This is a genomic window from Acinetobacter sp. YH16031 (assembly GCF_013417335.1).
Lineage (GTDB): Bacteria > Pseudomonadota > Gammaproteobacteria > Pseudomonadales > Moraxellaceae > Acinetobacter.
Window position 1 is genome coordinate 115,344 of record NZ_VPED01000002.1, and the last position, 56,606, is coordinate 171,949.

At 42.6% G+C, this 56,606-nt stretch carries 52 protein-coding genes and 1 pseudogene (1 of these 53 only partly in view); 27 read left to right on the plus strand and 26 right to left on the minus strand.

Annotated features, from left to right (window positions below):
- The 7 genes from FTV31_RS01690 to FTV31_RS01720 all read left to right on the plus strand — a co-directional run.
- Positions 1-1,250: the 3' portion of an amino acid permease gene (locus FTV31_RS01690; protein WP_166137739.1), read on the plus strand. It extends 154 nt beyond the left edge of the window; the window shows 1,250 of its 1,404 coding nt (coding positions 155-1,404); its start codon lies beyond the left edge, outside the window; its stop codon occupies positions 1,248-1,250.
- A 132-nt stretch (positions 1,251-1,382) separates the two neighbouring features.
- Positions 1,383-1,616 carry a lipoprotein gene (locus tag FTV31_RS01695; protein ID WP_005236736.1) on the plus strand — a complete coding sequence of 78 codons (234 nt, stop codon included), beginning with the start codon at positions 1,383-1,385 and terminating at the stop codon, positions 1,614-1,616.
- 24 nt (positions 1,617-1,640) lie between these two features.
- Entirely contained in the window at positions 1,641-2,885 is a 1,245-nt protein-coding gene (gene lysA / locus FTV31_RS01700) for a diaminopimelate decarboxylase (protein WP_180012773.1), read from the plus strand.
- A gap of 12 nt (positions 2,886-2,897) precedes the next feature.
- A complete protein-coding gene (gene dapF / locus FTV31_RS01705) occupies positions 2,898-3,743 on the plus strand; it encodes a diaminopimelate epimerase (protein ID WP_004784684.1) in 846 nt (281 codons plus the stop codon).
- A 96-nt stretch (positions 3,744-3,839) separates the two neighbouring features.
- Positions 3,840-4,457 (plus strand): alpha/beta fold hydrolase, encoded by a 618-nt coding sequence (locus FTV31_RS01710; protein WP_180012774.1) that lies wholly within the window; start codon positions 3,840-3,842, stop codon positions 4,455-4,457.
- A gap of 26 nt (positions 4,458-4,483) precedes the next feature.
- On the plus strand, positions 4,484-5,374 hold the full coding sequence (gene xerA / locus FTV31_RS01715) for a site-specific tyrosine recombinase/integron integrase (protein ID WP_373686973.1): 891 nt from the start codon (positions 4,484-4,486) through the stop codon (positions 5,372-5,374).
- A gap of 207 nt (positions 5,375-5,581) precedes the next feature.
- Entirely contained in the window at positions 5,582-5,956 is a 375-nt protein-coding gene (locus tag FTV31_RS01720; RefSeq protein WP_180012776.1) for a hypothetical protein, read from the plus strand.
- A 48-nt stretch (positions 5,957-6,004) separates the two neighbouring features.
- Here the strand turns inward: FTV31_RS01720 and FTV31_RS01725 are convergent, their stop codons facing one another.
- The gene (locus FTV31_RS01725; protein ID WP_180012777.1) at positions 6,005-6,499 is read right to left on the minus strand and encodes an Lrp/AsnC family transcriptional regulator; all 495 of its coding nucleotides are present in this window, start codon (positions 6,497-6,499) and stop codon (positions 6,005-6,007) included.
- A gap of 112 nt (positions 6,500-6,611) precedes the next feature.
- On the opposite strand from FTV31_RS01725, the gene FTV31_RS01730 reads away from it, so the two are divergent.
- The 6 genes from FTV31_RS01730 to FTV31_RS01755 all read left to right on the plus strand — a co-directional run bounded on the left by FTV31_RS01730 (position 6,612) and on the right by FTV31_RS01755 (position 14,648).
- A complete protein-coding gene (locus FTV31_RS01730; protein WP_180012778.1) occupies positions 6,612-7,217 on the plus strand; it encodes a LysE family translocator in 606 nt (201 codons plus the stop codon).
- Between the two features lie 514 nt (positions 7,218-7,731).
- A complete protein-coding gene (locus tag FTV31_RS01735; protein ID WP_159124425.1) occupies positions 7,732-8,484 on the plus strand; it encodes an electron transfer flavoprotein subunit beta/FixA family protein in 753 nt (250 codons plus the stop codon).
- Positions 8,485-8,502: 18 nt separating this feature from the next.
- Positions 8,503-9,435, plus strand: a complete 933-nt coding sequence (locus FTV31_RS01740) for an FAD-binding protein (protein ID WP_180012779.1) — start codon at positions 8,503-8,505, stop codon at positions 9,433-9,435.
- A gap of 839 nt (positions 9,436-10,274) precedes the next feature.
- A complete protein-coding gene (locus FTV31_RS01745; RefSeq protein ID WP_257227122.1) occupies positions 10,275-10,892 on the plus strand; it encodes a hypothetical protein in 618 nt (205 codons plus the stop codon).
- 294 nt (positions 10,893-11,186) lie between these two features.
- Positions 11,187-14,159 (plus strand): DNA gyrase subunit A, encoded by a 2,973-nt coding sequence (gyrA, locus tag FTV31_RS01750; RefSeq protein WP_180012781.1) that lies wholly within the window; start codon positions 11,187-11,189, stop codon positions 14,157-14,159.
- Positions 14,160-14,228: 69 nt separating this feature from the next.
- Positions 14,229-14,648 carry a DUF3887 domain-containing protein gene (locus FTV31_RS01755; RefSeq protein WP_159124427.1) on the plus strand — a complete coding sequence of 140 codons (420 nt, stop codon included), beginning with the start codon at positions 14,229-14,231 and terminating at the stop codon, positions 14,646-14,648.
- 33 nt (positions 14,649-14,681) lie between these two features.
- Here the strand turns inward: FTV31_RS01755 and FTV31_RS01760 are convergent, their stop codons facing one another.
- The 4 genes from FTV31_RS01760 to FTV31_RS01775 are packed head-to-tail and all read right to left on the minus strand — an operon-like array spanning position 14,682 to position 19,485.
- On the minus strand, positions 14,682-15,773 hold the full coding sequence (locus FTV31_RS01760; protein ID WP_180012782.1) for an ABC transporter permease: 1,092 nt from the start codon (positions 15,771-15,773) through the stop codon (positions 14,682-14,684).
- The gene (locus FTV31_RS01765) at positions 15,770-16,912 is read right to left on the minus strand and encodes an ABC transporter permease (protein WP_180012783.1); all 1,143 of its coding nucleotides are present in this window, start codon (positions 16,910-16,912) and stop codon (positions 15,770-15,772) included. The genes FTV31_RS01760 and FTV31_RS01765 overlap by 4 nt, the downstream gene beginning before the upstream one ends.
- Positions 16,913-17,992, minus strand: a complete 1,080-nt coding sequence (locus tag FTV31_RS01770) for an HlyD family secretion protein (protein ID WP_180012784.1) — start codon at positions 17,990-17,992, stop codon at positions 16,913-16,915. It lies immediately after the preceding gene.
- An 11-nt stretch (positions 17,993-18,003) separates the two neighbouring features.
- Positions 18,004-19,485: a TolC family protein gene (locus tag FTV31_RS01775; RefSeq protein ID WP_180012785.1), complete on the minus strand. Its 1,482-nt coding sequence runs from the start codon at positions 19,483-19,485 to the stop codon at positions 18,004-18,006.
- Between the two features lie 436 nt (positions 19,486-19,921).
- Between FTV31_RS01775 and serC the strand changes: the two genes are divergently transcribed.
- Positions 19,922-21,004 carry a 3-phosphoserine/phosphohydroxythreonine transaminase gene (gene serC / locus FTV31_RS01780; protein ID WP_180012786.1) on the plus strand — a complete coding sequence of 361 codons (1,083 nt, stop codon included), beginning with the start codon at positions 19,922-19,924 and terminating at the stop codon, positions 21,002-21,004.
- A 57-nt stretch (positions 21,005-21,061) separates the two neighbouring features.
- On the opposite strand, the gene FTV31_RS01785 is transcribed toward serC, so the two are convergent.
- Both FTV31_RS01785 and FTV31_RS01790 read right to left on the minus strand, forming a co-directional pair.
- Positions 21,062-21,202 carry a hypothetical protein gene (locus tag FTV31_RS01785; protein WP_004784652.1) on the minus strand — a complete coding sequence of 47 codons (141 nt, stop codon included), beginning with the start codon at positions 21,200-21,202 and terminating at the stop codon, positions 21,062-21,064.
- Positions 21,203-21,603: 401 nt separating this feature from the next.
- A complete protein-coding gene (locus tag FTV31_RS01790; protein ID WP_180012787.1) occupies positions 21,604-22,536 on the minus strand; it encodes a hypothetical protein in 933 nt (310 codons plus the stop codon).
- Between the two features lie 249 nt (positions 22,537-22,785).
- On the opposite strand from FTV31_RS01790, the gene FTV31_RS01795 reads away from it, so the two are divergent.
- On the plus strand, positions 22,786-23,271 hold the full coding sequence (locus FTV31_RS01795; protein WP_159124052.1) for a YaiI/YqxD family protein: 486 nt from the start codon (positions 22,786-22,788) through the stop codon (positions 23,269-23,271).
- A 15-nt stretch (positions 23,272-23,286) separates the two neighbouring features.
- The gene (locus FTV31_RS01800; protein ID WP_180012788.1) at positions 23,287-24,180 is read left to right on the plus strand and encodes a DMT family transporter; all 894 of its coding nucleotides are present in this window, start codon (positions 23,287-23,289) and stop codon (positions 24,178-24,180) included.
- Between the two features lie 20 nt (positions 24,181-24,200).
- On the opposite strand, the gene FTV31_RS01805 is transcribed toward FTV31_RS01800, so the two are convergent.
- A complete protein-coding gene (locus FTV31_RS01805; protein ID WP_180004111.1) occupies positions 24,201-24,764 on the minus strand; it encodes a PilZ domain-containing protein in 564 nt (187 codons plus the stop codon).
- A gap of 26 nt (positions 24,765-24,790) precedes the next feature.
- Here FTV31_RS01805 and FTV31_RS01810 point away from each other — a divergent pair, with 26 nt between their 5' ends.
- The 3 genes from FTV31_RS01810 (at position 24,791) to FTV31_RS01820 (ending at position 29,249) form a co-directional block, all read left to right on the plus strand.
- Positions 24,791-26,026, plus strand: a complete 1,236-nt coding sequence (locus FTV31_RS01810; protein ID WP_125278439.1) for a lipoprotein-releasing ABC transporter permease subunit — start codon at positions 24,791-24,793, stop codon at positions 26,024-26,026.
- Positions 26,019-26,702, plus strand: a complete 684-nt coding sequence (gene lolD / locus FTV31_RS01815; RefSeq protein WP_180012789.1) for a lipoprotein-releasing ABC transporter ATP-binding protein LolD — start codon at positions 26,019-26,021, stop codon at positions 26,700-26,702. The genes FTV31_RS01810 and lolD overlap by 8 nt, the downstream gene beginning before the upstream one ends.
- Before the next feature lie 84 nt (positions 26,703-26,786).
- Entirely contained in the window at positions 26,787-29,249 is a 2,463-nt protein-coding gene (locus tag FTV31_RS01820) for a DNA internalization-related competence protein ComEC/Rec2 (protein WP_180012790.1), read from the plus strand.
- On the opposite strand, the gene FTV31_RS01825 is transcribed toward FTV31_RS01820, so the two are convergent.
- Positions 29,238-30,212 (minus strand): lysophospholipid acyltransferase family protein, encoded by a 975-nt coding sequence (locus tag FTV31_RS01825; RefSeq protein ID WP_180012791.1) that lies wholly within the window; start codon positions 30,210-30,212, stop codon positions 29,238-29,240. The two genes, FTV31_RS01820 and FTV31_RS01825, sit on opposite strands and share 12 nt — an antisense overlap.
- A gap of 127 nt (positions 30,213-30,339) precedes the next feature.
- Between FTV31_RS01825 and sppA the strand changes: the two genes are divergently transcribed.
- Together sppA and FTV31_RS01835 are read left to right on the plus strand one after the other, a co-directional pair.
- Positions 30,340-31,362, plus strand: coding sequence for a signal peptide peptidase SppA (sppA, locus tag FTV31_RS01830; protein WP_180012792.1), 1,023 nt, complete (start codon positions 30,340-30,342; stop codon positions 31,360-31,362).
- On the plus strand, positions 31,359-32,162 hold the full coding sequence (locus FTV31_RS01835) for an alpha/beta fold hydrolase (RefSeq protein WP_180012793.1): 804 nt from the start codon (positions 31,359-31,361) through the stop codon (positions 32,160-32,162). The genes sppA and FTV31_RS01835 overlap by 4 nt, the downstream gene beginning before the upstream one ends.
- A gap of 62 nt (positions 32,163-32,224) precedes the next feature.
- Here the strand turns inward: FTV31_RS01835 and purN are convergent, their stop codons facing one another.
- Positions 32,225-32,854, minus strand: coding sequence for a phosphoribosylglycinamide formyltransferase (gene purN / locus FTV31_RS01840; protein WP_180012794.1), 630 nt, complete (start codon positions 32,852-32,854; stop codon positions 32,225-32,227).
- Between the two features lie 5 nt (positions 32,855-32,859).
- Positions 32,860-33,930, minus strand: a complete 1,071-nt coding sequence (purM, locus tag FTV31_RS01845; RefSeq protein ID WP_180012795.1) for a phosphoribosylformylglycinamidine cyclo-ligase — start codon at positions 33,928-33,930, stop codon at positions 32,860-32,862.
- A gap of 135 nt (positions 33,931-34,065) precedes the next feature.
- On the opposite strand from purM, the gene cxpE reads away from it, so the two are divergent.
- The 4 genes from cxpE to FTV31_RS01865 all read left to right on the plus strand — a co-directional run bounded on the left by cxpE (position 34,066) and on the right by FTV31_RS01865 (position 40,348).
- Positions 34,066-35,286, plus strand: a complete 1,221-nt coding sequence (gene cxpE, locus FTV31_RS01850) for a chloramphenicol efflux transporter CxpE (protein ID WP_180012796.1) — start codon at positions 34,066-34,068, stop codon at positions 35,284-35,286.
- A 15-nt stretch (positions 35,287-35,301) separates the two neighbouring features.
- Positions 35,302-36,006: a DnaA regulatory inactivator Hda gene (hda, locus tag FTV31_RS01855; protein ID WP_159124042.1), complete on the plus strand. Its 705-nt coding sequence runs from the start codon at positions 35,302-35,304 to the stop codon at positions 36,004-36,006.
- A 121-nt stretch (positions 36,007-36,127) separates the two neighbouring features.
- Positions 36,128-37,927: a rhombotarget A gene (gene rbtA / locus FTV31_RS01860; protein ID WP_180012797.1), complete on the plus strand. Its 1,800-nt coding sequence runs from the start codon at positions 36,128-36,130 to the stop codon at positions 37,925-37,927.
- A gap of 9 nt (positions 37,928-37,936) precedes the next feature.
- A complete protein-coding gene (locus FTV31_RS01865) occupies positions 37,937-40,348 on the plus strand; it encodes a CSLREA domain-containing protein (RefSeq protein ID WP_180012798.1) in 2,412 nt (803 codons plus the stop codon).
- A gap of 48 nt (positions 40,349-40,396) precedes the next feature.
- On the opposite strand, the gene FTV31_RS01870 is transcribed toward FTV31_RS01865, so the two are convergent.
- The 5 genes from FTV31_RS01870 to FTV31_RS01890 form a co-directional block, all read right to left on the minus strand.
- Positions 40,397-40,804, minus strand: a complete 408-nt coding sequence (locus FTV31_RS01870) for a DUF3106 domain-containing protein (protein ID WP_180012799.1) — start codon at positions 40,802-40,804, stop codon at positions 40,397-40,399.
- Entirely contained in the window at positions 40,794-41,111 is a 318-nt protein-coding gene (locus FTV31_RS01875) for a hypothetical protein (protein WP_004784617.1), read from the minus strand. Before FTV31_RS01875 ends, FTV31_RS01870 begins: the two co-directional genes overlap by 11 nt.
- Positions 41,108-41,722 carry an RNA polymerase sigma factor gene (locus tag FTV31_RS01880; protein WP_180012800.1) on the minus strand — a complete coding sequence of 205 codons (615 nt, stop codon included), beginning with the start codon at positions 41,720-41,722 and terminating at the stop codon, positions 41,108-41,110. The genes FTV31_RS01875 and FTV31_RS01880 overlap by 4 nt, the downstream gene beginning before the upstream one ends.
- Before the next feature lie 167 nt (positions 41,723-41,889).
- Positions 41,890-42,666 carry an RNA methyltransferase gene (locus tag FTV31_RS01885; RefSeq protein WP_180012801.1) on the minus strand — a complete coding sequence of 259 codons (777 nt, stop codon included), beginning with the start codon at positions 42,664-42,666 and terminating at the stop codon, positions 41,890-41,892.
- Between the two features lie 49 nt (positions 42,667-42,715).
- Positions 42,716-43,690, minus strand: a complete 975-nt coding sequence (locus tag FTV31_RS01890; protein ID WP_180012802.1) for a class 1 fructose-bisphosphatase — start codon at positions 43,688-43,690, stop codon at positions 42,716-42,718.
- Between the two features lie 183 nt (positions 43,691-43,873).
- Here FTV31_RS01890 and FTV31_RS01895 point away from each other — a divergent pair, with 183 nt between their 5' ends.
- Positions 43,874-44,059, plus strand: a complete 186-nt coding sequence (locus FTV31_RS01895; protein ID WP_004784609.1) for an NF038105 family protein — start codon at positions 43,874-43,876, stop codon at positions 44,057-44,059.
- 90 nt (positions 44,060-44,149) lie between these two features.
- Here FTV31_RS01895 and pal read toward each other — a convergent pair whose 3' ends face one another.
- The 10 genes from pal to FTV31_RS01945 form a co-directional block, all read right to left on the minus strand.
- Positions 44,150-44,722: a peptidoglycan-associated lipoprotein Pal gene (pal, locus tag FTV31_RS01900; RefSeq protein WP_159124033.1), complete on the minus strand. Its 573-nt coding sequence runs from the start codon at positions 44,720-44,722 to the stop codon at positions 44,150-44,152.
- Between the two features lie 55 nt (positions 44,723-44,777).
- Complete coding sequence (gene tolB, locus FTV31_RS01905) at positions 44,778-46,061, minus strand: Tol-Pal system beta propeller repeat protein TolB (protein WP_180012808.1); 1,284 nt, start codon at positions 46,059-46,061, stop codon at positions 44,778-44,780.
- Positions 46,062-46,263: 202 nt separating this feature from the next.
- Positions 46,264-47,625, minus strand: coding sequence for a cell envelope integrity protein TolA (tolA, locus tag FTV31_RS01910; RefSeq protein WP_180012803.1), 1,362 nt, complete (start codon positions 47,623-47,625; stop codon positions 46,264-46,266).
- Between the two features lie 3 nt (positions 47,626-47,628).
- Positions 47,629-48,078, minus strand: a complete 450-nt coding sequence (gene tolR, locus FTV31_RS01915) for a protein TolR (RefSeq protein WP_159124030.1) — start codon at positions 48,076-48,078, stop codon at positions 47,629-47,631.
- The gene (gene tolQ / locus FTV31_RS01920) at positions 48,078-48,776 is read right to left on the minus strand and encodes a protein TolQ (protein WP_179992679.1); all 699 of its coding nucleotides are present in this window, start codon (positions 48,774-48,776) and stop codon (positions 48,078-48,080) included. Before tolQ ends, tolR begins: the two co-directional genes overlap by 1 nt.
- A 27-nt stretch (positions 48,777-48,803) precedes the next feature.
- On the minus strand, positions 48,804-49,211 hold the full coding sequence (gene ybgC / locus FTV31_RS01925) for a tol-pal system-associated acyl-CoA thioesterase (protein ID WP_034170923.1): 408 nt from the start codon (positions 49,209-49,211) through the stop codon (positions 48,804-48,806).
- Between the two features lie 260 nt (positions 49,212-49,471).
- The gene (locus FTV31_RS01930) at positions 49,472-50,821 is read right to left on the minus strand and encodes an amidohydrolase (protein WP_373686972.1); all 1,350 of its coding nucleotides are present in this window, start codon (positions 50,819-50,821) and stop codon (positions 49,472-49,474) included.
- A 524-nt stretch (positions 50,822-51,345) separates the two neighbouring features.
- Positions 51,346-52,347 carry a Holliday junction branch migration DNA helicase RuvB gene (ruvB, locus tag FTV31_RS01935; RefSeq protein WP_180012804.1) on the minus strand — a complete coding sequence of 334 codons (1,002 nt, stop codon included), beginning with the start codon at positions 52,345-52,347 and terminating at the stop codon, positions 51,346-51,348.
- Positions 52,348-52,582: 235 nt separating this feature from the next.
- Positions 52,583-53,185, minus strand: coding sequence for a Holliday junction branch migration protein RuvA (ruvA, locus tag FTV31_RS01940; protein ID WP_168406939.1), 603 nt, complete (start codon positions 53,183-53,185; stop codon positions 52,583-52,585).
- A 120-nt stretch (positions 53,186-53,305) separates the two neighbouring features.
- Positions 53,306-54,646: a deoxyguanosinetriphosphate triphosphohydrolase gene (locus FTV31_RS01945; protein ID WP_166138742.1), complete on the minus strand. Its 1,341-nt coding sequence runs from the start codon at positions 54,644-54,646 to the stop codon at positions 53,306-53,308.
- A gap of 193 nt (positions 54,647-54,839) precedes the next feature.
- On the opposite strand from FTV31_RS01945, the pseudogene FTV31_RS01950 reads away from it, so the two are divergent.
- A pseudogene (locus tag FTV31_RS01950) lies at positions 54,840-56,478 on the plus strand (arylsulfatase).
- Positions 56,479-56,606 lie beyond the last annotated feature (128 nt).

A 56,606-nucleotide genomic window follows, 5' to 3' on the forward strand; every position in this document is an offset into this window, starting at 1 on the left:
TTCTGGTGATTTATATGATCATCGGTTTTATGGTGTTTCTGGTCATGCGTGCATTGGGTGAATTATTGTTATCCAATCTGCAATATAAATCTTTTATTGATTTTGCCACAGATCTGATCGGGCCATGGGCAGGTTATTTTGTCGGCTGGACCTACTGGTTATGCTGGATCACGATTGGTATCGCGGATTTGTCAGCCATTATCTATTACTTGCAATTCTTTAATAACGGTCTGCCTTTTACTCCGGGTGAAGGCGTGTTGATCAGTATTGCCTCTATTGTCTTTATTATGGGCTTGAACCTGGCAACCGTGAAACTGTTTGGTGAAATGGAATTCTGGTTTGCTTTGATCAAGATTATCGCCATTATTGTTTTGATTGGTGTGGGTCTGTGGATGATCTTTACTGGCTTTACTAATGATGCAGGTACGGTCGCTTCATTTGCCCATATCTGGGATCATGGCGGTTTATTCCCGACAGGAACTATGGGTTTCCTGGCTGGTTTCCAGATTGCGATTTTCGCCTTTGTGGGTGTAGAGCTGGTCGGTACTACGGCTGCTGAAACCAAAGATCCAGAGCGTAACTTGCCTAAAGCGGTGAACTCGATTCCGATCCGTATTATTATTTTCTATGTGTTGGCTCTGATCATCGTGATGTCAGTAACACCATGGGATCAGATCAATCCAAATGTTTCTCCGTTCGTAAATCTGTTTAGTCAGGCAGGTATTGCCGCGGCTGCAATCATCATGAACCTGGTGGTGTTGTCATCAGTAATGTCATCGATGAACAGTGGGGTATTCTCAACCAGCCGTATGCTGTTCGGTTTATCTCGTGAAGAACAGGCACCTAAAGCTTTTGGTCGTTTGAATTCGCGTGCTGTTCCAGCGAATGCTTTGTATTTCTCAGCGATCTGTTTATTGCTCGGTGCAGCATTACAATACTTCGTGCCGAATACGGTTGAAGCATTTACCTTAGCAACGACTTTGTCGACCATTCTGTTTATCTGCGTATGGCTGATCATTATCTGGAGCTACATGATCTATTACCGTACCCGTCCGGAATTGCATGCTAAATCCATATTCAAGCTGCCTGGTGGATTGGTGACTTGCTGGATCGTGATTATTTTCTTTGTTGGTATGATTGGTGTGTTGTCACTGGAAGATGATACCCGTCGTGCCTTGATGGTCAGCCCGGTCTGGTTCATTTTGCTGATTATTGGATATTTAGGTTTCTATAAACAGAAACATAAATAATCCATATCAATAAAAACGTCAGCGATCTGCTGGCGTTTTTTTTATGTCTGAATATACTCTCTAGCGTTTAGCGCTTTGGTCATACGGATGATCGCGTTATACTTCATCGAAAATACTCATATAGGTGGTCAGATGCGTCAGGTCATTTGCTACATCAGTTTAATTACAGTCGGTTTTGCCTTGGTCGGTTGTGGTCAGTCGGGAGCTTTACATCTTCCTAATGATCCAAACTACGATAAACGTGCCAAGTATTTACTCTATAAAAATACTGAATCTGCACCGCAAGTATCAGATGAACAACAGGATGCGCCGGTCAAGCAGCAGTTTGAAGCACCCGCTGAATCCGATTCAACACCATCTCCTTAAGACTTTCAGAGAAAGGATACATTCATGAGTTTCACCCGCATTAATGGGGTATTGCATGCTGAGCAATGTTCACTGCAACAGCTCGCAGAGCAATTTGGCACACCACTTTATGTTTATTCAAAAGCAACTTTTGAAAAGCATTATCTGGATATGGACCGTGCTTTTAGCTTTATCGATCATCAAATCTGTTTTGCGGTAAAGTCAAACTCTAATCTTGCGGTATTGAATGTGTTGGCCAAGCAGGGTGCTGGTTTCGATATCGTGACTGGTGGTGAACTGGCTCGTGTATTGAAAGCCGGCGGTGAACCTTCGAAAATCGTATTCTCGGGCCTGGGTAAATCAGAAGTAGATATTAAAAAGGCATTGGAAGTAGGCATCGCTTGCTTTAACGTGGAATCTTATGCCGAATTAGACCGTATTCAGAAAGTAGCGGCTGAACTTAATGTTCAAGCGCCTATTTCACTACGTGTTAATCCGGATGTCGATGCCAAAACCCATCCATATATTTCCACTGGTTTAAAAGAAAACAAATTTGGTATTCCATCAGATAGCGTATTTGATACCTATGCTTATGCAGCATCATTGCCAAATCTTGAAGTGGTCGGGATTGACTGTCATATCGGTTCACAGTTGACTGAAACCCAGCCTTTTGTTGATGCGCTGGATCGTGTGATTGACATGATCGACAAGCTGAAAGACATGGGCATCAACTTGAAACACATCGATATCGGTGGTGGTCTGGGTGTGACATATAAAGATGAAACACCGCCATCGGTTGAAGAATATGCCAATGCCATGCGTCCTGCTTTAGAAAAACTGGGTTTGAAAGTGTATATGGAGCCGGGTCGTAGTATTTCAGCGAATGCAGGCGTGTTACTGACCAAAGTGGATTTGCTGAAACCAACCAATCACCGTAACTTTGCCATCATTGATGCCGCGATGAATGACCTGATTCGTCCTGCTTTATATGAAGCTTGGATGGATATCCAATCTGTGACACCGCGTACAGATGTGGAAACAAAAGAATGGGATGTGGTGGGCGCGATCTGTGAAACTGGGGATTTTCTGGGTAAGGAACGCGAGCTAGCCATTAAAGAAAATGATGTGCTGGCAGTACTCGGGGCTGGTGCATATGGTTTCGTAATGAGTTCGAACTATAACAGTCGTGGTCGTGCTGCTGAAGTGATGGTGGATGGTGATCAGGCGCATCTGATTCGTGAACGTGAAACGGTTGAATCACTTTGGGAACGTGAGCGTTTATTGCCTTAAGGAGATTGAATAATGTTGCTTGAATTTACCAAGATGCATGGCTTGGGCAATGACTTTATGGTGGTAGACCTGATTAGCCAGCGTGCTTATCTGGATACTCTCACTATTCAGCGCTTGGCAAATCGTAACTTTGGTGTGGGTTTTGACCAGCTCTTGATTGTTGAACCGCCTGATATTCCAAGTGCAGATTTTAAATACCGTATTTTTAATGCGGATGGTTCTGAAGTTGAGCAGTGCGGTAATGGTGTGCGCTGTTTTGCCCGTTTCGTGCATGAACGTCAATTAACGACTAAAACCAAAATCAAGGTACAGACCAAAGCTGGAATCGTGGAACCTGAACTTGGTGCCAATGGCTGGGTACGAGTGAATATGGGTTATCCAAAATTCCTACCTCAGGAAATTCCATTCGTGGCTGAAGAACCGGAAAATCTGTATGACATCGATCTGGCGGGTGGTGAGAAACTGACGATTGATGTGGTGAATATGGGTAATCCACATGCAGTGACGATTGTTCCGGATGTGTTGACTGCTGATGTGGCTAAAATTGGTCCACAGGTGGAATCTCATGTGCGTTTCCCGGCACGCGTTAATGCTGGATTTATGCAGATCATTGATGAAAAGCATGCTCGTTTACGTGTTTATGAGCGTGGTGTAGGCGAAACACTGGCTTGTGGTACAGGTGCCTGTGCTGCAGCAGTGTCTGGTATGCGCCGTGGTTTGTTATCTAGCAAGGTCGAAATTGAACTTGCGGGTGGTAAATTGCAGATTGAATGGAAAGAAGGTGATGTAGTCTGGATGACAGGTCCAACCGCCAATGTTTATGAAGGTCGACTGGACTTGCGCTACTTCCAAGGTTAATCCCAACATTTTTTTTTCTAAAAAGCACCGCACATAGTACGGTGCTTTTTTTATGATAGGATGAATTCCATATTTAATTGATATTACAACACTGCTATGAATCAGCTTGTGTTTTTATCGGGTGCATCAGGCAGCCAAGACTTTTGGCAGCCGTTATTGGCTCATTTAAAAACAGATCAATCTACAAAAATATTGGCATATCCGGGCTTCGATGGGGTAGAACCAAACTCAACTATTCAAAATCTTTATGATCTGCAAGAATTCATCGCAGAGCAGATTGAGGATGATTCGATTCTGGTTGCCCAGTCCATGGGGGGAGTTCTTGCAGTTGGAATTGCACTGCATCATCCACAGAAAGTCAAAGGACTGGTTTTACTGGCAACTTCTGGTGGTCTGGATCTATCCCAGTTTGGTTGTGCTGACTGGCGGATAGATTATCGCGAGCAGTTTAAGGCTGTCCCTGATTGGTTTTTACAAGATCAAACTGAATTTAGCCTGAAACAGTTAAGCAGTCTTGAGATTCCTGTTCTATTGATCTGGGGTGACCAAGACGCTTTAAGCACCGTTAAGGTGGGGAAATGCTTAAAGCAAAATTTTAAACATGCAAATTTGCATATTATTAAAAGCGGGGATCATTTCTTTGCAGCGACTCATCCAGTGCAGGTCGCAGAACTGATTGAAGCCTGGCTGGAGTCAATTGAATGGAGCAAGTAAAGCTTTCTGCAGAAGACTTGCTCGGAATCTGGCTCAAAGAACGTGAGATCCAGAATCAGTCTAAACATACCTTGCAGGCCTATGAACGTGATGTGGCTGATTTTCTGGAATTCTGCGCAGTACAACAACTGGCAGTCAATGATGTGGAAGCCACGGATTTACGTCAATTTTTGGCTGAAAAAGTCGAGCAGCACAGATTAAGTTCGAGTAGCTTGCAGCGGATGCTCTCTTCGATTCGCCAGTTCATGAAATGGGCAGAGCAGGCGCAGTATCTGGCATTTAATCCGGCTGATGATTTTCAGTTGAAACGTCAATCCCGCCCTTTGCCGGGTATGGTGGATATTGAAACTGTGAACCAGATTCTGGATCAGCCGGCTCCAGAATCTGAAGTACAGCGGCAAATGTGGTTGAGAGACAAGGCGATTCTGGAATTGCTGTATTCCAGTGGTTTACGTTTGGCAGAAATTCAGAGCTTAAGAATCAAGGATGTTGATTTTAATCGTCAGCTCCTGCGGATTACCGGTAAAGGCAATAAAACCCGGGTGGTGCCTTTTGGTTCAAAAGCCAAAGACAGTCTGATGGAATGGTTAAAAATTTATCCGCTCTGGAATGGTGATTTTGTACCTGACGCGAATGTATTTATCACCCAAAAAGGCAATCCGCTTGGTGCACGGCAAATTGAAAACCGGGTCAAGTTTCAGGCACAGCGTGCAGGGGTTAATGTTGACCTGCATCCGCATTTATTACGGCATTGTTTTGCCAGCCATATGCTGTCGAATAGTGGTGATCTTCGTGCCGTTCAGGAAATGTTGGGGCATAGTAATTTGAGTACTACACAAATTTATACTCATATTGATTTTGATCGACTTGCGCAGATTTATGATCAGGCGCATCCACGGGCACAGCATAAAGAATAGGAAAAATTTAAAGTTTTCTTCCGCTTGTCGGATGATCAGGATTCATGGCACAAAACTTTCATGTATCATGCTCAAAATATGACCTGAACAGACTGTTTGAAAGATATTTCACTATTGTCTTATTTTTCAAAAGGGTGTTTTCGGATATAAGTATAAATAGTAATCAATTTTTAAAAGAAAATCAGCGATCTCGATACTGGAATTTTTATGGACACAGCAATTATCCCGGATATACAACAAAAGTATGCGCAGTTAAGCCCAGCCCAAAAAGATATGTTTGCGGGTTATGGTTTACGCCAGATTAAACATTTTGTTGAGATTAGCTTGCCCACCATCGAAGCCGTTCTCCCTGAAGGCGCAATCGTGCAGGGGATTAATGCAGAAGGGAAAATGCAGGCTTATAATCCTGAAACAGGCCAGTATTATCTATGGATTTCTGATCTGCAATGGCAGACCACACAGCGAGCCAGTAAAGCTGTTGACCTGAAAGAAGATGCGCTCGAAATCTGGAATATTTTTGATCTAAAGTCTTATGAATTGATTGAACTGAGTCATGTGCATCGTGACTTTTTACAAGTTTAATGAACATGAAGGATGACTAAGGTCATCCTTTTTTATTGCTAAAATACTTTACAAGTCATCCAGCGGTAACTGAAAACTTTGCTTGATGATCTGGCTGGGTAAATCTGTTTTGACACTGGTAATGCCATTTTTCTTGGTCAAATGTGTGGACTGAAATTTGCGGTAACTTTCCAGATCAGGCACCACAACTTTTAACATCGCATCACATTCACCCAGAATGATATAGCACTCCATCACTTGCGGTAGTTCCTTCATCGCCTCGATAAAAGTATCAATGGTTTCTGCATCCTGACCGACCAGCCAGATCCGCGAAAATAGGATCAACTGAAAACCGATTTTCTGTGAATCAACGATGGTGGTGTAATTCTGGATCACGCCCTCATCTTCAAGTAACTTTACCCGACGCAGACAGGAAGAAGGGGATAGTCCAATTTCACGTGCCAGATCGTTGTTCTGAATACGACCATTGGCTTGCAAGTGATGAATGATATTTTTATCAATTCGATCAAGTTTTACTCGCACAGATTTGGAAGATATTTTCATAAATTAGAATATAATTCGAAAAATAATACTTATTATAAAATAAATTGAAAGCCTATTTTGTAAAAATTCGCAGATACTAATTCCACTTTCCGAAGATTTAAAGGAAAAGGAAATGTCTGTATTTGCACTTTTTGCACTAACCGTGCTTCCCCTGATTTTTACACCTGGACCAGATATGCTGTTTATCCTGTCTCAAGTGATGGGTAAAGATGCAAAAGCAGGCATGATGGCAACCATCGGGATCTGTTCAGGTTATCTGGTACATTCCATTTTGGTAGCAATAGGAATCGCAGCGATTATCGTGTCTTTTCCGGTATTGTTTGAAGCAATTCGCTGGTTGGGTATTGCTTATTTGCTCTATCTGGCTTATAGCCTGTTGAAATCAGTATTTAGCAAAAACTCAATGAAAATTGAGAAAAAGACCACTGCTAATCCGGTGAAAAAGGGCTTCTTTACGGCCTTACTTAATCCCAAAGGCATGCTGATCTATTTTGCAATCTTGCCGCAGTTTATCGATAAAAGTGGAAATACGGTGAGCCAAGGCTTGATTCTGTCTTTTATTTTTATCGGCATGATTTTCATTGTTTATTGTGCTCTCAGTATTCTGTTCAGCAGAATTACCCGTAATACACAAATTGATGAGCGTAAACAGAAATGGGTTGATGGCACCTCAGGTGGTTTACTTGCCCTTGCCGCAAGCTGGTTAATTATTAATTAAGCAATGGCGTATTTTAAAAAAGCATACTGTTCCCGGTATGCTTTTTTTATATTTATAGATTGATGACAACCCGATTTTTAGACCTGCCCAACAAAATAAAGCGGAGTAAATTGAGCAGATATGCAGAATAAATCCTGATTAATTTTGCTTTATGTCCAAACTGACCAAAGCGGTCATTTTTAAATATAAGTCATTTTCCACAAATCCAAGGACGGATTTGTGCATTTAATAAGCAAAAATCAAAAGTTCTGATGTGTTTCATCAAATAAAAACATAATAAAAATCAAAGGTTAAATTTTATTAAATATTGATAAAATTCATTGTAATAAATCGATACGGATTAATTGTGAACGCATCGTTCAAGGAAAATTACGCATTTTTACAGCTCTTTGCTGAATTGTGACTTGACCGAAATGCCGTGCACATTGCAAGATAGGGCACCTAAAAAAATTTAAGTGAAGAGTTATTATAACTTTTCTCAACATTTACATTTGCTAAAACAGCCGAGGATTACATGAAGGCTCTTGTTGCTGTAAAACGTGTGGTTGATGCCAACGTTAAGGTTCGCGTTAAGCCGGACAACAGTGGTGTTGACTTAACAAACGTTAAAATGTCAATTAACCCATTCTGTGAAATCGCGGTGGAAGAAGCGGTTCGTTTAAAAGAAAAAGGAACTGTTTCAGAAATCGTTGTTGTTTCTATTGGTCCTAAAGAAGCTCAAGAACAAATCCGTTCTGCAATGGCGCTTGGTGCTGACCGCGGTATTCTGGTTGAAGCTGATGACAGCCAGCTAGGTGCGCTAGAAGTTGCTAAAATTCTAAAAGGCGTTGTTGAAGCTGAACAACCACAATTGATCCTTCTTGGTAAACAAGCAATTGATGACGACTCTAACCAGGTTGGTCAGATGCTTGGTGCACTTCTAGGTGCAGGTCAAGGTACATTCGCTTCAGAAGTTAAAGTTGAAGGCGACAAAGTACAAGTGACTCGTGAAATCGACGGTGGTCTACAAACTGTTGAATTATCACTTCCAGCGATCGTAACTACTGACTTGCGTTTGAATGAGCCACGTTATGCAGCTCTTCCAAACATTATGAAAGCGCGTAAAAAACCGCTTGATACCAAGTCACCTGCAGATTTCGGTGTAACTACTACAACTAAACTGAAAACAGTAAAAGTTGAATCTCCTGCAGAGCGTAAAGCTGGCGTACAAGTGAAGTCTGTAGACGAACTTGTAGAAAAATTGAAAAACGAAGCGAAAGTGATCTAATACAGAAGGATAAAAATCATGAGTATTTTAGTAATCGCTGAGCACGACAACAAAGCACTTAACGCTGCTACTTTAAACGTTGTTGCTGCGGCGCAAAAAATCGGTGGTGATATCACTGTATTGGTTGCTGGTTCTGGCGCTCAAGCAGTTGCTGATCAGGCAGCTAAAGTTGCGGGCGTAAGCAAAGTTTTACTTGCTGACGACGCTGCTTATGCAAACCAATTGGCTGAAAATGTAGCAAAACTGGTTGCAGAATTAGGTAAAGGCTATAGCCATATCCTTGCTGCTTCTACTACAACTGGCAAAAACATTCTGCCACGCGCTGCTGCACTTCTTGATGTTAGCATGATCACAGACATCATCGCTGTTGATTCTGCAAATACATTCAAGCGCCCTATCTATGCAGGTAACGCGATTGCAACTGTTGAGTCTTCTGAATCAGTAATTGTTGCAACTGTTCGTGGTACTGCATTTGATGCGGTTGCTGCTGAAGGTGGTTCTGCTGAGGTTGAAGCTGCTGCTTCTACTGGTGATGCTGGTATTTCTAAGTTTATTAACGAAGAAATCGTTAAATCTGAACGTCCTGAATTGACAGCTGCTCGTATCGTGGTTTCTGGTGGTCGTGGTGTAGGTTCTGGTGAGAACTACCACAAAATCCTTGATCCACTAGCTGACAAACTTGGCGCTGCTCAAGGTGCTTCACGTGCTGCAGTTGATGCTGGCTTCGTTCCTAACGATATGCAGGTTGGTCAAACTGGTAAGATCGTTGCACCTGACCTGTACATCGCTGTAGGTATCTCTGGTGCGATCCAGCACTTGGCAGGTATGAAAGAGTCTAAAGTGATCGTTGCGATCAACAAAGATGAAGAAGCTCCAATTAATGCAGTAGCAGACTACTGGTTAGTGGGTGACTTGAACACTGTAATTCCTGAATTGGTTTCTAAAGTCTAATTCCTGAATCAGGTTCGAAAAACGCCTCTTGTCTTTGGCTAAGAGGCGTTTTTTATTGTCTATTTTTTCTAAAATATATTTATTTTCATAGGTATATGAGATAAATTAAAATGATAAAAAATTAAATAAGATAATAAATGTCAATCTTACAGCAACCTGAAAAAAATATGATTTTTAATGATCCTTTATTTCAGCGTATTTTTATTCTGATTATTGGTTTGATCATCTTTCTCCTAAGTTTGGGAGGCTTGGTCTATTGCATCCAGTCAAGTCTATCTTTTGGTTTAGTCGCTTTCTTTTTAATATGTGGCTGTTTTGCTTATGTCGGGATGCTATTTATGTTGGCAGCATTTGCTGATACTGAAATACTCAATCGCAGGACAGGTTAGCTATTTGAGGGACCTTCAGCTGATCCCATTGGGCTGGTGATATATATCTTTTTTATAATTACTATTGGATTTGTCATTGGCGTCATTGCGCTGATTTTAACGTTTTTGATTAGATTGGTGCTGCCGTATCAGAAGTATTAAAGCAGTTGGGGTTAAAAATTTACCTATGAAAACCTGAGTTTTTTTAGGATCATACATAGATATGCACTAGGACTGGTTCATCAACAAAGATTAGGAAACATCCATTCGCTGAGTCGCTGATGACGGGTCGAGTTATTGAATAAGTATTTTTAATACTGCTCAGAAAAATACAAAATCAGTTTTCTGGCTGGAAAATACTTTGCAGTCAGATCATGACTATTTCATTTGGGTGAAAAGTGATAAAATTCGACTTTGCTTTTCCTCCTGCTTTGAATCATGTTCTTTTCCAAAACTAGCCGTCTCCTGTCAATGAGCTTTCTGCTTATTGCTCTCTATCTGAGTATCTGTATTCATACTGCCTGGAATGCACCACTTGAAGTGACGCGGTACTTATTTAGTGAATCAGGCGCTTTTGAGGTGCTTAGTCCGTGGTTATGGTATTTGCTTGCACTTTTGTGTCTGCTCAATATTGAAATCAAGTTAAATACCCGAATTTTTATGGCAGTAGCTGCAATTCTGCTGGGAATGCGGGAAATGGATTTTCATAAGCGTGTGTTTGAAGTCAGTTTTATTAAAACCAATTTTTATCGCAGTGCTGAAATTCCCATGATGGATAAAGTACTTGGATTTATCTTGTTGTCAGGCATCGCTTTTGTTTTCATTGTACTGTTGAAAAAGTTAATCACTACTGTACGTACGGTTAAAAACACCTGGAACACAGCATACTTTTTTGTCTTTTTGACGATTGCTTGTGGTGGGATCAGTAAAGTACTGGACCGTACGACATCAACACTTAGTGAAGAGTTTAGTATAAAACTACTGCCCCAAACACAAGTCATGATTATGACTATTGAAGAAGGAGTAGAGATGCTGCTGCCGATCTTGCTGATTGTGGCAGTATTGAATTACAGAAAAGTATCTAATTAAGATCACTTTTAGCCAATTCTAAGCCCAAAAAAGATGCTCAAATTTTTGCAGCATCTTTTTTTACGTCTGTTGATTTTATAATTTTTTCGACGTTAAAAATAACAGGAAAATGATCACTAAAATGAAGATAATTAACAAGGTTAAGCTCAATATTTCGACACAAAAATACAAGTGTTTATGCTATAATTTAGGGCTGTATTTTAGTTTTTAACTCTGTCGTTTGAGTTAATTATTTTGCAAGTTTTACGACATATAAATGCAAGCCAAATCTGGCTTGTAGAATAAGGAGTATGCATGAGCGTATCGGAAATTAGACCGATTGCCATTGAGGATGAACTCAAGCACTCGTATTTAGACTATGCAATGAGCGTGATTGTGTCACGTGCCTTGCCAGATGTACGAGATGGTCTAAAACCTGTTCATCGTCGTGTGCTTTTCGCAATGCACGAATTGGGCAATGATTACAACAAAGCTTACAAGAAGTCTGCCCGTGTTGTAGGTGATGTCATCGGTAAATATCACCCACATGGTGATTTTGCTGTTTATGAAACCATTGTCCGTATGGCTCAGGACTTTAGTCTGCGCTACCAACTGGTTGATGGTCAAGGGAACTTTGGTTCGATCGATGGCGATAGCGCTGCGGCAATGCGTTATACCGAAGTTCGTATGCGTAAGCTGACCCATGAATTATTGGCTGATCTGGAAAAAGATACAGTTGACTGGGAAGATAACTACGACGGTTCTGAGCGTATTCCGCAAGTCATGCCAACCCGTATTCCGAACTTGTTGGTGAATGGTGCGGCCGGTATCGCAGTTGGTATGGCGACCAATATGGCGCCACACAACATGACTGAAGTGGTGAATGCGTGTCTGGCTTATGCAGATAATCCGAATATCAGCATCGAAGGATTGATGGAATATATTTCCGGTCCAGACTTCCCGACAGGTGGCATTATTTACGGTAAGTCAGGCATCGTGGATGCCTATCGCACCGGTAAAGGCCGTTTGCATATTCGTGGTAAATATCACTTTGAAGAAGATGCTAAATCTGGCCGTACTACGATTGTTTTCACTGAAATTCCTTATCAGGTCAACAAAGCGAAAACGATTGAACGTATCGCCGAGCTGGTCAAAGAGAAAAAACTTGAAGGCATTTCTGAACTTCGTGATGAATCTGACAAGGAAGGGATGCGTATTGCGATTGACCTGAAGCGTGGTGAAAATGCTGAAGTCATCGTGAATAACCTGTTCCAGAATACCCAGTTAGAAAACTCTTTCAGCATCAATATGGTGTGCCTGGACAATGGCCAGCCGAAATTGATGAATCTGAAAGATATCATTGCGGCGTTCATTCGTCACCGTCAGGAAGTCGTGACACGTCGTACCATGTACGAACTGCGCAAAGCACGTGAACGTGGTCATATTTTAGAAGGTTTAACCGTTGCTCTGGCAAATATTGATGCCATCATCGAAACCATCAAAACTTCTGCCAACCCGGCTGAAGCACGTGAACGTTTGCAAGCAGGTGAGTGGGCAGCAGGCGGTGTGGCAGCGTTGCTTGAAAAAGCGGGTGCTGTTTCTGTACGTCCTGACGAAATTGAAGGCGAAGATCCAGAGCGCCCATTTGGAATTGATGGTGAGGTTTATCGCTTATCTCCGACTCAAGTCAACGCGATTATGGAACTGCGTTTGCACCGTTTGACCGGTCTTGAGCAGGATAAACTTCAAGCTGAATATTCTGAAATCTTAGGTCAAATTGCTGAATACACAGCCATCTTAAATGACTTCAACTTATTGATGAATGTCATTAAAGAAGAGCTGGCATTGATTCTTCAGCAATATGGCGATGCGCGTAAAACAGATATTGTTGAATCTCGTATCGACTTCTCTCGTGAAGATCTAATTCCTGAAGAGCAAATGGTTCTGACCGTTTCAAAAACAGGCTATGCGAAAACTCAACCATTGTCTGACTATGCTGCTCAGCGTCGTGGTGGTCGTGGTAAGTCTGCAACCAGCATGAAAGAAGATGATTACATCCAGCATATGGTGGTGACATCGAACCATGCCACTGTGCTTTGCTTCACTAATGTCGGTAAGGTTTATCGTCTGAAAGTCTATGAAGTACCGCAAGCTTCGCGTGGTGCCAAAGGTCGCCCAATGGTGAACTTGTTACCACTGGATGACAACGAAACCATTACTGCAATCTTGCCAGTAATTGATGCACCGAAGAAATTCAAAGAACGTCTGGCTGACTTCAAAGCATTCGTGAAGACCAATGCTGCACAGCTTCAAACCAATGAAGTGATCAATAATCACTTTGCTGCACTAGAAGCTGCACTTGCTGAATCTGAAGAGGGTGCAGATGATATTTCTGATGCACTGCGTGTTCAGTTAAAAGAACTCGGCTTAGCACTTTCTACGACTGATCTTGATGATGACATCATCAATGACTTTGCTCAGCAGGCTGAAGCTGTTCGTAAGAACTTCTATGTGTTTATGGCGACTGAGTACGGTACGATTAAACGTGTAGAACTGGAACAATTCTCAAATGTTCGTTCAAATGGTTTACGTGCGATTGAACTGAATGGTGATGACACCTTAATTGGTGTTGCGATTACTGACGGTGAACAGCAAATTATGTTGTTCTCGAACGAAGGTAAAGCCATCCGTTTCGCAGAGACTGACGTACGTTCAATGGGTCGTTCAGCCAAAGGTGTACGCGGTATGCGCGTGACCATCGGTGCATCTCAAGTTGAAGATGTTGAAGATGCAGATGTTGAATCTGATGATGAAGATACAACTGAAGCAAACTTCATTAGTCGTATCGTATCTCTGGTTGTTGTGCCTGAAACCGGTGAAGTGCTGTGTGCTTCTGCAAATGGTTATGGTAAACGTACTCCAGTGGATGACTTCCCGACCAAAAAACGTGGCGGTAAGGGTGTCATTGCCATCAAAACCTCAGAACGTAACGGTGAGCTGGTCGGTGCAGTTGCGATTGATGCCTCTAAAGAACTGATGCTGATTTCTGATGGCGGTACACTGGTTCGTACCCGTGCTTCTGAAGTGGCGCAAACAGGCCGTAATGCACAAGGTGTTCGTCTGATCCGTCTGGCTGAAGATGAAAAACTGGTTGGCGTAGAAGCAATCGAAGCTGTTGAAGATGAGTTGGAAATATTGGAAGATATTGAAAATACTGAATCTGCAGCTGATGATGTAACTGATGCACAAGAAGCTGAAAAAGATGATGACAATACAGTAGAGGAATAAGTTCTGCTACTGATGAAAAAGGGCGCTTCGGCGTCCTTTTTTACACATCGGCTAAATGAGAGATAGATAATGAAAACCAGATTGATGCTTTTGACCGCAGCTATTGCACTTAGTGGCTGTAATAATGCAATGGATAGTATGCCTGATCCAAGCCCTGAGCAGGAAAAGGCTGCGCAAGTAGCTTATGAAGATCTGCGTGATGGAAAATATGACGAGTTTTTAGCTCAGCTTGAACCGAAGTTACAGGCAGAGTTTCAAAATAATGAAAAAATCATGAAGCGTTTTTCACGTTCAATTCCGCAAGGTGAATATAAGTCCAAGACTATCATGAGGAAGAACTTCGAGGAAAATAACGGCAAACCAAGTGAATACAAAGTGAGTTATGAAATTGCCTATCCAAAAAATCTGGTTCAGTATGATGTGAGTTTTGACCAGCCGAATGGCAGTACTAAAATCCGCAACTTTAATATTCAGGTATTTGGTGAATAATTTTCAATGCGAATAGCCTGAGTAAATCCAGATTTAAGAACGTGGGCGTAGCCGATAATAGCCTAAGACCATACAGATGATGCCGATCACCAATAGATAAGCAAGCTTTCCTAGAATCATATAAGTGGGCACACCCATCTGATTGAGTTGAATAAACATCTGCACGATTTGGGTCGAAGGTAAGGCTTGCCCAATAAGTTGGACCCAGACTGGCATGGCAGCATGTGGCCAGGCGACTCCTGAAAGCATAAAGAGCGGAATCGAAGTAAAAACAATGATATGACCGGCGCGTTCTGGCATGTCCAGAAAGCTGGCAAACAGTACTGTGATACCAATCATGCAGAATACAAAGATGGGTACAGCGAGCAGCATCCCCCAGAAATTTCCGCCACGGGGATAATCAAAATACCAGAAGGTAAATCCAAACAGGTAATAACAACCTAAACATCCAATGGTCAGAATTGCCAAGCTGAGGCCACTTAAGGTGGTCAGATTAATCACCTGTTTATTTTCCCGATACAGTGCAATCAGCATGCTCAGTCCCAGAAAAATAGTCTGATGAATAATCAACGGTGCAACAGCGGGAAACACATAGCTGCCATAGCCAGAGAGTGTATTAAATAGTGGAATCTGGTGAATGGATAGGGCAGGAGAGAAGTGTGAAATCTCGCTAAAGCGTTCAGCATATTCACTTAAGGTATTTTCCACTGAAGAGACCAAGCCCAAACCAATCTGTTTGGTAATTAAAAAGTTAGCAGCACTTAAGTACAGCCCAATCCCGCCATTTTCACCATGCCGGATAGATTGAGAAAGATTATCTGGTAATAATAAAATCCCGTCGGCTTTTTGAGTTTCCACCCAGTGTTTAGCTTCAGCAAAATTTCCAGTCACCGCCTTAATCTCTACATTCGGGCTTTGGCTGACATGACTGATAATGGTATTGGTTAAAGCACTTTGCTCTTCGTCGACAATAATAATCGGCAAGGCTTCTGCCTGTTCTGCCTTATATGCGGTCGGATAAAAAAAACTGTAAAACAGAACCGATAAAATCAGTGTGGTAAAAATACTGGTATTGCTAATAATGTCTTTAAAAGTTTGGCAATAAGCTTTCCAGAGTGATTTCATGCTGACACTCCTTTGGCTGTTTTTTTGAGAAAGGTATAGGCCAGCACAGCATAAAGCAAGACATAAATGATGAGTACGAATATCGGTTGCAGTGAAAGATAGAGCGGACTGCCAATCACCCATTGCTCCGTCTGTAATTTGGCATAGGGTGTATAAGGAATAATATTGGCCCAGAACTGGGTGAATAGTGGAGCATTATTAAGAGGTAAAGTTACCCCAGCAAAACTGAGCGATGAACCACCATAAACTGCTAGTAGACCAAAAGATTTGGTTAGGTCCTGAGTAGCCAGAACCACAGCACTACTGATAAAGGCATAGGCACTATAGAACAGTATTTGAGCCAGAAGAATTAGCCATAATGACCCGGCAATAAACCAGCCGCGAATTTCGACCAGCCAAAACATCCAAGCCCAAGTCCAGAAACAAAAGATTGCTACATAAACCAGATTTTTTGACAGTAGTGCCGACCACAAGTTTTGTTGGGCAATCCAATGACTAACGGTATGTCGTTTAATTTCCTGACCCACAGCAAAAGCTACACAGCAACATAATAACAAGTGCAAAATTGCTGGCACCATGTAAGGTTCCAGATAAAATTCATAATTCAGCTGCGGATTATATAGTGGGGAAATTTTAATGTTCGGTGTCGGTGCATCCAGATAGGGGAGCGTGTTGCCTAGATACTGCTTACCAGTAAATTCAGCCAGAGCCTGCAAGGTACTCAATAACATGGCTGAAGAAATGGTATTACCGATACTGAAATAGCTCTGGTTGAAAGCAATACTAATTTCAGCATCCTGAGCTTTGACCAGTCGCTGCTCGGCTCCGGCAGGAATATGAATATAACCCCAGATTTTATTCTCGTTTAATAACTTTTCGATTTCGACTGTTTGATCAGAAACAGCATGCACTTGTAGAGTATGATTCAAAGATAAATGATCATAAATCTTGCTGCTCAGGCTACTTTGATCCTGATCAATAATGGCGATTGGTAGATGATCCGGTTTGCCTTTGGCAAACATGCTACCAAGTAAAATCAGAATACAGGCAGGGGCGAGCAGGACCAGAGCCAGATCCCATTTTTCTCTGCATAAATAGCGTATTTCACGCTGAATACCCGCCCAGAATCCAGATGCCATTTATTTTGGCTCTTTTAATTTAAACAGCACGCTCATCCCGACTTTTAGCTCAGGCATTTCAGTGACTGGCACAAGATGAACTTTAAAACTGCGGACATCATAACCACCGGTTTGGCGCGTGGTTTTAATGGTGGCAAATTCACCTTCAGCACTAATATTTTTTACTTTAAAAGTGGCTGATTGATTCAGTGCCGGAATAAAACCTTCAAGCTGTTGCTGTTTACCTAAAGCGGCATATTGGTCTTCACGAATATTCAGGCTGATCCAGCGTTCTGCCGAGATCAGGCTGACCACTGGCACTGCGGTTGCCACCAGCTCAGTGGTATTTCCATAGGTTTTGGAGACGGTACCATCAATCGGTGCCAATAATTCAGTTTCTGCTTCTAGTGCATTGGCTTCAGCGACTGCTGCACGGGCTATATCGACCTGAGCATCTGCTGAACTTTTCTGTTCTGGTGTACTGCCGCGTTTAGCCCGGGCATATTGCTGATAAGCAGCTTCGGTCATTTGGGATGCAGATTGTGAAGCTGCAAACAGTTCATCTCGGCGCTGGCGGGAAATGACGCCTTCCTTAAATAGATTGGCTCCACGTTGATAGGAAGTTTTAGCGAGTTGCTCCTGTGCTTTTAGTGACTGCCAGTTGGCATACAGAGAAGCGATATTTTCTTCCTGAGAACCACGTTCTGCGGTGGACTGAAGTGCTAATGCAGACTGTAAAGTGGCTAAAGCCTGCTGCTTTTTCGCCTCAATTTCAGGACTATGCAATTTTACCAGCGCCTGACCTTTCTTGACGTTATCGCCTTCCTGCACATAAATCTTTTCAATCCGGCTTGGAACTTTAGTGGCCACTTGAACGGTTTCTGCCTCAACCCGGCCTTGTAGTTCGATTTCTGTGGTTTGATAGGTTTTCCATAGACCAAACCCAATCAAAGCAAGAATCACTGGAATTAAAGCTAAAAGCAGATATTTTTTGCGCGATTTTTTTTCTGTGCTTTCAGGATTATCTGGCTCTGATTCACTGTAATTGATTTCTGAAGCCGGTTCATCAACAGGATGTTCTGGCTTTTGCTCATCTGTCATGTCTGGCTCCATTAACGAATATAGTGGGTATTGGCATGTTGCATGTAATTTGGAAATTCAACAATTGAGCCATGGCTCTGTAATAAGGTTGCAAGAGACATCACATATTTAAAAGCATTTAATGCCATTTCTGCTTTTAAACTGCTGAGCATGTTTTGGGCATCGATGACCTGAGTGGCTGTCCCGACATCTTCCTTAAAGGATAACTCCTGAATACGCAGATTTTCCTGAGCTGCTTTCAGGTTCTGCTGAAGTAGAGCATCACTTTGCTGGGCGCTGACCGCTTCACTAAATGATTTATAAATCAGGTTTTCAATCTCTTGCTGGGTACGCGCCGTCATGAGTTCAGCGGCATAGCGTTTTAGTTCAGCAGCCTGAATATTCTTGTTTTTATCAATACCTGAGAACAGGTTATAACGTGCTGCAACCCCTACAATCCAGTTTTGATGTTGATCCAGACTATATTCACCAAACGCAAAAACATTTGGCTTTTTAGCGGCCTGCTGGGCTTTGACATTGGCTTTGGCCAGTTCGGTATCCATCTGCATTTTTTTGATCAGGGGAGAGTTCTGGCTAAAACTGCTGAGCAGAATATTCACATTTTGTGGTTCAGCACGATTCACAAACAAAGGTGTGCTTAGCTCGGTGATATTGCTATCCAGCAACAGATTATTTAGCTGAAATAGGGCAGCATTCAGATTGGCTTGGGCATTTTGTTGTGCGCGTTCAGCATTATTGCGTGCCACTTCGAACTGCATGCGTTGACCTTTACTGATAAAACCCTGCTGTTCCAGCTTCAGAGAATTACGATAATGTTGTTGCATGGCATTTGAATTAAAAAGTGCCGCATCCCGTAACTGTTTTTGTAGCTGCACATTGAAGTAGGACTGAATCAGTTCAAAACGCTGCGTGTCTTGTTGCTGCTGATTGCTAAGTTCGCTACGTCCTGACTGAATATTGGCAATTTCTTTGGCACTACGGGTGAGGCCTCCGGTATATAGTGGCATCATCACGGAAACAGTGGGACGAATCACCTGATCTTCAAGGACGACATTAGACGTATCCGGAATCAGACCAACACCGCTATGAATAGTATTATTAAGTTCTTCACGCAGTGGATCGGTAATACCTGCAGGTAGATCCACACCATTACTGGCTTCCCACTCATTAAGCCGGCCATTCACGCCTTGAGAGAGTGAATTTTCCAGATTATTTTTAAACTGCTTTAATGGAATATCGACTTCACTATGAAAGGCATAGGCACGAACATTCAGGTCAACACGAGGCAGACCAATGCCTTTGACAGCTTCTGCTTCAAGTTTTGACGCTTGTTCCAGACTTTGAAAAGCCTGGCTACTATAGGAACGTTGCAACAATTGTCGTTCTGCATCCTGAAAGCTAATGCTTTGTGCATAAGCAAAGCTGCCGTACATCATAGATGCAAGCACAGTCAGACCCCAGCAGACACATTGTTTATTTTTCTTCATATTCATAAAGTGGTAATGTAAAAGTCACATTAATTCAGTCTAAGCTGCATTATAAATCAAGTGCTTGCAGTGCAGGGATGGGTTAAGTTGTAGTATTGTTGTAATTCGAAGCGATTCACTTCTCAAGTTTCAAGCTGATAGTTCTATGTCACTCTAAAACTTGAGCCAAGTTCAAACTCAATTTTCAATTATTTTATATTATCGGCCGATTCAACATCTTCTAAGCATTGAATGAGATTGAATATTTTTAGCTGTGTAATTTCTCATAAATGAAATCACCGAGTTAGAACAAAGAAATCAAAGGTATTCAAATTATCCCTCGAATCTAGATTGGTTTTTTGACTCTATCTTCATTCTTGGATAGAAATAATTTTGTGCAAGCGACGTCCAGATATGGTTAAATGCCATCATTTTATTGTGTTTCACTCTGAAAGGAAAAATCATGCGCGCGTACAACTTCTGTGCTGGTCCTGCTGCATTACCTACTGCCGTACTTGAAAAGGCTCAAGCTGAAATGCTTGACTGGCAGGGCAAAGGTCTTTCGATCATGGAAATGAGCCACCGTAGTGCAGACTATGTTGCAGTTGCGGAAAAGGCAGAAGCAGACCTTCGCAAACTCATGAATATTCCTGAGAACTATAAAGTACTGTTCTTGCAGGGTGGTGCATCTTTGCAATTCTCGGCAATTCCATTGAACTTGCTGGGCAAAAACAACAAAGCTGACTATATCCGTACCGGTATCTGGTCTGAAAAAGCATTGAAAGAAGCTAAACGCTATGGCGACATCAATGTGGTTGAAGCAGGCATTAAAACTGAAGATGGTAAATTAGCGATTGCTGATCAAAGCGCCTGGAATCTTTCTGATGATGCCGCTTATGTGCATTATGCAGATAACGAAACCATTGGCGGTTTACAATTTGCCCATGTACCAGAAACTGATAAGCCACTCGTATGTGATTTCTCTTCAAGTATTCTGTCTGCACCGATTGATGTTTCTAAATTCGGTCTGATCTATGCCGGTGCGCAAAAGAATATTGGCCCTGCAGGTTTAACACTGGTGATTATTCGTGAAGATCTGCTTGATCAGGCAAAACCTGAAATTCCAAGCATCCTGAAATATGCAGATCAAGCGAAAAACGGTTCGATGGTCAACACACCATCAACTTATGCATGGTATCTATCTGGTCTGGTATTTGAATGGTTACTGGAACAGGGCGGTGTAGACGCGATTCACAAAGTGAACCTGCAAAAAGCTGAATTGCTCTATGGCTATATCGATTCTAGCGATTTCTATGCAAATCCGATTGCCAAAGAAAACCGTTCAATCATGAATGTTCCATTTACTCTGGCAAATCCTGAACTTGAAAAACAGTTCCTGCAAGAAGCAAAAGAAAACCATTTGCTTAACCTTGCCGGCCACCGTTCAGTAGGCGGTATGCGTGCCAGCATTTACAATGCCGTACCATTAGAAGGTGTACAGGCATTGGTGAACTTCATGGATGACTTTGCTAAACGCAATGCTTAATTCCTGAGAATTAAAAAACCCGGCAATTGGCCGGGTTTTTTAATTATTTAATTCGGGTTAAAAAACAAAGTTATGTAAGATATAGCCACAAATGAGCATACCCAATACGAAAAATAGGCATGACATCATATCAAGCTGATAACGCGAGCCAAGATGATGCTCAACCTGCTGTAAATTTTCTTCTTGAACGATTTTCATAGATATTTATTATCCGATCTATTTATCGTAAATGATTATTTGTTGATCGTATTTTTACCATAAAAAATTGATTAAATAAAGTACATTCTTAACTAAACTTCATAAAGTGTTAATTTTATTTAAATAACTGGCCTCAATATATTCAGAAAAATAGAACTATTATATTAAGTCATTATTTTTATGATGTTTTTAAAATGATTATTCAGTTTAAGATAACATTGAAAATGAATTTATTTGAATTTAAATCTGTGGATAAATCTATTTTCAATGAATTCAAAATCCATTAATTCTGATTTTAATTGTGGATAAAAAATAATCAGAATTGAGAGAATATCGCACTAAAATAAATAAAAAACAGGAGGCTCATATAAAAATATGAGCCTCCGATCTGGATATTCAGCTTAAGCTGCTTTTCGATAGATATTGGCCTGAATCCACAGATTGCCCCGAATATATTGACCAATCTGGAAATCTTTATGCTTGTCATTGCGGGTGGCTACACGGATCAAAGTAGCCGGCTGGCCTTCATCATGAATCAGGGTAACATCATAGAGCATGTAGTTCTGATCCATGAATTGCATTGAAGTTTTGCCGACAATATTGCCCTGGAACCAGGCTTCATCTTCCTGACCCATGGTCTCACCATACAGATAAGCGACCATTTTGGAGAAATCAACCGTTACCGGTTCTTTGTCTTCTTCAGATTTCGGCTCCCAGGCATCGATCTGTTCCTGTAAATTATCCGGTGCAACCCCATTATTTTCTGCAAGAATTGCATTCAGGGCACGGTGATGTTTGATAGAGGCAGGATCATCCACGACTAAATGTTCATGATCAGTCACCACTTCCAGTTCATAAGCCCAAGCATTTAAGTTGACGATATAAGACTGGTCTTTTTCATAATGCGACCGGTTGACGCTGTACAGCGTATCAAAGGCATAGATGATATTGTTGGCACCCAGATTGAGACGCAACACAGCTTGAGTGTCGGATTTACAAGAAATAATCCGGTCAATCGTGGCTTTCACCTGGTAGGGACTGTCAAAACCCGGAAATGCGGTTTTCACAGCCTGTGGCTTGTTATTTTCTACGGCAATCACTTGGCTTAATTGTACCGCAGCTTTGCTCGGTCCCTGAATCAGCCAGGTGGTTTCATCCATATCGCATTCTTGTGTACACAAGCCCATCGGCATTACAGGTGCGTCAAGGGCTTTGCCTAACCACTGAGGAACATCTGTGCCTGGGTTTTCAGTAAGCAAGGTCCAATGTTCGACATGACTACCGAAATTTTGATCATCAATAGTGATGATCTCTGGGCTATTCTGTTTTTTCATATGCACAATTGATCTTGGATGACTTATTTATAGTTAATCGAGGGTCATTACAATTTTTCAAGTCACTCGAATGAATTTAAAAATTAAAATGCAAATCATGTGAAGTCAAATATTTTTCTAGTTGTGAGTGGCTGACTCATTTAATACGGTTGAGTTGAGTATTTAAATACCAGGATATTCAGAGAAAGAGCAGTTTTAGGCATCAACCTGCATCCTCTGATTTGCTACACTAGTCCAAATTTCTCCCTTATGGAAAGCTGTGTGTTGCCATTCAAACTTTGGGTCGATGCAGATGCATTACCTCGTATTCTGAAAGATGTGATTATCCGTGCCTCTGATCGTTATCAGCTTGAAGTCACTTTTGTGGCCAATCAGCCGGTAGGGATTACACCGTCGATTCGCATCAATTCTATTCAGGTCATGAGCGGGGCAGATGCAGCAGATCAGGAAATTGTTGATCGTATGAAAGAGCATGACATTGTGGTGACGCAGGATATTCCTTTGGCTGCTCAAGTCATCGAGAAGGGCGGTATCGCGATTCACCCGCGTGGCGAAATCTATACTGTGGCCAATGTCAAAGCACGTCTGCATTTACGTGATTTTATGGATACCTTACGTGGTGCTGGTGTGCAAACCGGTGGGCCACCTCCGATTTCTGAACGTGATAAGCGTGAGTTTTCCAGCTCTCTAGATCAAACCATTCAAAAACAGAAACGTAAAACTGCGATTAAATAAAAAACGAGATCAAGTATGCCCCCAAAAAGTAACCTGATTTTAACCTATGCCTTGCTGGTTTTCATCTGGTCCACCACACCGCTCGCGATTGTCTGGAGTGTGGAAGATTTGCATCCAATGTGGGCATTGGCGATCCGCTTCTTTTTGGCCTTGCCTCTGGCCTTAGGATTATTGTGGTTATTTAAAACCAGATTACCGCTTGATCGTGTTTCCCTGCATAGTTACTTGGCGGGTGCATGCAGTTTTATCGGCTCGCAAATTTTTACTTACTGGTCTACGGATTATTTAAGTTCCGGTATCATTGCCTTAATGTTCGGCTTGGCCCCCCTAATTTCAGGCCTCATTGGGCGTTTTGTGTTTCAGATGCAGCTTTCCCTGAATCAATGGCTAGGAATGGGAATTGCTTTAATCGGACTTTCGGTGATCTGTCTAGGTGATGCAGATCAGCATATACAGCCAATTGGAATCGTGATCGCTCTGGTTGGGGTGTTAGTTTATTGCGTATCCATGTTCTGGGTGAAGAAAATCAATGCGCCAATTGATCCTATGGCACAGGCGGCTGGTTCGATTGGTTTGTCAGTCGTTTTCTCTATCGGTATGTTGCCATTTATCTGGCAATACGCACCCACTGCTATGCCGCATGCCAAGTCCTTATTTGGTCTGGTGTATGCGGTAATTATGGCTTCGCTGATTGCGATGTTCTGTTATTTCAAACTGGTACAGAAAATTAAGCCAACCACCTTATCTTTAACTACAGTCCTGACACCGATGCTGGCCTTGCTGGTAGGCGTATTATTGAATAATGAAAAATTGCCGCTCATTGCTTTGGTGGGTGTAGTAATTTTATTGTTCGGCTTAATGGTTTATTTCGCTAAAGAAATTAAGGCGAGCTATAAAGCCCGCCTTTAATAAAAAGATAAATGCCAGTCTTAAGCAAAGCTGGCTTTCACACATTCGCCCAGTTTGACGCGATCCTGAGGATGCAGGGTAATGAAATAAGCACCCGTACGATATTTTCCGTTTTCTTCTGCACGACTGTAGGCCACCTGAGCGGTTGCAGCGATGTGGAAGAAGTTTTCCGGGTGACTTAAAGTCACATGCAGATAGGTTCCTTCACTAATCGGCTGATCACTAAAGAAGCTAAAACCAGTCTCTGAAAAGTTCACATGTTCCGGTACAGGTAACATGCTTTGTACAATTGCGTCATACAAAGAACCGGTAATAAGGTTTAATTTTTGGTTGAATAAGGATAAGATTCGAGCAATTTGTTGATCTTTTTCAGATAATTGTTCTAATTCGTAGTTAACAGCATGATCAAATTGATCTAGCTCTGCAAGTAGTAGAAAATAGCGGGGCAATACGAAATTAGCATCGTAAGGATCATTCAAGGCAACATCATCGGAAATAATCTGATAATTGATTCGTAAAGCAGCATCGATTCGAGACATGACTCGTCTTTCAGTGAATCCGTTTGGATGCTGTACATTTTCCATAATTTATTACCTCGGACTAGATGGTTATGTTCAAACCAATCTCGCTGTATATAGGGTTGAAATATACTCGCGCACGGCGTAGTAACCACTTCATTTCTTTTATCGCATTGGTCTCAATGATCGGTCTCACGCTCGGTGTAGCAGTCCTCATTACAGTTTTGTCTGTCATGAATGGTTTTGACCGAGAGTTGAAAAATCGCGTCTTGGGGATGGTTCCTCAAGCCACTGTTTCTTCGACGCAAATTCTAACAAATTGGCCTGAACTTGCAAAGCAGATTGAACGGCATGAACACGTTCAAGGCGTGGCTCCGTTTACCCAGTTACAGGGGATGCTGACGGCTCAAGGGCAAGTTGCCGGAATTATGGTCAGCGGGATTGAACCAAAGTATGAGAAGAAAGTTTCGATCATCCAGAACCATATGGTCGAGGGTAGTATTGATAACCTGAAAAAAGGTGAATTTGGGATTGTTTTAGGTAAGCAGATGGCAGATGCCATGGGCGTAGGCTTGAACGATAACATTACCCTGGTTTTACCTGAAGCGACGCCTTCACCAGCAGGTGTTGTACCCCGCTTTAAGCGCTTTAAAGTGGTCGGGATCTTCAGTATTGGTGCAGAAGTCGATTCGATGATGGGTTATATTGCTCTAAATGATGCTTCAACCTTGTTACGTCTGCCAGATGGTGCACAGGGCGTACGTATGAAGCTGGATGATATTTTCGCAGCGCCTCAGGTTTCTCAGGAAATTGTGCGTGATTTACCGGGTAACTTCTATGCCTCTGACTGGACTTATACTCACGGTAATCTGTTTAGCGCAATTCAGATGGAAAAAGCGATGGTCAGCTTATTATTATTCCTGATTGTTCTGGTTGCAGCATTTAATATCGTGTCTTCACTGGTGATGGTGGTCACAGATAAAAAATCCGACATCGCAATTTTACGTACTTTGGGTGCTTCACCTACCACGATTACCCGAATCTTTATGGTTCAAGGTACTGTGATTGGTGTGATCGGAACTTGTGCGGGTGCCATTCTCGGGATTATTGCGGCTACCAGTATTAGTGGTTTTATTGGCTGGTTAAACAATTCACTTGGCCTGAATATGTTCGATGCCTATTTCATCAACTATTTACCTTCTTATCTGCGCTGGCAGGATGTGGTTGTGATTGTAGGTCTGTCACTTGCCTTAAGTTTCCTGGCAACTATTTATCCAGCATTCCGAGCTGCTAAAATTCAACCGGCGGAGGCATTGCGTTATGAGTAAACTGGTTCTAGATGCCCAAAATATCGAGAAATCTTTTACAGATGGAAAATCTACGGTTGATGTGATCAAAGGGATTTCATTGCAGGTAAAGGCCGGGGAATTTGTTTCTATTGTTGGTTCAAGTGGTTCCGGTAAAAGTACCTTATTGCATATTCTGGGAGGACTTGACCGTCCTTCTGCTGGACAGGTGATGGTCAATGGCCGCCGTTTTGACAATTTATCTGAAGCAGAACGTGGCTATGTCCGTAATGAAAATTTGGGCTTTGTATATCAATTCCACCATCTATTGCCAGAGTTTACTGCGCTGGAAAATGTCGCGATGCCATTGATGCTGCGTAAAAGCGTCAAGTTTAAAGAGGCTAAACAGCAGGCAGAATACTTGCTGGAACGTGTTGGATTAACCCATCGTTTAACCCATCAACCTGGTGAACTCTCTGGTGGTGAGCGTCAGCGTGTAGCACTGGCTCGTGCCGTGGTGACCAAGCCGAAGTTAATGATGGCAGATGAGCCAACAGGTAACTTGGACCGTAAAACAGCCGATAAAATCTTTGAATTACTGACTGAATTACGTAGCGAATTCAATATGGCCATGTTAATTGTGACCCATGATGAACAATTGGCACATTCGGCAGACCGGATTCTACATATGCGTGATGGTCTATGGATGAATGACTAATTACAGAAATAATCTTCTTTAATTGAAGCTCACTTCGGTGGGCTTTATTATTGCCTGAAAATAATAATAAAAAAGAAAATCTTCATGTTGCAATGGCTGTGTCTGGGCTGGATTTTAGGCCTTGCCTGTATGGGAAAATCTTTTCTGAATATTGAGTTGAATTCAATCTCAGTGATATTTCTTGCTGTGCTCTTTTATTTCTGTAGTTCCAAGCTCAATACTGTTCTGAAAAAGCCCTTACATAAAGGATTGCTGGTAAGTACCTGTATTCTACTCGGGACATTTTTGGGATATGGTTATGCCAATCAACAGCTCAGCCAACGGCTATTGAATGTCGAGCATGAAGTACTGCAGAAAGACATTATCGTTTATGTCAAACGCTTGAATAAACTCGGTGAACAATCCATCCAGCAGCCTTTGGAAGTATTAAACCTCGATGGACGCACCGTAACCTGGATGGGTTTTCTACCTAAAACCTCATCGAATACTTCACAACTATCAGCAAATCATGAAAATGTAAATGCACTTGAACTGGGGCATTATTACCGGCTGCAAGGGCAGGTACGTCCTAATCACAGTTATGCAACGCCCGGTGCTTTTGATGCTGAAAAATGGGCGCTCCAACAGAATATGATGGCAGGTTTCCGGATCAAACAGATAGAGCAACTTGATTCAGCTACTGTTTCTACACTGGGGTATAGTCAGTTTATTCGAGAGCAAAGAGCTTTAACTCAGCAATTTCTACTTTGGGTAGAGAAGAAGCGGCTGCAATTAAGAGAGTTCATAGCAAGGCAACCTGTACAAAATAAAGGTTTGCTTCTGGCTTTGCTCACCGGAGATGAAAGCTTTTTAAATCCTGCAACTGAACAGCAATTTCGACGTATGGGTATGAGTCACTTACTGGCGATTTCTGGCCCACATGTACTGATCTTTGCCCTGATGGTCTGTACCATGCTTCGGCTACTTGTCGCACGAAGTATGCCTCAGCTTTATCTAAGATGGCCACGCCAGTATTTTCTGGCTTTGCCTTTTCTGTTTTGTGTGGTGCTGTACTGTGCCTTTGTGGGTTTTGAAATTCCGGCAATCCGAACCCTGCTGATTTGTATGATTGGTGTCTTCCTCATGCTGCTTCAACAAAATCTGCAGGCTTTAAAACTTCTGATTCTGAGCGCTGCCTTACTGTTATTAATTGATCCCTTTAGTATCTTGTCCGCGGCTTTCTGGCTGTCTTATGGGGCCTGTTTTGTATTGCTCAGAATTTATCAGACCATTCAACAGCGACCATCCGAGCAAAATCAGACAGCAATACAAAAACTGTATTTTGCAACTAAAGTGCTGGTGGAATCGCAGTGGAAAATCTTTCTCGCTTTATTTCCTTTAATGATGCTGTTTTTTAAGCAGATTGCCTGGATCACGCCGTTCAGTAATCTGGTCGCAATCCCTTGGATTGGTCTACTGATTGTTCCAATCGATATTTTGGCAGCGATTCTATTTTTTATCGCTGAACCGGTCTCAAGTATGCTATTTCAGCTTAATGATCTTATGCTGAATATCTTGTTGGGATTCTTAAATCTGCTGGATCACTGGTTTAAACCGCAGTTAATTCCAGTTGCAATGAGTCTCTGGATGATTGGCCTATGCATCCTATCTTTGCTGATTTTATTCTTACCACGTGGCGTATTACCAAAATCCTGGGTGGCTGTGGCAGTAGTACCAATTTGTATTCCTCAATTCTATCATCCGCCATTTCATCTTTCGGTGCTGGACGTCGGGCAAGGACAGGCGATATTCCTCCGTCATGGAACCCATAACATGATGATCGATATGGGCGGTTATTATGATGAGGAAAAATTTAGTATTGGGAAGCAGGTAATCATGCCATTTCTGTCGGTACAAGGTGTTTCTCAACTGGAGCAGGTGATTTTAACGCATCTGGATCAGGACCATAGTGGTGCTTATCACAGCATTAAAGACCAGCTCAAGATTAAGAATATCTATGCCAATGAAGTGACCGAAACTGCAGCCTCTTCAAACTTTCAATTATGTTATCAGGGACAGCGGTGGCAATGGCAGAATGATGTGCGGATTAAGGTCATTGCACCAAAACTAGAACAATTAAATACTGCTAATTTCAATAAAAATGACCTGTCTTGTGTAGTGTATTTGCAGCTCAAAGATGTCTGGCCTTATCAGAATTTTCTGCTGATGGGAGATGCAGGTTGGCAGACTGAATATCAGTTACTCAAAGACTATCCTGATTTAAAAGTGGATGTCTTGGTATTAGGTCATCATGGCAGTCAGCACAGTTCAGCTTATCAATTCTTGCAGCATTATCGTCCTAAACTGGCGATTGCGTCTGCAGGAAAATTTAACCGTTACGGGCATCCAAGCGAACTAACCCAGCAGCGTCTTGAAGAATTGGAAATTCCTTTATTGACTACAGCAGAGCATGGCAGCCTGCATTTTCATCAGCAAGGAACTCAAATCATTCTAGAAACTGAAAGAAGTCGCCGGAAGTGGTTACAAAAACAAAATCTAAATGACTGATTCTAGAGATGGTTTAACAGGGGCCGGATTAGAAGTTCTTAACTGGTTCACTTTGGATAAAGCTTGGTTATGATCAAGTTTATAAATATTTCCCAGATTTTCGTGAGCTCTAAAGCGTTTATAGCTCCAGTGATAATGTTCAGGATGACGCTGAATCAGGTTTTCAATCGTGTTGATGATGATACCTGTACCCTGATTGGCATCTCCCTGATAAATTTTTTCATCTATGGCCTCGATATGAATATCAAATCCAGCATTCTCATTGCGCAAAGCATAAAGGAACAGGGCACGAGCTTTAGTTTTCTGGATCAGCTTAGCGCTCAGATTACTGGTAGCTAGAGGAACACCAAAGTAAGGAATATATTCACCGCCAACGTTGGGTGTATGATCCGGCAGAATGACAGTAGTGCCACCTTGCTTCAAGGCCTTGAAAATCTGTCGTACACCAGACTCATCTGTCGGCACCAGATTGGCCTGTTCGCGGCTGCGTGCTGCACGAACAAACTGATCCGCTGCCTGATTTTTTACAGGTTTATACATGATGGTCATTGAAGTGAATTGCGCAACATAGGCATTCATAATTTCCCAAGTGCCAAAGTGCGGCACAATCAGCACCAGACCTTTATTTTGTGCCAAGGCATCATGCAGTAAATCTTCGCCTATAACTTTATGCACTCTCTCAATATTTTTCTGATTACTCGAACCCCAAATACTAAAAAATTCAAAATAAGACATCAGTTCATTGCGAATCGCGGCACGGGTAATCCGTTCTCTTTCCTGTGTCGACAGTTCAGACAAACTGATCTCAAGGTTCAGGCGAATTACATCAGAAGTTTTAGAAACTTTAAAAATATTAACGATTAAGGCAAGAATCCGCGCAATCCATCGGGAAACTGAAAGCGGTTGGCGGCTAATATATTTGAGTAAACCGTAAGCTGAATTCTTTGAGCTGCGTTCAGTCATTGAGTTGTAATATTGATAAAATAAAAAAGAATAGCATTTATTATAGGCGAAAACGGTTTCTTTAGACAGAATTACCCTTTTCGGTGTATATAATGGGTTCAATATAAATTAATTTATTGGATTATTTATGTCCGATTGGCCACCAAAACCTGAAAATCAAATACAAAATACGCAGCAACCAGTTCAGCCGACTGGCCCAGAATGGAAACTGCTGGAGAAAGCAGTTTTAGCTTCAGTAGAAGAGCAACGACGGGCACGTCGCTGGGGGATCTTCTTTAAATTTCTAACCTTTGCTTATCTGCTGGTTGTCATTCTTGCGCTGGGTAAAGGCTGTAGCATGAGTGCTTCTGATCCGAGTGCAAGCGCAGGTGCACACATTGCTGTGGTTGATATTATTGGCACGATTGCCGCAGACAAGCAAAGCGTAAACAGTAGCAATACCATCAAATCACTCAAAAAAGCCTTTGAAAACAAGCAAAGTAAGGCTGTTGTTTTAAATATTAATTCACCGGGTGGTTCACCAGTCCAGTCAGATGAAATCTGGCAGGAAATCCAGTATCTGAAAAAACAGCATCCTGAGAAAAAACTCTATGCCGTGATTGGTGATACCGGAGCTTCTGGTGCTTACTATATTGCATCTGCTGCAGATGAAATCATTGTCAATCCATCGAGTCTGGTCGGTTCAATCGGTGTGATCATGCCGAATTATGGTGTGAATAACCTGCTGCAAAAACTTGGAGTTGAAGACCGCACTATGACTTCAGGTGAAAATAAAGCTTTGCTGTCCATGACACAGCCGGTTGATCCTGCGCAAAAAGCGCATGTACAAGGTGTGCTGGATAACGTGCATGGTCACTTTATTAATGCTGTAAAGCAGGGGCGTGGAGCGAAATTGAAATCGACTGATCCTGCTATTTTCTCAGGTCTGTTCTGGACCGGTGAACAGGCGGTGAAATTGGGTATTGCAGACCGTATTGGCAGTTTAAATACTTTGAAGCGTGAACTAAAAACTGAAAAAGCTTTAAATTACACCATTGAATATAGTCCATTTGAGTCCGTACTGGGTCGTATGGGTTCATCGATTGGTGAAGGAATTGCGACTTCAGTGGCACAGAAACTTCAGTCAGAAAATAAAACGACATTACAATGAAACCATTGATTCATTTTGCGCACGCCAATGGCGTGCCATCTAAAGTCTATCAAAAGCTGTTTGAAGGACTGCAAGATGATTACGATATTATCTATGTGCCGCTATTAGGGCCTGATAAGCGCTATCCAATTGATAATCAATGGAAAAGTCTGACTCAACAGGTGATCGACAGTATTGTACGTCAGTCCCATGGACGTCCGGTGATTGGTTTGGGGCATTCATTAGGTTCAGTCCTGAGTTTTCAGGCCTCCTTACAGCGTCCGGAACTTTTTTCGCAAATGATTATGCTTGATCCGCCGATGATCATGGGCAAAGAAGCCTTGGCGTTGCATATTGCAAAAACTTTGCGCTTAAAAGCACTGGACCGGATGTCACCTGCAGGTTTGTCGAAACGCCGTCGTGATCATTGGGAGTCTCGGGAACAGGCAGCTGAATTGCTGCGACCGAAAGGCTTTTATCAGGATTTTGATACAGATTGCTTCCAGGCTTATATTGACTATGCCTTAAAGGATGATCCGGTTCGAGGTGGAGTTGAACTCACTATTCCTAAAATGGATGAAGTGAATATCTTTAGAACCAATCCGTCGCTATGGTGGTTACCTCAGGCAAAACCAAAAGTACCAGTGCATCTGGTGGTTGCCAAGAAAGGTCCATTTTTGGCGCGCAGATTTCCGCAGCAAGTGCAAAAGAAATTTGGCATTCCATTTACAGTAGTAGATGGTGGGCATATGTTCCCATTAGAGCAGCCTGAGCAAGTAGCGAGTCTGGTCAAACAACTGATTCAGCAACAGTCTGCTTAAAGTTCATCTCATCTAAAGAAATAAAAAACGCATCCGAGGATGCGTTTTTTATATTTGGACTTTTAGAATTTGCAGAATTGAACAGGTTCTTGCATTTTTGCATTATGGTACAACACACCTTGTTCAGTATGCTGAATTGTCCCATTACAAATCCATTCTACCACTTGTGGGTAAATCAGATGTTCCAGTACATGTACCCGCTGAGCTAAAGTGTGAGTCGTATCTTGATGCGATACTTTTAACACACCCTGTGCTAAGGCTTGGCCGGCATCCAGTTCAGGAGTGACATAATGCACTGTGCAACCATGCAGAACATCACCGGTATTCAGGACGCGCTGATGGGTATGCATGCCTTTGTAATGTGGCAAAAGAGAAGGGTGAATATTCAGCATTTTCCCTTCCCAAGCTTTCACAAATTTTTCACTTAAAATTCGCATAAAGCCCGCAAGTACGACCAGATCAACATCCCAGTCCAGAAGCTGCTGATGCATGACATCATCAAAAGCTTCCCGGCTTGGATACTGCTTATGTTCAATGACTGCAGTTGGAATTCCTGCTTTATGAGCGCGCTCTAAAGCAAATGCTTCAGGCTTGTTGGAAAGCACCCCGACAATTTTCCCTGACAGATTGGCATCAATCAGGGCTTGCAGGTTCGATCCACTGCCTGAAACAAGTACAGCAATTTTAATCATGCGAATTACGCGAAGATCACACGAATTTTTTCGTCTGCACCTTCAACAGATTCAGCATTATCTGCAATGTGACCCATGGTCCATGCTTTCTCGCCCAAACCGTTGAGTAGCTCTACAGTTTTGTCTGCTTCTGCTGCATCAACAACAAGAACCATACCTACGCCACAGTTAAAGGTACGATACATTTCAAACTGCTCTACACCACCTTCACGTTGAAGAAGTTTGAACAGCTCAGGCCATTCCCAAGAAGATTCATCTACGACTGCTTGAGCACCGTTTGGTAATACGCGAGGCAGGTTGCCTGGTAAACCGCCACCCGTGATGTGTGCCATTGCATGTACATCAACCTGTTTTAGCAGTTCAAGAATAGATTTCACATAAATGCGTGTTGGTTCCATTGCAACATCTGCAAGTGGGCGACCATCAACGATTTGATTCAGGTCAACATTTTTAACTTCAAGAATTTTACGAAGCAACGAATAACCGTTTGAATGTGCACCAGAAGATGCAACACCAATAAGTACATCACCCGCTTTTACTTTAGAGCCATCAATAATTTTGCTTTGCTCAACTACACCGACACAGAAGCCTGCAAGATCGTAATCTTCACCTTCGTACATGCCTGGCATTTCAGCAGTTTCACCACCAACCAGTGCACAACCTGCAAGTTCACAGCCAGCACCTATTCCTGTTACGACATTTGCAGCCACGTCCACATTTAGGTGACCAGTCGCATAATAGTCTAAGAAGAAGAGTGGTTCAGCACCACAAACGAGAAGGTCGTTCACACACATTGCAACCAGATCTTGACCAATGGTGTCATGACGGTTCAAATTCAGTGCCAGACGTAATTTTGTACCAACACCATCTGTGCCTGATACGAGAACAGGTTCTTCATAACCTTTAGGGATTTTACAAAGGGCGCCGAAACCGCCTAATCCGCCCATTACTTCAGGACGTTTAGTACGCTTAGCGACGGACTTGATTCGGTCGACTAACGCGTCTCCCGCTTCAATATCGACACCTGCATCTTTGTAGCTTAAACCAGTGTTTGGGGTAGAAGTTGAGTTGCTCATAATGAAGTCTCCGCATTCGCGCGGGGGATTATAACCTGAATATGCAAAACTCTTATGGTATTTATGCCCTAAAATGCTATCTTTATTAAAATATTTTACTTTTTATAACGATTAATAGAGAGAAGGCGAAACTTTATGGTAGATCGCACATTGCGTCGCGTGTTTATCCTAGCTGGGATAGCTTTGTTGTTGTGGATTCTATATTTACTAAAACCCGTTGTAATTCCATTTGTTGCAGCGTTTTTAATGGCTTATCTTTTCAGCCCGCTGGTAGATAAACTGCACGATATCGGTCTGCCGCGTTGGCTCTCTATTAGTATCGTTTTTACTGGAATCGGGATCGTTATGATCCTGGCAATCTGGTATCTGGTGCCGCTGATCTGGCAGCAGCTGATTTATGCGCGTGACAATATACCTGCGGTCATTGGCTGGATTAATTCAACCTTTTTACCGTGGCTGTCGAATACCTTCAATGTCGTTGAAATGGAAATTGATACCACACAGATTTCTGATGTGGTCATGGACTATGTGCAAACCAATTATAGTGCCGACAGTATTCAGGCCTTCCTGCTACGCCTTGCACAATCTGGAATTAACTTTTTGCAGATTGGCGGTACGATTGTTCTGATTCCAATTATTGCATTCTATTTCCTGCTGGATTGGGATCGTATGCTGGAAAGCTTACGCCGCCTGATTCCACGTCCTTATGAACAAAGTACATTAAGAATCGTCGGTGAATGTCACAGTGTACTTGGGGCCTTTGTGAAAGGACAATTTCTGGTGATGATTCTGCTAGGGATCGTTTATGCGATTGGTTTGCAATTGATTGGTCTTGAAGTTGGTCTGATTATTGGCATGGTGGCAGGTCTGGCCAGTATTATTCCTTATCTGGGATTTGCGGTCGGGATCATTGCAGCGGTCATTGCGACCTTCCTGCAATTCGGGATTGACTGGTGGCAACTGGTTCTGGTGGGTGTCGTGTTTATGGTCGGTCAGGCGGTAGAAGGCTATGTATTACAGCCATTCCTGCTCGGCGATAAAATAGGTTTATCTCCAGTTGCTGTGGTTTTTGCGGTATTGGCGGGCGCACAACTGGCTGGCTTCCTGGGAATGCTGATTGCTCTCCCAGTTGCAGCGGTAATTGTGGTTCTGCTCAGACATGCACGTGAATATTATGAGTGCACATCATTTTATGGAAATCAGGCAGTCGTCATGAATGATCCGGCTACAGGTTCCATAAGCGTAGAAACTTCAGACTTAGATGTTGATATTGAAATGAAAAAGTCAGAAGCAAAACCACTGCAAGAGGGAGAGAAATCAAGTAAGATGGATGTACCTCTTCATAAAGACTCATAAGGCCATCAGAATCATATGCGTCAATTGCAGCTAGATATAGAACCTCAACTCGATGCTCGAATTAGTGATTTTTCGGGCCCGGGATGGGGTCATGTAATTGATGCAGTCCGACAGCTGCATGCAGGCTTAATCAGCCGCTTTTACGTGTATGGCGGAGCTGGAACAGGGAAAAGTCACTTACTCTCTGCCATCTGTGATTCTTATCTGGAAATCGGCAAGACCGCTATACAGGTGTCTTTGCTGGAACTTCTGGATGCGCCTACTGAAGCGATTACTTCTTTGGATCGGTTTGACCTGATCGCACTGGATGATATTGAAGCCATTAGCGGGGTTCCACACTGGCAACGCGCCGTTTTTCACTTGATTAATTATAATGATGAAGGCGGTGGTCAGCTGGTATTTTCCTCCCGTTTTGCGCCCATTGAATTAAAGCTTGAATTACCTGATTTGCAGTCCCGACTCACGCAGGCAGTCAGTGTCCGTGTTCCAAATGGTAGTCTTTATGCGGACCGATTTGCCTTGGTGTCCTCGGTATTGGACCGACGTGGTATTCATCTTGACCCACAGATTTTTGATTATTTGCTGAATCACGGACCACATCAAACTTCCGTGCTTCTACAAACATTAGAACAGATTATTCAATTACTTAAAGGTGAAAAGCTGAAAGTCAGCAATGCTAACCTGCGGCAGATTTATGCATTAATTGATGAATATCGTTAAATTATAAAACATCTTGAGTAATTACTCAGTCTATGCGAAAGTAAGGCAAAATAATTCGCTGTTGCAAGGAAGATGCAACTTTAGAAGAAAAAGAAAGAAATAAAAAATTAAGGAGAAGGGTATGCTCAAGAAGAGCATAGGCATGGCTTTGCTATGTATGGCGGGGCAGGCATATAGTGCAGAAATTATTGTAACTACCACAGAAGACATTGAAAAAGATGACAAGGAATGTTCACTTCGAGAAGCTGTTGAATATGTGAATCGTGGCTTGGCTAAAGAAGGTTATATGGGCTGTGGTGGCGAAAATGCTATTGGCACCATTATCTTAAAAGAAAAAACGACCTATGTTCTGAATAAACATATCCCGATCAAGAAATCAGTGACGATTAAATCTATCGCAGAAGTAGATGGTGAATTTAGTAGTACCGATAAGGTAATGGGGTTATATAACGCTCATATTCAAATGAAAGGGACAGATAATCTCTTCCGTATTAGCAATGATGAAGAGCTGATTCAAGTCAATTTAAAAGAACTCGACCTTGAAGGTTGCGGTAAAAGCAGCTGTGCCGAACAAGGTGGCCTAATTCATAATAAAGGTAAATTGGTGATTGATTACAGCCGCTTATACAAGGGGGCTGCGAGTCAAGGTGGCGCCATTTATAATGTGGGGAAATTTGGCCAGAATCTGATTGCTTTTGCCGAAATAAAAACCAGCCTGATTGAAAATAATCAGGCGCAACAGGGTGGCATACTCTATAGCCAGCTTCCATACTTTCTGGTTTATCAAAGCGTTTTAAAGAATAACCAGACGCTTAATAATAATGCTACCAATATTTATACAGCGGGCCAAGTCGATAATCCTGCCGATATTCAATCCATTAATGCTGAAGTCCTAAGCAGTACCCTGTTAAAAAATAAGGGAGCACTGATCAATGTGATTGATGGGGTGGGAATCAACAACCTGACTATAGTGGATAATACAGGTACAGCACTACGTATTAATGCTCCAAATGGTAAAGCCTACGTGGCGAACAGTATTATTTTAAGAAATGGTACGCAGGATTGTCAGATTGAAACTACGGATAAAAGTACGATTCACAATAACCTGGTAACAGCATCTTGTGGTACAGGTGATGCTGCATATCCAAACCAGATCTGGACAGGTACTCGCTTGTTTGCAGAGACTTCAGATCAAAGTGAAGGTGCCTGTCTAAATTTAAAACAAAATAATGATGCTATTCTATGTCCTTATAGCGTTCCTAAAGATCAGTTTTTGGGCTATCTACGTCCTCGTATCCTGTTGAATTATAATCAGGTCAGTGATTCACCGATTGTAAATAGAGGGACTAGCTACAATAGCAGCAATCCTTCAGTCAGCTGTGAGGCGGCAGACCAACGCGGTGTAGACCGTTTACTGGATAACTTATTTTGTGATCGTGGCGCGATTGAAATTACAGTTCCAACATCTACCAGTCTGGTTGGACAGGATCTTCTAAAAGGAGAGACTGCAAAGTTTTCAATTGAATCTGCTTTAGGAGATAGTGATTTAATTCCTAAAGAGCAATGCAATAACATTATTGGAGAGAATCCAAAGGGTGAGCCTTGGCAAGATGGCTGCTTACAGGTTATCCAAACCAAAACTGTTTCCAAGGGTAAAACAGTCATTGATATTGATGGGAATGTTGTTTATACCCCAGATTCACAATGGCACGGTGCTGATATTTTTGAAATTCAGGTAGTTACTTCATCTACACGATTTAATAAGTCCAAACCTTATCTGGTTTTAAGTACCCAGATTGTACAGGAACCTAAAAATGAAATGAAAGACAAGTCTGTGAAGACCTCGGGTGGGGCATGGGGGATCGCTGGCTTAATAGGCCTGATAGGGTTGATCGGCCTACGTCGCAGATTAAAAGATTAAGGAAAAATCATGAAAAATTATAAAAAAGGACTGCTTGCAGCCATGATTTTATCTGCCATGAGTTTAATGGCAGCCGAAGATAAAACCATATATGTCACTACATTTGCTGACGAGGATGGGGAAAATACCAGTGCCTGTTCCTTGCGTGAAGCCATTAAGACAGCCAAGCTGGATAAATCCTATGGAGGATGTAATGTCGGCCGTACATTGCGTAATGACGGTTCCGCTCCAGATGTCATCCAGCTTGAAGCTGGAGAATACAAACTCAATAGTGAAATTATTGTTGAATCCCATGTCAATATTTTGGGAAAATCACCCTTCAATTATACTCAAAGAAGTCCTATTACCTTTTTATATCCAATACGTGAGGCTTTAATCACCACCATTTCAGGCCAAGGGAAAACCCGCTTATTTAATACGGTTGCTAGCCAAGCCAGCATGGTGGTAAATGGTGTCATCCTGAAAGATGGTTATGCTGCAAAAACCAGTCTGGATAAAGGTAATGGTGGAACATTTTATGTCGCCGGTCCTCTAAGCCTCGTGAATAGTGAAATTGTAAATTCGCGAGCGGCTGCAGAAGGGGGAGCAATTTATGCAGTGGCGATGAATAATGAAAAAATTATCAAGATTCAGGATTCCTTAATTCATCAGAATAAAGCAGCTACATATGGCAGTGTCTTGGCCATGGATTGTGTGGGGAATTTGGGCAGTACAGAGACCAAGCTAGAAATTAGCGCAAGCAGCATTGTCAAAAATGGTTCTACTGATACGGCCAGTATTCTGGACTTTTGTGGTTATGCCAAAGCTGATATTAGTAACTCTACAATTGCAAAAAATACGACCAATGCCACAGGTCATATTTTCCGAATGGCCAATGAAATCAGCCGTCCATTAAGTTCTTTCTTCACTTTTAGTGCCATTAATAACACGATTGTCGAGAATACTGCTCGCTCTACCATCTTTTATGACAATACTGGTAATTCGAGTCTGGCTTATAACGTGTTAGCCTTTAACCAGGGCCTATCTTGTGAATATGCCTTGAATGGTGGAAATCCAAGTAAAGAACAGGGTGTAGATTTATTTACTGCTTATAATGCGATCCATACAAGTGGTTCCTCACGCTGTGTGTTGCCTGAACTGGCAGAAAACAGTGTTTCAACGAATATTGATGTATCTAATAATAAGATCACAGATCTGTTAACTACTTATATCGAACCTTCTGTAAATAACCGTTATTTAGGGATGTATTATCCTATTGATCGACAATCGAATACGGATCTGGTCAATATCGGTACAGAAAGTTGTGAAGAAATTGATCAACGTGGAATTGAGCGGTTGACTAAGGCAACATTGTTATTTAATCCGGACGCAAAAAATTCCTGTGAAATTGGGTCGATCGAAATCCGGAACTTAACTGCAGCAGATATTTCTGGTCTAAAAAATAGTTCTTTAACAGAATTGCTGGATTATTATCAGGAAAATATTGATGATATTAATTCTATTCTGGCCGATAAGAATACAAAACCTGAGGAAATACAGGGCTTAAAGGAAGAGCTAAAAGAATATGAGGATCTTTTAAAATATACCAAGCAATACCAGAAATATCGTGCCATATACGTTAATCCATTTAGTTTGGTCATGCCTCAAGAAACTTTAAATAATACTCAAGTACAAGCAAAAGCATTAAATTCACAAAATTATGAAATTACAGTGCAATCTTTAGGTGTAGGGTCTTTATCTGGATCAGGCAGTTCATTAATTGTTCAAGGTGCGCCGAATGACCCAAATTTAAAATGTGAATGGAAGCCTGACTTAAACCGTATCATGATGTATCGTACTGATGGCAAAGTAACCAGTCTCTCGGATACGGAGTATTGCCGTTATACAATTAAAGACAAGCAGACAGGTGCCAGCAGTACAGGTATTTTGCAGGGCGCATTTGTAAATATTAAACCGATTGTAAAAAATGATGAATATAGAATTAGCGCAGAGAACAATCTGACCGTAACTGTGAATCCATTAGAGAATGACAGCGATGATGGTGATGGTCCACGGATGAATGGCAAGGCTGCTTTCTATCGTGATAAAGATGGTCGTGAGATTCCAATTCGCATTGTCAAGCTTCCTGCCGGAGTAAACCTTTCCGCAGAGCGAGAAGGACCATGCCCAGGAAATTTTGCAGGTGAAACCTGCTATGGTGGAAAATTAACCTTTAGTGTGAAAAATACTTTTAGTCAGTCAGATTATGATATGCAGTATCATGTTTTTGATGCAGATGAGTTGATGTCAGATACAGCAAGAATTAACTTAAAAAATACGGCTAAAAATACCAATACATCATCAAGTGGTGGTGGTTCATTTGGAATTTGGGGATTGTTCGGATTATTAGGTCTGGCAGGATATCGCCGAATTAGAAAATAATTGCAGTATGAAAAAAAGCCTCCAGATGGAGGCTTTTTTTAACTACAATTAATGAGTTTTAGGTTGAGTGAGTTGCTGGTATTTCTGGATATATTCTTCACGGATCGCCAGTCGCTCTTCAGGCGTTGCTTTTTGCATCCGTGCACCTAACTCCTTACGTTCCTGACTGCTCATCATTTGCCAGGTTTCACGCATACGCTGCTTTTCAGCTTCAGGAAGCTGGGTGAACCAATCCATGCGTTGCTGTAAATTAATACGTTGCTGTTCAGGCATTTCTTTTAAGGACTGATAACGTTTAATTAATGCCAGTTGCTCGGAATCAGAAAGTGTATTCCAGGTTTCGTTGACCTGCGTATTGGCATCTTTGGAAAAAATCCAAAAACGTTCAAATCCCGCAAAGCTGGTTTGCAGGAAGCTGAATGCACAAAATGCAATTGCTAATCTTTTAGCTACCATGTGGAACTTTGTCCTCACCTAAAACCATTAACATTTCCAGATCTTCAAGCATCTGTGGAGAGAGTTTGGGTGTAGATACCGCTTGAGTCTGAGGTTCGTTATGGCTGACAATATTCGGTAGCACTACCACGCCAGCAATCGCAGCAGCCAAAGCAAAGCCAGACATTTTTAGAAATGCAAAGCGTGAATGTTGTGCGTCCTGAATATGCTCCAGCACATGATTCATCACCACCGGTTTATCCTTGTGGTGCTGTGCCAGTCCATCAAGTTTGGAAGTTACTTGCTTTAAGAAATCATCTTGCTTCATTCGGATGATCCTCCCAGATATGGATTTAAGTGTGCTAGAGAGGCACGTAGACCTTGAATAGCACGGTGATAATGGGTTTTCACACTGCCTTCTGTACAGTTCATAATTTGCGCTGTAGTTTGAGTATCAAAGCCTTCCCAGGCTCTGAGCATAAATGCTTGCTGCTGACGCACAGGTAATTTGGCAATCGCCTCCTGAATTTCTTCAGCAGTTACTGCCTGATCCAGAAATTCTAAAGGTGAGGGCGTAGATTCATCTACCAGATTGTCAAATTCGACTTCGTCGTCATCGAGGCTGACTTTTTTGAAAAAGGAAAATGGCTGGTTGCGACGTGCTTCTTTACGACGCCAATCCTGTAATTTGTTATTCAGAATCGTATAGAACAGGGGATACCACTCTTCAGTGCTTTTTTCTGCATAAGATTTATGCAAAGAAATAAAAGCTTCCTGAACCAGATCCATTGCGATCCCATGTTGTCCTTGAGTCGCACTTTCCATCATCACCAAAGCACGCCCAGTCACGTCCTGCATGAAATTTTTCAGGCGAGACTCAGCCGTACTCTTTAGAATACTCGCATCTTGTGACTGCAACGGTTTCGGTGATAAATCCATAGAGATGGAAAATCCTGTCATTGGATACCCACCATTATTCCCAAGTTCATGTGCATATAACGTTGGGAATAACGATTTGGTTGACAATAAAACTTATTATTTTTGTAGTGTAATCTATTTTATAAATACACTGACTGGAATTAAAACAATGTAACCTAAATACCGTATTAGATACGTTGACGCACCATCTCAAAGAAACAGATAGAGCCTGCAATCGCAACGTTCAGGGATTCCTGCCCACCTGGTTGGGGAATAGTCACCGCTTCGGCATGTTGCAAGGCATAGTCAGATACGCCTTGACCTTCATTGCCCAGAATCCAGACGCAGGCTTTACGCAAGTCCTTGCTATACAGGCTGCTAGAACGATGTGAGCTGGTGACATATACCGGAATCTTGAATTGCGGTAAAAGGTCTTCCAGTGCGATATTCTCAAAAGTGTGCAAAGAAAAATGTGCACCCATACCCGCACGTAATACCCGTGGTGACCAGAGAGATGCTGAACCCTTGGTACAAATGACCTGATCAATACCGGCAGCTGCTGCTGAACGTAGCAGGGTGCCAACATTGCCGGGATCCTGCACATTTTCAAGGATCAGGGTGTCAGTCGTAAAATCAAGTGCCTGGCTTGAGCTTGGAATATCGACAATCGCCATACAGGCAATCGAAGTGCCTAAGGTACTCAGGTCCTTATAAAGCGATTCACCAATGACAAAAACCACACCGGTATATTTGTTTAAAATAATGTCGAAATCAGGATGCGCTAAAGCATGTTCAGTCGTGAAGATTGAATTGATTTTCTTGTTTTCATGTAACCATGCAAGACACAGGTGCGTGCCTTCAAGCACAGTTTGTCCTTGTTTTTTTCGATAAGAATTCTGTTCAATTAAACCGCGTAAGTGTTTAATTTTAGGATTGTCTTTGGATTCAAGGAAGATAGTTGGCATAAGAAGAAAGTCCACGGCAGTCAATCAAGGATCAACTGCCGTTTAAAAATTAGTGATGGTAGCTGGTCACAAGCTCAACTTCATTTTTTGAGCCAATGATGACAGGAACACGTTGATGCAGATTTGTAGGTTCGATTTCAAGAATACGGACACGACCAGTCGTTGATGCACCGCCAGCCTGTTCCATCAGTATACTCATTGGATTGGCTTCATACATTAAACGTAAACGACCTGCTTTAGTTGGGTCTTTCAAGTCGTATGGGTACATGAAGATCCCGCTACGGCACAGAATACGGTGAATATCGCCGACCATACAAGCGACCCAGCGCATATTAAAATCTTTGGCACGAGGACCTGTTTTACCTGCCAGCAGTTCATCGATATAACGCTGTACAGGCGCTTCCCAGTGACGCTGGTTCGATGCATTGATTGCATATTCTTTAGTATCAGCAGCCACCTGAATCGTTTCAGAAGTCAACAGAAACTCTTGAGTTTCAGGATCGAAAGTGAAGAATACCACACCAGCACCCACAGTAAGTGCCATCATGGTTGATGGGCCATACAGCACATAGCCAGCAGCAACCTGATTGACACCAGCCTGCATGAAGTCTTCTGCCTGCGTTACACTATTTTTTGCAGGAAGAATTGAAAAGATGGTACCCACACACATGTTGATATCAATATTGCTTGAACCATCAAGTGGATCGAACAATACTAGATATTGACCATTTTCCTGAGCTGAAGTGAATTCATCCAGTTCTTCAGACGCTAAACCGCCTACATGTGGATGTACTTTTAATGCATCAATCAGATAATCATTAGAAATCACATCCAGTTTCTTCTGCTCTTCGCCTTGAACATTTTCATGCTGAGCACTACCTAATACACCCGCTAGAGCACCTTTTTGCAGGAGTTGGTCAATACGCTTGCAGGTATTTCCAATTGTTTCAATTACTTGTGCAAGTTCAGGTGTGAGGTTCCCGCTTTGTTGTTGTAGAAATTGGGATAAGGTGCGGTATGACATAAGGGAAAAACTCCAAGACTTATAATCGGGGAAAAAAGATCAAAACGATATACGGCTATATTTTAGAGGAGAACGTTCGAAAAGGACAATTAAACTGAATTATTTGTTGTGATTTTGCCCTTGCAACTCCTGTGGAAAGTGCTATGTTGAATCAAAGGAAAAAATGATCATAGGAGCACAGAGATGACAACATTAAAGTTTGATGCGACTCCAACGCCGAGCGAAGCGATTAATCTCGATGAAATTTCTGAAGACAAGATGAAAGAAGCGTGGAAGGATTACGAAGCAAAACCTGAATATAAAAAATTCAATAAACATGACATGATTGAATCCATGCAAACTGCTGAAGAAGTTGAAGGCAAAGAGTAATTTTATTCTTTGATCTTTCAAATATCTTCCTAATAAAAAAGCACTCAATTGAGTGCTTTTTTATTAATGATGCATTATTTAAATGATCACTTATTTTAGTAGTGGTGGAACAGCTTCGTAGTTGATTTCTACACGGCGGTTTTCTTTCCACGCACTTTCATCATGGCCGGGATTAACTGGCATTTCTTTACCATAGCTCACTGCTTCAAGTTGGCCTGCATTTACACCAGAAGTGATCAGGAAACTTTCTACTGCTTTGGCACGACGTTCACCAAGCGCCATGTTGTATTCACGTGTACCGCGTTCATCTGTATGGCCTGTCAGAGCTACACGAGAATTGGCATTTGCCATCAGGAACTGGGCATGTGCTTGCAGAGTACGGATATCGTCATTGCTCAGTTCACTGCTGTCATAGTCAAAGTGAACCACACGTTTAGCTAAATAAGCCTTATTTTCTGCAGTTACACCTTTAGCAGATGCACCGGCCATATTTTGGGCGCTTAATGCTGCATCTTCACTTAGACCTTCAGTGTTTACAGTGGTGGTGCCACTGGTATCCAGGTTGCCAGTTTGGACTTCAGCTGCTGGTTTACGGCTGGCACAACCAGTCATTACGACTGCAGCTGCAAGTAAAGGAAGTGCAAATAATTTTACTTTGTTCATTCTTCATCTCCATGAAGGTTGATTATGGGGTAAAGCATTTATAAATATTGAACTATTATTTTGGTGCCCAAGCAGGTTCGCGGACTTCACCTGTTTCACTTGGCAAATTCATGCGGAACCGGCCATCAAGAGACATGATAGATAACAATCCACGGTTACCTTCGCGAGTGGCATAGACCACCATCTGACCATTTGGCGAGAAGCTAGGTGATTCATCCAGGCTGGTTGGCGTCAGGATATTGGTCACACCTGAGCTAATATCCTGTACAGCCACTTTATAGTTACTGCCACTTGGACGATGAACCAATGCAAGTTTCTTACCATCTGCACTTAAGGTCGCACGGGCATTAAATGCGCCACGGAAAGTCAGACGTTTGGTACTTTCACTATTGAAATCATAGCGGTAAATCTGCGGAGAGCCGCCACGATCTGAAGTAAAGATAAATGATTTTCCATCCGGCGCATAACGTGCTTCTGTATCAATTGCGCTATCGTTGGTCATGCGTTTTAACTGGCGTGTTTCCAGATTCATCTGATAGATTTCCGGGTTGCCGTGCATAGACGCAGTGAACAGCATGCTCTTGCCATCTGGAGAGAAGCTTGGCGCACCGTTTAAACCACGGAAGCTGGCCAGCTTTTCACGTTGACCAGTTGCCAAATCCTGTACATAGATGGCCGGACGTTTGGTTTCAAAAGATACATATGCAATTTTTTTCGCATCCGGTGTCCAGGCAGGTGACAGGATTGGATCACGCGAAGTCAAAATAGTCTTTGGCTGTTCACCATCCGTATCGGCAATCTGTAAGGTATAACGCTGCTCAGGCGTTGCCGGGTTACGCAAGACATAAGCAATACGGCCAGTGAAATCTCCTGGAATACCGGTTAATGCCTGATAGATCGCATCACTGATCATATGGGCTGCCTGACGGGTACGTGAAGCAGGAACAGTCAGCAACTCATTCAGTAAGTATTGACGTTTTTCGACATCATAGAGTTGATACTGGATGCTATAAGAACCATCCGGATTGGTCTTGGATGAACCGGTCACCACATAAGGTACGCCTGCAGCTGCCCATGCTTCAGCATTTGGCGAATTCAGTTGTGCTGTAGCAGGTAAATTCTTCGAGGCACTGGCAAATTTTCCAGAACGATTCAGGTCATTTTCCACCACAGGATAAATACTCTGATCCTGGCTAAAAGGCACAATGGCAATTTTAGGGGCAGCTTCAGGAGCTTTGGTAATTTCTAGATGCAGTTGGGCCTGAGACTGGGTCGCAGTGACCGCACCCAAAGTGGTCATGATTGCAAGGCAGAGTAGGTGTTTGCGTGTCTTTTCCATCATTCGTTATTTACTCAAATCAACGGAGTTATTTATAAGTGATTGGGCTACATCATCGCATGGATTTATGCGAAATAGACCACGAATTTATCATCAAACTGTTATATCACTATGGAGAGTGATTATTATTTAATCTGTTCCAATTGAAGTTTAACTCAAAAAAACAGCCATAACACTTTTTCTTTATTATGGCTGTTTCTTATTAATGAGCTGTAAAGGTTGAAGTAAAACTTCGTGCTTCACGGCGTGCATCCGGATCTGAAGGCATTGGATAAGGTGCAGCAGCACGTACTGCCGCTTCTACACTGGCTTTCATATCTGGATCACTGGCACTCACCACCACAGAAACCACAGAACCACTATCGCTCAAAGTGACCCGAGCAGTCGCTTTCTGGCCTGAAGAGCCCACAGGGGTATCCCATGCACGTCTGATTTTATTTTCGAAATCACGTTTTGCAGTAGAGGCAATTCGCTTAGATTCCGCTTTTTTCTGTGCAGCTTCTTCAGCAGCCTGTTTGGCTGCAGAGGCTTTGGCATCAGCTTCTGCCTTGGCTTTCGCATCTGCATCTGCTTTAGCCTTTGCCGCAGCGTCAGCTTTACGTTTAGCTTCGGCATCTGCTTTAGCTTTCGCCGCAGCATCAGCTTTATGCTTGGCATCTGCATCCGCTTTGGCCTTCGCTGCCGTATCAGCTTTACGTTTAGCTTCGGCATCTGCTTTAGCTTTCGCCGCAGCGTCAGCTTTATGCTTGGCATCTGCATCTGCATCCGCTTTGGCCTTCGCTGCCGCTTCAGCTTTACGCTTAGCTTCAGCCTCTGCTTTGGCTTTTGCAGCAGCGTCAGCTTTATGTTTAGCATCCGCCTCTGCTTTAGCCTTTGCAGCCGCATCCGCTTTACGTTTAGCTTCGGTATCTGCCTTGGCTTTTGCCGCAGCATCCGCTTTTGCCTTGGCTTGAGCCTCGGCTTTTTGCTTGGCGGCTAAATCAGCCTTTTTCTGCGCTTCAAGTTTGGCTTTTTGCGCAGCATCGGCTTTGCGCTGTGCTTCTACTTCGGCCTTACGCGCTGCTTCAGCTTCAACCTTAGATTTTTGTGCAGCCTCTGCTTTGGCTTTGGCAGCAGCCTGTTTTGCCTGTTCGGCCGCTTCAGCACGTTTTGCAGCTTCGGCTGCTTGTTGGGCAGCCTTGGCTTGAGCAAGCTCTGCTGCTTTTGCTTCTTGCTGAGCTTTTTGAATATCGATCTGTGGGGGTGCTGGTGTAGGCTGCGGTGCCGGAGGTGTCGGTGCAGCTGCTGTTGGCACTACAGGCGCAGGCGCTACACTCGGTTCAGCAGTTTGGGTGATTTCTTCTGCAATATTTTCATGTGCAGTTTCTTCAAACTCGGTTTCTTCACGAGTCACCGGCTTGAGGTCTTCAGGTTTAATTAAGACCGTTTTAATCTGTTTTGGCGGTTCAGGTGGCTTACTCATGCCCAGAAAAAGCAGGCCCACCAAAGCAACTGCATGGATTCCTAGCGTAAACCCAATCGCAATTGCTTTCTTCTGAAACGGTGGTTTCTGATAATTTTTCATACTTTATTCTAATGGCTTGGTCAGTAAACCCACTTGGGACAAACCGGCATCTTGCAGGCTTGACATCAAGGCCATCACATCGCCATAAGGGCGAGTGGTATGACCATTGATCACGACATTGAGGACCTTGTTTTCACTTTCAGCAGTGCTTTGCGCTTCTATCAAAGTCTGCGTCAAAGCCTCTAGGGTGACAGGACCTGTGGTCTGATTTTTATATTCCAGAAAATAAGTACCATCTTCTTTTAAAGTGACAATAGTAGGCGCATCTTTAGATTCAATTGGCAAGCCATTGGCCTGCGGCAAATCGACCTTGATGCCACTGGTAATCATTGGGGCAGTCACCATGAAAATGACCAGAAGTACCAGCATTACATCGATGTAAGGCACTACATTCATGTCACTTTTCAGTGGTTTTTTAATACGCTCGAAGCGTCCTGAACGTTGAATGGCCATTAGTCATTGTCCTGCGTAGCGCCCACAGATTGACGTTGCAGCAGAGCCACCATTTCTTCAGCGAACAGGGCACGGTCAGAGTACAGTGCTTCACCTTTAGATGTGAAATGGTTAAAGGCTAAAACCGCAGGAATTGCAGCAAATAAACCAATCGCCGTTGCAATCAGGGCCTCTGCAATACCAGGTGCGACAGTGGCCAAAGTAACCTGATCGACATCTGCCAGACCAATAAAGGCATTCATGATGCCCCAGACGGTACCAAACAGACCGACATAAGGAGCAACTGAACCAATACTGGCCAGCGCACCCAAGCCTTGTTCCAGATGTCCCTGATCACGACTTAAACCTACACGCAGGATACGTTCGGTTCCTTCAATTGACTGGGCAGTTGGAGCATGGCGTTTTTTAAGTTTAAGGAACTCGCCCAGACCCTGATAGAAGATATCTTCCAGACCAGTACGTTTGGAATTGAGCTGGGCATTGTTATAAAGCGTCTTGAGTTCGGCACCTGACCAGAAAATTTTCTGGAAATGATTATCGTCAGCCTGAGCCTTTTTATAGCTCATGGTTAACTTGGCAATCAGGTACCAGCTGTACAACGAGGCTAACAGGAGAGAAAGCATCACCAGTTGTACGACAGGGCTTGCTTGTAAAATAAGATCTGAGACTTGAAGAGATGATTCTAACTGAGTTGCCATAGCTGTTACGTGTGCCAAATAATTTTTTTAGTCTTGTTCCAATTCTTTATGAATCAGTTCGCGGATTTCATCAGGAAGACGACGTGGTTTCATGTCTGCACTAATACATGCCAACTCGACCTCACCAGATGCAAGCATGATTTCACCACGATAAATATTTTGTTGCAATACAAATGATGAAGCTTTACATGAAATGACACGTGCAGTCACGGTAATCAGGTCATCCATGAGGATTGGACGCATATATTTGACATTGATTTTGTGCACAACAAAGTTATAGTCGGACTGGTGCCAGTAGTGACTCACTCCGGAAGCACGTAGCCATTCAGTACGGGTACGTTCCATATAGCGAATATGGTTAGCGTGGTAGACAATGCCACCCGCATCAGTATCTTCAATATAGACGCGGATATTGAATTCAAAGTGATTCGCCATAGTTTTGTTCCATGCAGATTTTACGAAATTATTGCTTGTTTTTAGAGGCTGGAGCAGGCTTAGAATTTGCCTTATTCATTCCAAAAGTCAAGCAATTTAGCGCGTCAAAGTTTAGCACTGTGAGCTTTGAGACCAATGGCACAAGATGTCAAATCTGGATGGAGTAGGAGCTAAGCTAGTACGGAACGGCCAATTGCTTATTAATACGGCGAAGTAAAAGCATGAATGAGACCAGTCACTCATGCTTGAGGAACTAAGAATCAGCTTTTGTTATTTTGCTTCCAGCTCGCTTGTACCTGATCAGCCACTTTTGGATAATCCAGAATAAAGCGGACATGACTTTCTACGCCGGTTTTTAAAGTCGCATCATCGACTATAAAATTCGGGTTATGGTTCGGTGCTGCTTTGGCTGGGTCCTGATCGGCTGGCGTTGCACCGACGAAGACAAACAATGAGGGCATCAGCTTGCCATAATAAGCGAAGTCTTCACTGGCGCTAGCATTGTTATCGAGCAGATGCAGTTTATTTTCACCATTTACCTTAGCCAGAGTCGGACGCATCAATTCGGTCAAGGTTTTATCATTAGTGGTAACAGGCGCATAGGGTGCAATTTCTACTTTGACTTTGACGTCATTGGCTGCGGCATTATGTTCCAGCATTTTCGGCAAGTCTTTTAAAATACCTTGACGCACATCTTCACTATTAGAACGAATCGTACCGACCATATTCACCTGATTAGGAATCACATTTCCCGTGGTACCACCCTGAATACTTCCAATACTGACCACGCCCATGCCTTTGGTTAGATCTGCTTTGCGGCTCACCAGACTTTGTAAATTATTAATCATCTGTGCAGAAGCATAGATAGGATCGCGACCCGCCCAAGGCATTGAACCGTGTACTTGATGGCCATCTACCTGAATACGTAAATGATCCGCACTATTGAGAATCGCACCATCTTTATAGAAAATATTGCCGCTTGGCATACCCGCCATCACATGCATCCCGAAAATGACTTCAGGCTGAGGATTCTTGAGGGCGCCATCAGCCAGCATTTTACGTGAGCCGATCTGATCGCCTTGGCTAAAGTTATCTATATCTGCACCGCCTTCTTCAGCAGGCTGGAATACAAAAACCACGGTTCCGGCAATCTTATCTTTATTAGCAGCGAGCACTTTGGCTGCGCCTAATAGCATTGCAGTATGCGCATCATGACCGCAGGCATGCATCACATAAGTTTCCTTACCTTGATAAATGCCTTTCTGCTTACTGGCAAAAGGTATGGCTGCCGTTTCCTGAATCGGCAAGGCATCCATATCTGCACGTAATGCCATGACTGGGCCAGGTTTTGAGCCTTTTAGCACACCGATTACACCTGTTTTGGCATAACCTTTACGTACTTCAATACCATAGGACTTTAATTCTTTTTGTACTAACTCTGAGGTTTTGAATTCCATATTGCCCAGTTCAGGATACTGGTGAATATGCTGGCGCAGTTTGATGGTATGTGCTTCAGCTGCTTTAACTGAATCGTCTACCCAATCTGCTAAAGCCAATTGACTACAGAATAAAAGAGGGAGACAAAGTGAAAGCGTCTTATGCATGTTCATATCAGGGAGAACCTTAAAAATCTGAATAGAGTTAAAGTGATGCCTGAGCATTACATAATGCACTACATTTGACCAAAACCCTCTGAGTATGGGTTTCATACCTTTTTGGTATATTCATTTTTAGTACTTGCTGATAAAGGGAATTTTACAGAGGTGGATATTGTAAAATTATGTAATTATAAAAATCTAACAGTCTATTTTATTTAAAAAATTCAAAATAATAGGGAATTGTTGAAGGGAATTTATATCTGATTTAAAAATCTCTCATTATCTAAGTTTCAACTATTCCTCTAAGTTAAATACTATTTTGGCATTAAAGTTGCTTTGGTTATTTCATAATTATTATTGATAGAATTTTAAAAGAAATAGCCTAAGTATTTACTTAAAGGGCAATAATTATATAGCAAAATAAACTACTTAATAATAAAGTTTTGAGTTTGTGCTTTTGGAGCTAATTGATTGCAGTAGTCAATTAGCTCTTTTTCTTTATGATAAAAAATGGCTAAGCCAAAAAAATTTTATCTTTACTTTGGCTCAGGGGGCGTCATGCCAAACTGTAAATAAGCCATATTGGTCGCAATACGACCGCGCGCAGTACGCATCACATAACCTTGCTGAATCAGATAAGGCTCAATCACATCTTCCAGAGTACCTGAATCTTCTGCCATTGCTGCTGCCAAAGCTTCTACACCCGCCGGTCCGCCATCAAAGCGTTCCAATAACATCGACAGGTAACGACGGTCAAGCGTATCCAGGCCATCTTTATCCACGTTCAACATATCTAATGCACGTTGAGCCATTTCCTGAGTGACTTCACCTGTGCCTTTGACTTGAGCATAGTCACGTACACGACGTAATAAACGATTGGCAATACGCGGTGTACCACGTGAACGACGTGCAATTTCTTTTGCGCCATCTTCGGTCATTGGCACATCCATCAGACTCGCAGAACGTTTCACAATATGAGTGAGGTCATCAACCGAATAGAATTCCAGACGCTGCACGATCCCGAAACGGTCACGTAGTGGAGAGGTGAGTAGACCAGCACGTGTGGTTGCAGCAACCAAGGTAAATGGTGGTAAGTCCAGTTTAATCGAACGGGCAGCAGGACCTTCACCAATCATGATATCCAGCTGGTAGTCTTCCATTGCGGGATAAAGGATTTCTTCAATCACAGGTGACAGGCGGTGAATCTCGTCAATAAACAGGACATCGCCTTCTTCGAGATTAGTCAGCATTGCCGCCAGATCACCCGCACGTTCTAGTACTGGGCCAGAAGTCGATTTCAGGTTACCACCCATTTCACGAGCAATAATATTTGCTAACGTTGTTTTACCCAGACCTGGAGGTCCAAAGATCAAAGTATGATCGAGAGCTTCAGCACGGCCACGAGCAGCGCCAATAAAGATTTCCATTTGCTCACGCACCACGGGCTGACCGATATAGTCATCGAGGGAAGCCGGGCGGATGGCACGATCAAAATGATCTTCGGGTTTTTCAGAACCACTGATGAGACGGTCTTGCATATCTATTAACTTAATCTCTTTATTGAAGCTGTTTGATGCTGCAGAAACAGCCTCAAATAATGATTTGTGTTTAACTGCCATTGTGTAGGCGTTGTCTTACTTTTGAAAGATCAAAAGTAACAAAAATCTTTTGTTGAGTTGAAGGTACTTCCTGTACCTCAACTCAACCGGCGACATCCATGTCGCCAAAGCTCGAGCAAATTTTGGATTGAAAATTTGCTCATAGGTAAATTACTTATTTATTCATCGACTTTAATGCAGCACGGATGATGTCACTGGCTTCGGTAAACTCACCTTTGGCTGCATTCACCAGTTTTTGCGCTTCAGCCGGTTTATAACCGAGAGACTGTAATGCTGCTTCAGCTTCAGCTACGGCTGAATTGCCCATAAACTGAATTTGTGGAGCTGTCGAATTGCTTGGAGCAGTGCCCGCAGACATGGCTTTAAAGCGGTCGCGCAGTTCAATCATCAAACGTTCAGCCGTTTTCTTGCCGACACCTGGAACTTTAACCAAGGTATTTACATCTTCATTTTCAACAGTATGGATCAGCATCTCCACACTTAAAGTTGAGAGAATGCCGAGTGCCATTTTTGGGCCAACGCCGTTCACTTTTAATAAAGTGCGGAAAATGGTTTTTTCTTGAGCATTTAAAAAACCATACAGTAATTGTGCATCTTCACGTACAGCCAGATGCGTCCACAGGGTAATTTTCTGGCCTTTTTGCAACTGGCAAAAAGTAGTGAGTGGTGTATCAATTTCATAACCCACACCATTTACATTTAATAAAACAGTTGGTGCTTCAAGCGCCAGCACTTCACCAATCAGGCATCCAATCATCTTTTATCATTACTCAATTCAGTTTTGCAGCATAGTAGTCAGCATTTTCAGGAAAGGCAAAATCTCCTTCTGCAAAACAGGTGATTTTGCTGCAATAAGCATCTAATCCAGCCAGATATTTTATAACAATCCAGCTTTATTACCCTGCAATTCCTGCGACAGGTTATAAGCCTGATGATCCGAGAATTTCGAGATAATATCCAGCACCTGCATGATATTGTCATAATGGCTGTCTTTAAAATTCGCCCCTGAACGTTGCAGAATCGACATTAAACGCTGTTCTTTGAAGCTCAAGTTTTTATGCGGTGTGGTCAGCGGAATAAAGGCATCCAGAATATTTTGCAGACTTTGATGGGCAATGATTTCTAAGCCTGCTTTTTGTGGATGTTCAAAAATCTTGTCTCGTGCCAGTTCTTTGGCGCGATTAATACCACTTTCAATATCTGATGAACAGTATTGCAATAAAGTGCCTTGTAACTGGCCAGACAGAATCTGGTCATGATGGCGTGCAAAAGCAGTCGTCACTTCATTCACCAGACGTTTCATCACACGGCCACGCAGGGCAGCAATTTTCTGTTGCCAGGTCGTGTCAGGCATACCAATCTCGGAAGGCGTGCCATAATCTCCGAGCAGATTTAAAAATACCGGTTCCACTTCAGCATAGCTGAGCATGTTCAAGCTGATGCCATCTTCTAGATCAATGAGGGCATAACAAATATCATCAGCTGCTTCGAGTAAGTAAGTCAGTGGATGACGACAATATCGATACTCGCCGAGCTGGATCAATCCAAGCTCTTCCGCGATCTGCTTTAAAATCTCTTTTTCTGCCTGATAGCAGCCAAACTTGGCACGGCTACTGGCAGGTAAATCTACCTGCGATGCCATGGTTTTTGACAGCCACGGATATTTTAAATAAGCACCCAAAGTGGCATAGGTCAGGCGCATGCCGCCATCATTTGGATGATAGTCAATCTTGGTTAGAAGCCGCAGGCCTTGGGCATTGCCTTCAAACTGACGTACATCTGCTTCCTGTTCAGGACTTAAATCTTTTAAGAAGTCAGTATGTGATACATCATCAAACCATTCGCGGATCGCATATTCACCGGCATGGCCAAAAGGCGGGTTGCCAATATCATGGGCCAGACAAGCGGCTTGAATGATGGCGCCCACATCCGCTGGAGACACCCAGGGTGGAAGCTGGTCTTTAATTTTCTCTGCGGCCAACATCCCTAGCGAGCGGCCAATACAGGAGACTTCCAGTGAATGCGTCAGGCGCGTATGAATACCATCGTGCTGGGTTAAAGGATGCACCTGGGTTTTACGGTTGAGCTGCCGGAAGCTCTGGGAAAAAATAATACGGTCATAATCTTTGTGGAACGGGCTACGGGCCAGTTCTGTACTCTGCTTTTTACTACCAATCCGAACTGTCGAAAGCAGTTCCAACCAACGCATTTGAGTCATTTATCATTATTCAGTTCTCTACTTTCTGCATCATGCCAAAAAAGAGCGTAAAGCACTAGGGCAGTGCGACATGAAATGTCATTTTGAATTAGCTTAGCTGAAATACAGCGAAAGATTGTCAATTTGGTGACAGGATTGAGCCAACAATTTCAGGCAAATTACCACGATAATAAAATCAATTTGTAGACCAAATATGACCACAGCACAAATTACTCAACCAAATATTTTACTCATCGTCGCTGATGATCTGGGCTTTTCTGATCTGGGTGCATTTGGTGGAGAGATCCAGACACCACATTTAGATGCAATTGCCCTGGAAGGATTACGCCTGACTAACTTTCATACCGCATCGACCTGTTCACCCACCCGTTCCATGCTACAGACCATCATCTGGCAGGATTGGGTTCCATGGCCGAAACCATACGACCTGAACAGAAAGGCCAACCGGGTTATGAGGGGTATTTAAATGATCAGGTTGCGGCTCTACCGGAACTGTTACATGATGCAGGCTATTACACCATCATGTCTGGAAAATGGCATCTGGGCTTAACTCCAGACCGTTTTCCGGCACGCCGTGGTTTTGAAAAGTCATTTACCTTGCTCCCGGGTGCAGCCAATCACTATGCGTTTGAACCCGATATTCCAGAAGAAGAAATTCCGGGCCTGTTGAAAGTAACTCGGGGGCTCTATGCAGAAAATGATGAATACATTACTGCATTGCCGGAAGACTTCTATAGTTCAGACTATTTTACAGATCGCTTGCTGGATTATCTGCAAGATGATGAGAGTCGTGCAGAACGCCCATTCTTTGCGTATTTGCCATTTTCAGCACCACACTGGCCTTTGCAAGCCCATCCGGAAGTATTGCCAAATACAAAGGCGTATATGATGAAGGTCCTGAAGTATTACGTCAGAAGCGTTTAGCCAAAATCAAAGAGCTCGGTTTAGTAGGTGAAGATGCTACGATTCATCCAGTATTGGCGAAAACTAAATTCTGGAACAGCTTAACGGATGAAGAAAAGCAGTTCTCGGCGCGTACCATGGAAGTCTACGCAGCAATGGTCGATCGTTTAGATCAAAATGTTGGTCGTGTGATTAAGCATTTAAAAGAGACTGATCAATACGACAATACCATTATTATTTTTCTTTCGGATAATGGGGCAGAAGGCGCTCAACTAGAAGTATTACCAGTCTTTGGTCCTGATATTGAGACCGTAATTGCCAAATATTATGACAATCGTCTGGACAATATTGGTAAAGGTAATTCTTATGTCTGGTACGGTGAGCATTGGGCACAGGCGGCCACAGCGCCATCTCGACTTTATAAAGCGCATACAAGTGAAGGTGGAATTCGTACACCTGCATTCATCAAGCATCAGGGCTTCGCACGCCAAAATGGCATCAGTCATGAATTTTTAACGGTGATGGATCTACTGCCGACTTTACTGGAAACACTGAATATCCAGCATCCGGGACAGCAATATAAAGGTCGTGAACTGGTGCCATTACGGGGTAAAAGCATTTTGCCGTATTTGCAGCAACAGCAGGCCCATATTCATGCTGAAGACCATGTCACGGGTTGGGAGCTGTTTGGACAAAAAGCCTTACGTAAAGGGGATTGGAAGGCTTTATTTATTCCCGCACCGAATGGCCCAAACAAGTGGCAACTCTATAACCTGGCAGAAGATGGCGGTAAAACAGAAGATCTGGCAGAGCGTTATCCAGAAAAATTACAGGAGCTATTGGCAGACTGGAAAGTTTATGTACGAGAAAATGGTGTGGTAGAAATTGAAGGTGGGGGAATTTTATTAAATAACCCGAATCGCGGATAAGAAATTGACTTGAAAAATAAGAGGACTAGAGCCATCAGTTGAGTTACCACACCAAACTCACAACTCTAGTCCTGATGTTCAATAGTACCGAATTATTCTGCGTAATTGATGATTTTTTTCTTAAATTT

Coding starts and splice junctions, on each gene's coding strand:
- FTV31_RS01740 (WP_180012779.1), top strand. CDS start 8,503: ATGAGTATTTTAGTAATCGCTGAGCACGACAACAAAGCACTTAACGCT.
- ruvB (WP_180012804.1), bottom strand. CDS start 52,347: ATGCAAGACCGTCTCATCAGTGGTTCTGAAAAACCCGAAGATCATTTT.
- lysA (WP_180012773.1), top strand. CDS start 1,641: ATGAGTTTCACCCGCATTAATGGGGTATTGCATGCTGAGCAATGTTCA.
- FTV31_RS01795 (WP_159124052.1), top strand. CDS start 22,786: ATGGAAAGCTGTGTGTTGCCATTCAAACTTTGGGTCGATGCAGATGCA.
- hda (WP_159124042.1), top strand. CDS start 35,302: ATGCGTCAATTGCAGCTAGATATAGAACCTCAACTCGATGCTCGAATT.
- FTV31_RS01895 (WP_004784609.1), top strand. CDS start 43,874: ATGACAACATTAAAGTTTGATGCGACTCCAACGCCGAGCGAAGCGATT.
- FTV31_RS01880 (WP_180012800.1), bottom strand. CDS start 41,722: ATGGATTTATCACCGAAACCGTTGCAGTCACAAGATGCGAGTATTCTA.
- sppA (WP_180012792.1), top strand. CDS start 30,340: ATGTCCGATTGGCCACCAAAACCTGAAAATCAAATACAAAATACGCAG.
- FTV31_RS01710 (WP_180012774.1), top strand. CDS start 3,840: ATGAATCAGCTTGTGTTTTTATCGGGTGCATCAGGCAGCCAAGACTTT.
- dapF (WP_004784684.1), top strand. CDS start 2,898: ATGTTGCTTGAATTTACCAAGATGCATGGCTTGGGCAATGACTTTATG.
- lolD (WP_180012789.1), top strand. CDS start 26,019: ATGAGTAAACTGGTTCTAGATGCCCAAAATATCGAGAAATCTTTTACA.
- FTV31_RS01735 (WP_159124425.1), top strand. CDS start 7,732: ATGAAGGCTCTTGTTGCTGTAAAACGTGTGGTTGATGCCAACGTTAAG.
- tolB (WP_180012808.1), bottom strand. CDS start 46,061: ATGGAAAAGACACGCAAACACCTACTCTGCCTTGCAATCATGACCACT.
- FTV31_RS01875 (WP_004784617.1), bottom strand. CDS start 41,111: ATGAAGCAAGATGATTTCTTAAAGCAAGTAACTTCCAAACTTGATGGA.
- pal (WP_159124033.1), bottom strand. CDS start 44,722: ATGAACAAAGTAAAATTATTTGCACTTCCTTTACTTGCAGCTGCAGTC.
- FTV31_RS01775 (WP_180012785.1), bottom strand. CDS start 19,485: ATGAATATGAAGAAAAATAAACAATGTGTCTGCTGGGGTCTGACTGTG.
- FTV31_RS01930 (WP_373686972.1), bottom strand. CDS start 50,821: ATGAACATGCATAAGACGCTTTCACTTTGTCTCCCTCTTTTATTCTGT.
- FTV31_RS01820 (WP_180012790.1), top strand. CDS start 26,787: ATGTTGCAATGGCTGTGTCTGGGCTGGATTTTAGGCCTTGCCTGTATG.
- tolA (WP_180012803.1), bottom strand. CDS start 47,625: ATGAAAAATTATCAGAAACCACCGTTTCAGAAGAAAGCAATTGCGATT.
- FTV31_RS01825 (WP_180012791.1), bottom strand. CDS start 30,212: ATGACTGAACGCAGCTCAAAGAATTCAGCTTACGGTTTACTCAAATAT.
- FTV31_RS01720 (WP_180012776.1), top strand. CDS start 5,582: ATGGACACAGCAATTATCCCGGATATACAACAAAAGTATGCGCAGTTA.
- FTV31_RS01725 (WP_180012777.1), bottom strand. CDS start 6,499: ATGAAAATATCTTCCAAATCTGTGCGAGTAAAACTTGATCGAATTGAT.
- FTV31_RS01695 (WP_005236736.1), top strand. CDS start 1,383: ATGCGTCAGGTCATTTGCTACATCAGTTTAATTACAGTCGGTTTTGCC.
- rbtA (WP_180012797.1), top strand. CDS start 36,128: ATGCTCAAGAAGAGCATAGGCATGGCTTTGCTATGTATGGCGGGGCAG.
- FTV31_RS01810 (WP_125278439.1), top strand. CDS start 24,791: ATGTTCAAACCAATCTCGCTGTATATAGGGTTGAAATATACTCGCGCA.
- FTV31_RS01785 (WP_004784652.1), bottom strand. CDS start 21,202: ATGAAAATCGTTCAAGAAGAAAATTTACAGCAGGTTGAGCATCATCTT.
- FTV31_RS01835 (WP_180012793.1), top strand. CDS start 31,359: ATGAAACCATTGATTCATTTTGCGCACGCCAATGGCGTGCCATCTAAA.
- tolQ (WP_179992679.1), bottom strand. CDS start 48,776: ATGGCAACTCAGTTAGAATCATCTCTTCAAGTCTCAGATCTTATTTTA.
- FTV31_RS01745 (WP_257227122.1), top strand. CDS start 10,275: ATGAGCTTTCTGCTTATTGCTCTCTATCTGAGTATCTGTATTCATACT.
- FTV31_RS01805 (WP_180004111.1), bottom strand. CDS start 24,764: ATGGAAAATGTACAGCATCCAAACGGATTCACTGAAAGACGAGTCATG.
- tolR (WP_159124030.1), bottom strand. CDS start 48,078: ATGGCCATTCAACGTTCAGGACGCTTCGAGCGTATTAAAAAACCACTG.
- serC (WP_180012786.1), top strand. CDS start 19,922: ATGCGCGCGTACAACTTCTGTGCTGGTCCTGCTGCATTACCTACTGCC.
- FTV31_RS01790 (WP_180012787.1), bottom strand. CDS start 22,536: ATGAAAAAACAGAATAGCCCAGAGATCATCACTATTGATGATCAAAAT.
- cxpE (WP_180012796.1), top strand. CDS start 34,066: ATGGTAGATCGCACATTGCGTCGCGTGTTTATCCTAGCTGGGATAGCT.
- FTV31_RS01800 (WP_180012788.1), top strand. CDS start 23,287: ATGCCCCCAAAAAGTAACCTGATTTTAACCTATGCCTTGCTGGTTTTC.
- ybgC (WP_034170923.1), bottom strand. CDS start 49,211: ATGGCGAATCACTTTGAATTCAATATCCGCGTCTATATTGAAGATACT.
- FTV31_RS01870 (WP_180012799.1), bottom strand. CDS start 40,804: ATGGTAGCTAAAAGATTAGCAATTGCATTTTGTGCATTCAGCTTCCTG.
- FTV31_RS01865 (WP_180012798.1), top strand. CDS start 37,937: ATGAAAAATTATAAAAAAGGACTGCTTGCAGCCATGATTTTATCTGCC.
- FTV31_RS01890 (WP_180012802.1), bottom strand. CDS start 43,690: ATGTCATACCGCACCTTATCCCAATTTCTACAACAACAAAGCGGGAAC.
- FTV31_RS01945 (WP_166138742.1), bottom strand. CDS start 54,646: ATGACTCAAATGCGTTGGTTGGAACTGCTTTCGACAGTTCGGATTGGT.
- gyrA (WP_180012781.1), top strand. CDS start 11,187: ATGAGCGTATCGGAAATTAGACCGATTGCCATTGAGGATGAACTCAAG.
- FTV31_RS01765 (WP_180012783.1), bottom strand. CDS start 16,912: ATGGCATCTGGATTCTGGGCGGGTATTCAGCGTGAAATACGCTATTTA.
- purN (WP_180012794.1), bottom strand. CDS start 32,854: ATGATTAAAATTGCTGTACTTGTTTCAGGCAGTGGATCGAACCTGCAA.
- FTV31_RS01730 (WP_180012778.1), top strand. CDS start 6,612: ATGTCTGTATTTGCACTTTTTGCACTAACCGTGCTTCCCCTGATTTTT.
- FTV31_RS01755 (WP_159124427.1), top strand. CDS start 14,229: ATGAAAACCAGATTGATGCTTTTGACCGCAGCTATTGCACTTAGTGGC.
- FTV31_RS01885 (WP_180012801.1), bottom strand. CDS start 42,666: ATGCCAACTATCTTCCTTGAATCCAAAGACAATCCTAAAATTAAACAC.
- FTV31_RS01760 (WP_180012782.1), bottom strand. CDS start 15,773: ATGAAATCACTCTGGAAAGCTTATTGCCAAACTTTTAAAGACATTATT.
- FTV31_RS01770 (WP_180012784.1), bottom strand. CDS start 17,992: ATGACAGATGAGCAAAAGCCAGAACATCCTGTTGATGAACCGGCTTCA.
- ruvA (WP_168406939.1), bottom strand. CDS start 53,185: ATGATTGGATGCCTGATTGGTGAAGTGCTGGCGCTTGAAGCACCAACT.
- purM (WP_180012795.1), bottom strand. CDS start 33,930: ATGAGCAACTCAACTTCTACCCCAAACACTGGTTTAAGCTACAAAGAT.